This is a genomic window from Vicinamibacterales bacterium (assembly GCA_036504215.1).
In the GTDB taxonomy this organism is placed as follows: Bacteria; Acidobacteriota; Vicinamibacteria; order Vicinamibacterales; family Fen-181; genus FEN-299.
The window spans coordinates 57,672-115,342 of sequence record DASXVO010000039.1 but is presented as its reverse complement, the minus strand read 5'-3'; the positions used below and the strand labels follow the sequence as shown (position 1 = coordinate 115,342).

Here is a 57,671-nt window from a genome sequence, read left to right as displayed (position 1 = left end):
CCGAACCACATGCCGACGTTCATGGCGACGATGAGCAGTGTCTTGTACGACCCGAGGCCGAGGCCGCCCTTTGCCGGCGACAGCTCGAGGTAGGCGGGGACCCACTGTGTGAACGCCCAGTACGCATAGAGCGTGCAAGCATTCATCAGCGTGATGAAGACCGTGAGGCGCAGCATCGGCCCGCGGAAGATGTCAGAGAACCGCCCCGCCGCCTCCCCGCCTTCCTGCCTCATGCCGGCCGGCTCCTGGCTCCTGATTGCTGACTCCCGACCCCTCCTTCTGGCCTCCCGCCACACCTCGGGCTCCTCCACGCGCTTCAACACCCACGCGGTGACGAGTGCGGGCAGCACCCCGACGAAGAACACGACGCGCCACCCGCCGATCGGCAGGAAGATCTGCGTGACGAGCGCGGCGGCGGCGTAGCCGACCGCCCACGAGCTCTGGACGATGCCGAGCGCTTTGCCGCGGTGCTCGGCCGGCCAGGTCTCGGACACGAGCGCCGCACCGCTCGCCCATTCGCCCCCCATGCCGATCCCGAGCAGCGCACGGAACAGCATGAGATGCCAGGCCGTCTGGGCGAGGCCGCAGGCCCCGGTGAACACGGAGTAGATGAGGATGCTGCCGATGAGCGCGCGCGTCCGGCCCCAGCGGTCGGCGGCCAGACCGAAGAGGATGCCGCCCGCCGCCGCGGTGATGAGCGTGAAGGACCCGATGAGGCCGGCGACCTGCTTGTCGAACGACAAGTCCGCCATCACCGAGGCGAGCACCAGCGCGTAGAGGTTGACGTCGAACGAGTCGAGCATCCACCCGAGGCAGGCGGCGCCCAGCGCCCGTCGTGATGCCGGAGGTGCATTCCGATACCAGGCGAACGGGCCGGCGGACACGGTGGTGGTAGTCATCGCGCCCGCATCATAATCCGAGCGACCCGGCGATCAAAGTGGCTGTGCTATGCTCACGCAAAATCACCCCGCTGCCCGGAGGCATCATGAGCCCGGCGTCCAGTCCTCTCAGGATCACAGACCTCACCTTCCGTGACGGGCATCAATCGCTGTTCGCGACGCGCGTCCGCACCGACGATCTCGCGGCCATCGCGCCCGAGATGAACGCGACCGGCTTCTGGTCGATGGAGGTCTGGGGCGGCGCGACGTTCGACGTGATGACGCGCTTCCTCAACGAGGACCCGTGGGACCGGATCCGCATCCTGAAGCAGCGCATGCCCGACGTCCCGCTGCAGATGCTCCTCCGCGGCCAGAACCTCGTCGGCTACCGCAACTACGCGGACGATGTGGTGCGCGCGTTCGTGCACCATGCGGCTGACTGCGGCATCGACGTGTTCCGCGTCTTCGACGCGCTGAACGACGAGCGAAACTTCATCACGGCTTTCGAGGCGATTCGCGAGAAGCGCAAGCACATCCAGGGCGCGCTGAGCTACTCGCTCACCGAACGCTCGCTTGGCGGCCCGGTGTTCACGCTCGACTACTACATGGAGAAGGCGCGGACGATTGCCGGGATGGGCGCCGACAGCCTCTGCATCAAGGACATGGCGGGGCTTCTCGCGCCGGACGACGCTGCGGCACTCGTCGGCGCGCTGAAGCGGGAGCTGAAGATCCCGATCGTCGTGCACACGCACTTCACGAGCGGCATGGCCTACATGACGCTGCTCCGAGCCATCGATGCGGGCGTGGATGTCATCGATACGTGCCTGGCGCCCTTCGCCCTGCGGACTTCCCACGCGGCGCTCGAACCGATCGTCGCGGCGCTCGCCGGCCGGCCCCGCGATACGGGGCTCGACCTCGCCCGCCTGTTGAAGCTCGACGAGCACTTCGAGGCGATCGCACCGAAGTACCGCGAGTTCCTCGACGACACGAAGCTCTCCATGATCGATACGGGCGTCCTGTCGCACCAGATTCCAGGCGGGATGTTCAGCAACATGGTGGCGCAACTGCGCCAGGCGGACGCGCTGAATCGGCTGGGCGAGGTCTACGAAGAACTGCCGCGCACGCGGAAGGAGCTGGGATCGCCCCCGCTCGTCACGCCGACCAGCCAGATCGTCGGCACGCAGGCGGTGCTGAACGTGCTGTTCGGCCGCTACAAGATGATCTCGCAAGAGGTGAAAGACTACGTCTACGGTCTGTATGGAAAGCCGCCGGCAGCCATCGACACCGAGGTCCAGCATCTCGCGCTCGCAGACTACCAGCGGGGCACGCAGCCGTTCACCGGGCGCGCGGCCGACCTGCTGACGCCCGAGCTCGAGAAGGCGCGCGAGGAGACCCGCGGCCTCGCGCGGGACATCGGCGACGTGCTCGTCTACGCGCTCTACCCCACCACGGGCTTGCGGTTCCTGAAATGGAAATACGGCATCGAAGCGCCGCCTGCGGAGACGCGCGCGCGGACGCTCGAGGACGTGCGACGCGAGAACGAGCTCGTCGCGAAGGCTCGAAAGGGGCAGCTCGTCGAGGCGGGCTCGAAGGCCGCCAGCGCGGCAGGCCCCGCGCCCCGCGCGTTCACCGTGCGCATCGGAGGCGAAGTCTTCAAGGTCGAGGTGGATCCAGACGCCACCGACGCGTGTGCGGCCGGCACCAAGGGCGCGGCGCCCGCGGCCACCGTGCCGGTCGCGCCCGATTCGGCGATCGTCGCGCCGATGCCTGGCCTCGTACTGCGGTATCTCGTGAAGGTCGGCGACGCCGTCAAGGCCGGCGATCCGGTGGTGCTGCTCGAGGCGATGAAGATGCAGAACACGCTGCCGGCGCCGAGGGCAGGTCGCATCAGCCGGCTCGCGTTCACCGACGGCGCCAACGTGAACCGGGGCGACGTCCTGGCCACGCTCGAGTAGGGTGCGGGCCTCGCTCGAGGGTCGACTGCTGTACTACGCCAACAGGCGTCGGGCGATGACGCTCCAGATGGCGTAGGAGAGCCGGCGCCGCGCGTGACGCGCGATCTGGCCCTCCCAGAACGCCCCCTCCACCAGTTCGCAGTCGGGCGGCACGGTGCCGGTTGCGAGCGGATGCTTGTGCTCGGCGGCGTAGCGCTCCAGTGTGTCCGCCGACGGCCGTGACGTATTGACCAGGACGACGTCCACGGAACGCCCGATCGCCTCACCAATCCACTTCACCTCGTCGCCCGCCGTGAATCCCGACATGCCGCGGCCTTCGGTCAGCAGATTGGCGACGAGGATCACCGGCCCCTTCACCCGCGCGATCGCTTCCCGCATCCCGGCCACGAGCAACGGCGGCATCAGGCTCGTGTAGAAGCTGCCCGGGCCGATGATGGCCGCCTCGAAGTCGCCGATCGCACCCGCCACGACAGGGTGAATCGACGGAACCGGATCCAGCCACAGCCGTCGGACGGCGTGGCCGTCTCGCTGAAGCGCGTCCACCTCGACTTCCCCGCGCGTCGTGGATCCGTCCTGGTACTCCGCGCACACCGACGAGTGTTCGACACTCGCGGGCCAGACCCGGCCGTTGCAGCCGAGCAGCGCGCGAAGGCCGTCGATCGCGGCGAGGAAATCACCGCTGTAGCGCTCCATCATCGACAGCAGCAGGTTGCCGCCGGTATGCCCGGCCAGCCGTGCGTGCTCGAGCGTCGGGAGCCGCGAGAGCAACACGCGGCGCGCTTCGGCTTCGTTCCGCGCCAGCGCGAGCGCGCACTTGAGGATGTCCCCGGGGGGGAGCACCCCGAGCTGGTCGCGCAGCATCCCGGAACTGCCGCCGCTGTCGAACATCGTCACGACGGCGTTGGCCCGGAGCCACGGATTGGACTTCAATCCGCCGAGCAGGCTTGGCAGTCCCGTCCCTCCTCCGAAGCAGCCGACTTCGATCTGGCGCAGAAGCATCCCGGTATTCTACATCCTCGGATCAGCACCTCGGCCATGGATACACTAGAATAGCGTCATGGCAACCATCCGTTCGTGGCGCGAGGCGGCCGACGACCTCCTGCGCGATCTGCGAACCATCCTGGACACGCGGCTGCGGGCCCTGGTCGTCTACGAGGCGCACGGCCTGCTCGGCGACATGCCAGTCGCCTCGCCCGGCGACGAGGCCGGCCTCCGGCACGAACAGCTCGTGCACTCGGTCGCGATCGTCGACGGGCTCGGCCATGCGGATCTCCTTCGGCTTGCACCGCTCGCGGCCGGCTGGGCGGGCCGCAGCCTCGCCGTACCCCTGTTCCTGAGCCCAACCGAACTGCAGCGGTCGCTCGATGCTTTCCCGTTGGAGTTCGGCCAGATCCTCGCGCGCCATGTCGTCATCGTCGGTGACGATCCGTTCCGCGGCCTGGCGGTGGCGAGCGAGGATATGCGGCGAGCCTGCGAAGCACAGGTCAGGAGCCACCTGCTGCACCTGCGCGAGGGCTACCTCCAGACCGCGGCCGAACCGAAGCGGGTCGCTGCCCTCGTGGCAGCATCGGTCGTCCCGCTCCGCGCGCTGCTCGTCAACATCGCCCGGCTCCACGGCGTGGAGGCCCGCACTCCGAAGATCCTCGCTGAGTTCGTCGAGCAACGTCTGCGGCTCCCGATGGGCGGCCTCCGGCCGCTGCTCTCGGCCAAACAGGCCAAGCTCTTCGAGGGGGAGGACGTCGGAGCGTTCCTGCCCGCCTATCTCGACGCGGTCGAGCGGCTGGCCGCGCTTGTCGATGAATGGTCGCGGACATGACAGCGCTCGGCGCCGGCAGCCGGCGGCAGGCAGGGTACGGCGGACTCCACGGATCGGGTCGCCGACTCGTGCCCACTGGCTGGGTGCTCGTTCCACTGCTCGTCCTGGTCGGCTGGCTCGCCGCACCGCTCGTGCACGCCCAGGCCGAGGTTCCCGAGCTCACCGGCCCGGTCAACGACTTCGCCTCGGTGATTGACGCGAAGAGCGCGGGCGACATCGACCAGATGAGCCGCGCCCTCCTCCAGGCATCGGGCGATGCCGTCGTCGTGGCGACGATCGACACGTACGCACCATTCGCCGACATCCGCGAGTACGCGGTCAAGTTGTTCGAGAACCACGGCAAGGGCATTGGAGAGAAAGGCAAGCACAACGGCCTGCTCATCCTGCTGGCCGTGAAGGATCACAAGGTCTGGGTCGAGGTGGGTTACGGACTCGAGGAGTTCATCACAGACGGCTATGCGGGTGAGACGAGCCGCGAGGTGATGATCCCGGCATTCCGGACGGGAGGGTACGGACCGGGGCTCGTCGCCGGCGTGGCCCGGCTCGTCGGACGAATCGCGCAGGCGCGCCGAGTCACGCTCGAGGGCGTGCCCGCGCCGGAACCGACACGGCCGCGCAAGCGAGGCGTGTCGGTCGGTTCGATCGTCTTCATCGCCATCATCCTGCTGTTGATGCTGATTCGCCGCGGCGGGTCCGGCCCCTCTTCACGCTATCGCGGCGGGTGGGGCGGCGGCGGGTGGAGCGGTTGGAGCAGCGGGATTGGCTCCTTCGGTGGCGGCGGAGGCGGGGGCTTCGGCGGAGGCTTCGGCGGATTTGGCGGCGGCGGAAGCGGAGGTGGCGGCGGCGGGGGCAGTTGGTGACGGGCCCTGCCTGCTGCGCTGAACTGGGAATGCCTGATGAGCGGGAGACGACGATGCAACGGATGAAACACTCGACGTGGATGCGGCTGGCGTTGCTGGCCCTGATCGCCCTGCCGCTGTCAGGGTGCTCGTACAACCGGTTCGTCAGTCAGGAGGAGGCGATCAAGGGGCAGTGGGCGCAGGTCGAGAACCAGTTGCAGCGCCGCAACGATCTGATCCCGAACCTGGTCAGCACGGTGAAGGGCTACGCCGCGCACGAGCAGGGTGTGTTCCAGGCGGTCGCCGACTCGCGAGCCAAGCTCGCCGGCGCCAAGACGCCAGAGGATACGATCGCGGCCGCCAACCAGCAGAGTTCCGCACTGGCGCGCCTGCTCGCAATCGTGGAGAACTACCCGCAACTCAAGGCCAACGAGCAGTTCAACCGGCTCATGGATGAACTGTCCGGCACCGAGAACCGCATCGCCGTCGAACGGATGCGATACAACGAGAAGGTGCAGGCCTACAACACGCTGCGTCGCCAGTTCCCCTCGAACCTGACCGCCACGCTGTTCGGGTTCAAGGAGCACCCCTTCTTCCAGGCGCCACCCGAAGCCAAGCAGGTTCCGAAGGTGGATTTCGCACGATGACCACGCGGGGTGGCCACCCTAGTACGCGCTGCTCGCCGCGCGCTGGATGACCGCCCCGTCCCTGGTTCGCGTCAGGAACCGGGAACCGGTCAACGCCTCAATCAACGCCTCGCATGTCGATCGATCCAGCCCCCAGAGGCGCTGTGCCTGGGACACCGTCAGTTTGAGACCGGGCATCTCGAGGAACTCGGCTCGCACCCGACGAAGCGTCTCCTCAGAGGGTGAACTGAACGAGGGCATCACGACTCCTTACACGGGAATACGGGTCATCGGGTGCGCCACGCCTGGACCGGCGGACCACAGGGTCCACCACGGCCGTGCGCAAGACTGTTATGAGTGACTGACGCCTGAGTGTGTCGATTCGCGACGACGGCCGCATGTCTCGGTCGGGGTGCGGCCCACTCTGCTCCCTCGGCACTCAGTCCTGAAGGCACGAACGCATCGTGGTATTCATGCAGCGAAGGACTGAAGGAGCGGCGTCCGGAGCCGGCATGGCAGAAGTCGGCGGTCGATCGGCACGACGCCCCACTGCCCCGGCACGCCAGGCAAGAGCAATGACAGTACCAGCCGCGAGAGGAGCAGTCGTCGAGGGTTTTGGAGTGCGGGTTCTCGACTCGGCGTCAGGGCACAGACACGCGAGTAAGTCAGAGTGTAGCGTTGCCAGTCACGCGACCATCACGGCTGAGCCTCACCGGAACATTCAGCGCTGATTCGGCGACCGCCAGCCGTCTTCGATGAGCGCGCGCAGGTATTCCACCGAGCGCGCGATGAGAGCCGATGGCTCGTCGAAGCGTTCCGACTGCTCGACGCCGTCCGGTTTGGTGATGACGAACTCGTAGATCTGTCCGTCGGCGTCACGCCGGATCTCGCAACGTTGCGACTGACCTCCCCGTTCGAAAGACCAGATCATGCACGCATCTTAGCAGATTCGGGGCAACTGCTCGCCGCTGAGCATGTCCAGGATTCGCGTCGAGCCGATCAGGCTGCGCAAGGTCACCAGTCCCGGATCGCCGGCGGCGACGTGCCCGATGGTCACAGCGGCCTCGCACGAAGCATGGCGGCGCAGCACCTCGACGGCGCGCCCCCGGTCGCGACCCGCCACGAAGACTACGAATCGGCCTTCGTTCGCCACGTAGAGCGGATCGAAGCCGAGGATCTCGCATGCGCCACGGACATCCTCTCGTACCGGCACCTGACGCTCGTCGATGGCGATGCCGACGCCCGCACCCGCCGCAATCTCGTTGAGCGCGCTCGCCAGCCCTCCGCGCGTGAGGTCGCGCAGACAGTGCACCTCCACCCCGGCACCAATCAGGTCGAGGACAGGGCCCGACAGGGGCGCACAGTCGCTCTCGATGGCGCTCTCGAACTGCAGACCTTCGCGGACGGCCATGATCGCCATGCCGTGTCGTCCGACGTCGCCGCTGAGAATGACGGCATCGCCCGCCTGAACAGCAGCCGGTGCGATCCGCAGACCGTGTTCGACCAGGCCCACACCGGCCGTGTTGATGAAGATGCCGTCGCCCTTGCCGCGATCGACGACCTTGGTATCGCCGGTCACGATGGCGACGCCGGCCTCCTTCGCCGCGCCCTGCATCGAGGCCACGACCCTCTCGAGCGTCTCGATCGGCAGACCCTCCTCGATGATGAACCCGGCGCTCAGTCCGAGCGGTCGGGCGCCCGCCATTGCCAGATCGTTGACCGTGCCATTCACGGCGAGCGTCCCAATCGTCCCGCCTGGGAAGAACAAGGGCCGGACGACGTAGGAGTCGGTGGTGAACGCGATGCGGGACGAGCCGACGTCGAGCACGGCCGCATCGTGCCCGGTGTCGAGGGCCGGGTTGCTGAACGCCGAGAGGAAAACCCGCTCGAGCAACTGGTGCATCAGCCGGCCGCCGCCGCCGTGAGCCATCAGCACCTGCTCGTAGCGACCCGCCGGAACCGGACAGGAGAGCGCGAGTTCATCCTTCATCCTTCCGCCTTCCGCCTTCATCCTTCATCCTTCATCCTTCATCCTTCATCCTTCATCCTTCATCTATTATCCTTCCGCCTTCCGCCTGTGCCGGTAGTAGGCCGCGCACGCACCTTCCGACGACACCATCGTCGCACCCAGCGGACGCTCGGGCGTGCAGCGGATCCCGAACGCCGGGCACTCGTTCGGCTTCTTCCGTCCCTGCAGCACGAGACCGCTGATGCACTCTGCCGGCTCGGGCCGCGGGCCGACCGCGCTGAGGTCGAAGCGCCGTTCCGCGTCGAGATCGGCGAACGCCTCTCGCAGACCCAGTCCGCTTGCGCCAATCTCGCCGATGCCGCGCCACGAACGGTTCACGACCTCGAAGACCTCCGACACGACGGATTGCGCGGGACGATTCCCGTCTGCGCTGACCACGCGGGCGTACTGGTTCTCGACCTCTGCCCGGCCCTCCTCGAGTTGCTTCACGCAGAGATAGACACCCTGGAGAATGTCGAGCGGCTCGAAACCGGTGACGACGATCGGCACCTTGTAGCGCTCGGCAATCGGCTCGTACTCCCGGTAGCCCATGACCGCGCAGACGTGGCCGGCAGCGAGGAATCCCTGAACGCGGCACGTCGGAGATCCGAGAATCGCCTCGAGGGCGGGCGGGACGAGCACGTGGGACACCAGGATGCTGAAGTTCCGCACGCCCGTCATCTTCGCCTGGTGGACGGCCATGGCGTTACCCGGCGCCGTCGTCTCGAACCCGACGGCGAAGAAGACCACCTGCCTGTCGGGATTGCGGCGCGCCACCTCCACCGCGTCGAGGGGCGAATACACGATTCGGACGTCGCCCCCGGACGCCTTCACGGAGAGGAGATCCCGATCGGTGCCGGGAACGCGGAGCATGTCGCCGAAGGAACAGAAGATGACGTCCGGGCGCGAGGCGAGGGCGATTGCCCGGTCGATCTTCTCGAGCGGCGTGACGCACACGGGGCACCCGGGGCCGTGCAGCAACTGGACCTGCGACGGCAGCAACTCGTCGAGGCCGTACTTGACGATGGCGTGGGTCTGTCCGCCGCACACCTCCATGATCGTCCACGGCCGCGTCACGAGGCCGCGAATGGCCTTCAGCCAAGCCTCCGCGGCCGCCGGGTCCCGATACTCGTCCATGTACTTCATGGCATCGGCTCCTGGTCGCCGCCGAGTTCGGCATCGGCCAGGTCGTCGCCGGCCAGCTGCTTCAGGTCCTCGAACAGCTGTCGCGCTTCGTGCTCGTCGATGCGGCTCAGCGCAAACCCGGCATGGACGATGACGTACTCGTCCACCTGGGCTTCGGGCAGGAATGCGAGACTGACCTCCTTGAGAACGCCGCCGAAACTCACCTTGGCCATCCGCGTGACTGGGTCATCTCCGGTCAAGCTGACGATCCTGCCGGGCACGGCGAGACACATGGCACACCTCTCTATCGTTCGGCCGCACGTGCGAAGCCCAGCGCGACGGCCGCGACCTGGCCCAGCGCGATGCCGCCGTCGTTCGGCGGCACGCGTTGGTGCCAGTACGGCCGGAAGCCAGCCTCGCGCAGGCGGCGCACACTCTGTTCGGTCAGGTAACGGTTCTGAAAACATCCGCCCGACAGCACTACCCGTTCGACGCCGGTCCTCGACGCGACCGCAACCAGCGCGTCGACGAGGGCGTTGTGGAACCGAGCCGAGACGAGCGGGACCGGCCGGCCGGCGCGCACATCCGCGACCAGGGCGTCGACGAGCGGCGCCCAGTCCACGGCCCAGCACTCGGAGCCTCCGTCGCGCAGGTCGAACGGATAGTGCTCATCGGTGGCAACCTCGTCGAGCGCGAACTCCAGTTCCATCGCCGCCTGGCCCTCGTACCGCACATGCTGCCGAAGGCCGACAATGGCCGCGACCGCGTCGAACAGCCGGCCGACACTCGACGTCCGCGGCGTGTTGACACGTCGCTCCAACATCGTGCGGATGATCGCCCGCTCGGCCGTTTCGAACGCGGCCACCGGCGCAAGGTCGGCGCACTGCCACACCTGTTCTCCCATGACCTCGTGCAGCAGGCCGAGCGCCGTGCGCCTCGGTTCTCGAACGGCCTGGTCGCCGCCAGGCAGGCCGAACGTCCGAAAGGTAGCCACTCGCTCCGCGCCACTGGTCGTCACGTGGAAGAACTCGCCACCCCAGACCGTGCCGTCGAGGCCATAGCCCGTTCCGTCCCAGCCGACGCCAAGCGCCGGCGGCTCCAGGTCATTCTCCGCCATGCAGGCAAGCACGTGCGCCACGTGGTGCTGCACGTGCCGCACCGGCAGGCCCCGCCGCTGCGCGTAGCGCGTGGACAGGTAGTCGGGGTGCGCATCGCAGACCACCGTCACGGGCGGCGCCTCGTACAGATCTTCGAGCGCGACAATCGCCTGCTCGAAGGCGCGATAGGCCTCGGGCGTCTCGAGGTCGCCGATGTGCTGGCTCACGAACACGTTTCGACCCACCGACAGCGCCACGGCGTTCTTCAGGTGCGCGCCGACACCCAGCGTCGGCGGCACATCGCGTCCGAGCCGGACCGGCATCGGCGCGTAGCCGCGCGCACGCCGCGTGATCAACTCGCGCCCCATCATCACGCGGGCGACCGAATCGTCCACGTGTCGCGCGATCGGCCGGTCGTGCACGAGGAACACGTCCGCCAGGCCCCGCAATCGCTCGAGCGCGTCCCGTTGGTCGGTGCAAATCGGTTCGTCGGCCCGGTTCCCGCTCGTCGCCACGATCGCCGTGCTCAGATCCGCCAGCAGCACGTGATGCAGCGGCGTGTACGGCAGCATGACACCGAGCGTCGGATTGCCCGGCGCCACGCCCTCGGCCAGCTCAATCTTCTCACGTCGACGAAGAAGCACGATGGGGGCCTCTGGAGATGCAAGCAGTCGCGCTTCCAGGTCGCTCACGGCGCACACGGCCCGGACGGCCTCCATCGACGGCGCCATCACGGCGAACGGCTTTTCTTCGCGGGCCTTCGCGCGCCTCAGCCGCTGCACCGCCCGCTCGTTGCGGGCGTCCACGATCAGCTGGAACCCACCCAGGCCCTTCAGCGCCACGACCGCTCCGTCGCGGACGTGGGCGGCCGCCGCACGGAGCGCCACGTCGTGGGTGGCCACGCAAGACCCGGACTCGTCCCACATCTCCAGGTGCGGGCCGCAAGCCGGACAGGCATTGGGCTGCGCGTGGAAACGCCGGTCCCGAGGATCCTCGTACTCCCGCCGACAGGCGGCGCACATCGCGAACCCGGCCATGGTCGTCATGGGACGGTCGTACGGCAGCGCGCGGATGATACTGAACCGCGGGCCGCAGTTCGTGCAGTTGGTGAACGGATAGCGGTATCGCCGGTTGGCGGGGTCGAACACCTCGTGGAGACAATCAGGGCAGGTCGCGATGTCGGGCAGGACCAGCGCGGTCTTCTCGCCGCCAACGCTCTCGCGAATCTCGAAACCGTCGAACCCGAGCGGATCGAGGTAGGACGCCTCGAGCCCCTGGATCACCGCACGTGGTGGCTGGTCCCGTTCCAGGCGCACCAGGAACCGGGCCAGCAGGTCCGGTAGCCCCTCGACCTCGACTTCGACGCCGCTCGACGAGTTGATCACCCAGCCGGCCAGACCAAGATCGGACGCGAGCCGATAGACGAACGGCCGGAACCCCACGCCCTGGACCGCGCCTCGAATGCGCACCCGGAGGCGCTGCCAGCCGGCGGCGTGCCCGGTCACGACGGCGTCGCCTGGGACGAGACGCCGAACGTCATCCGCGTCACCTGCGGGTCGTCGGCTCTGGTGCTGGACTCGAACCCTTCACGTTCGCAGAGCCGAACCATCTCGACATTCTCGGAGAGCACGTCACCGACCACCCGGTCGACATGCTCGGCCCTCGCCACATCTTTCAACCGCCGGAGCAGCTCGCTCCCGAGCCCCTGCCGCTGGCAGTCGTCCGCCACGACGATCGCAAACTCCGCCTCGTTGACGCCGTGCACCTTCGTCATCCGCCCGACGCCGAGGATCGCCCGCTCCGCCGTGGCGGGGTCGCGGTGTTCGGCAACGAGCGCCATCTCACGGTCGTAGTCGATGAAGCAGATCCGGGTGAGGCGTTCGTGCGCCACGCGCTGATTGAGCTTCAGCATGTGGAAATAGCGAAAGTACACGCTGCGATCCGACAACCGTTCGTGGAACTTCACCATCAGCGGCTCGTCCTCCGGGCGGATGGGCCGGATCACAACGCGTGCGCCGTTCCGCAACACCGAGTCGTTCACGTACTGCGTCGGATAGGGCCGGATCGCCGGCCGCGGCAGCGACGCCTCGTCAGCGTCGTGCGGCTGCAGCACCACGCGAGCGTCGAGTGCCACCAGCCGGTCGCCGGAAGCGAGAAGTGGGTTGATGTCGATCTCACGGATCCACGGCTGCTCGACGACCAGCTGGCTGAAGCGCACGAGCAACTGCTCGAGCGCGGGCAACGCCACCGCCCGGCGTCCCGGCACGCCGGCGAACGCCTTGAAGATCCGCGTCTGTTCCATCATCCGACGGGCCAGCGTCGTGTTCAAGGGCGGCAGCGCCAGCGCACGATCGGCGTGGACCTCGACCAGATGCCCGCCGGAGCCGAACAGGACAACCGGACCGAACTCGGGGTCGAAGGTGCTGCCGACGATCAGTTCGAACCCGTCGAGCGGCACCATCGGCTGCACCGTGACGCCGCTGAAGTGTCCCTCGCCGGCCATTTCCGCGACCGACGCCTTGATCAGCGCCCATGCGCCGCGCACGTCCGACTCGTCCTGCAGATTGAGCTGAACGCCGCCGACCTCGGTCTTGTGCGTGATCGTCCCGGATAGCAGCTTGACGACCACCGGGAAGCCGATCTGACGGGCGGCCTGCACGGCCTCGTCCGAACTGGCGGCGACGCGCGTCTCGACCACCGGAATGCCATAGGCGCCAAGCACCTGTTTGGATTCGACCTCGGTCAGGAGTCGGCGGGCCGCCGCGCGAGCCGCACCGATCACGACCCCGGCCTGTTGCCGGCTCGCTGCAACACCCTCCACGTCCGGCGCGAGCGACGGCGTTTCGTGGAGCCCGCGAAGCACGTAGCTGTGGCGCCACATCAGCGTGAACACGCGGGCTGCGGTGTCGGGATACGGAAACGACGGGATACCCGCGTTCTTCAGCACGGCGTCGCCGGCTGACACATCGACGCCGCCCATCCAGCTCGCCAGCACCGGCTTGCCGGCATTCGGCAGCCGCGCACGCAGGACCTCGGCCGTCCGCGTGGGATCGGCGGCGGACTGCGGCGTGAGGATCACGAGCACGCCGTCGCTGTGCGCATCCGCCGTGGCCGCTTCGAACGCCGTGGCATACTGCTCCGGCGTCGCGTCGTCCTGGAGGTCGATCGGGTTGCCACGGCTCCAGTGAGACGGCAGCGCCGCGTCGAGCGCGGCCACCGTCTGCACCGAGAGCGAGGCCAGTTCCCCGCCGTTCGCCAGCAGGGAGTCCGTGGCCAGCACGCCGGGGCCACCCGCGTTGGTCACGATCGCCAGCCTCGGACCTCTCGGTCTCGGCTGCTTGCCCAGCACTTCGGCGATGTCGAACAACTCGGAGATCGTGCCGACGCGAAGCACGCCGCTCCGCCGGAACGCCGCGTCGAGCACCTCGTCACTGCCCGTCAGGGCCCCGGTATGGGAGGCTACCGCCCGTGCAGCCGCGGACGATCGGCCGGCCTTGAGGACGATGATGGGCTTGGTGAAGGCAACCTCGCGTGCGGCCGACAGGAACGAGCGCGCATCACCGATCGACTCCATGTAGATGACGATGCTCCTGGTGCGCGCGTCGTCGCCCATGTAGTCGATCAGGTCGCCCCAGCCGACGTCCAGCATCGAGCCCACCGAGACGAAGTGGGAGAACCCCACGTTCATCTTGTGGCTCCAGTCCAGAACCGCCGCCGACAGCGCGCCGCTCTGGCTGATGAAGGCGACCGTTCCGCAGCGTGCCATGCCGCTGGCCGAGGTCGCGTTGAGGCCATTGACCGGGCTCATCACGCCGAGCGAGTTCGGACCGACCACGCGCATCGACCCGCGCCGGGCCTCGGCGAGCACGCGCTCCTCCAGTGCGAGGCCGTCGGGCCCGGTTTCACGGAACCCGGTCGTGACGATCACGGCGGCTCGCACGCCCGACTCCGCACACTCGCCCACCACGGGCGGCGTCAGACCGGCCGGCGTGCACAGCACCGCCAGGTCGACCGGCTCGGGCAGGTCGCGCACGCTCCTGTAGGCACGAATGCCCAGGACGCTCGTTCGCGATGACGACACCGGATAGACCGTGCCGCCGAATGGATTGCTGATGAGGTTCCAGAGCACCAGGCGTCCGAGGGAACCCGGATCCTCCGCGGCGCCGATCACGGCCACCGTACGCGGCGCGAAGAGTGCGTCGAGCGGCTGCCGGCCGAACCGGAACCGCGGGCCTGAGGCCGGCACCTTCGTCGTCTCGGTCTGCATGGCGATGCTCGTCCGAAAAACGCCCCCGTTCGACTCGCAGGAAGTAGTCGCGGCTGGATCGCGGCCATGTTATCACGGGCCGCGCCCTCGATTGGCGGCGTGCTGGGCGAGCCGACTCGGCACGACGGTGGGTCCACCCAGCCACCCGTGAACCCCGATCGATCGCCGACTGCATGCAGAGCCAGCGCTGGGCATCTCGCTCGGAACACGGCGAGGGGGTGCTCATGATCGTGACGCGTCGTCGGGCGGTCTCTGGGCTTCTCTTCTTCGTCGCCGGCCCGGTGTGGGCTGCGCCAGCGGTGGTGGATGCCCAACCAGCGGGCGATCCACTCGGCGGCAACTGGCGTGCCCTGCTGCACGGGCTGTTTGGTCGGCATCGTCTGGACGCGCGCCAGCCGGCGAGTCGGCTTCGTGTCCCGGGGGACCGACGGCACGTATCTGAGGGTGTTCGACCCGACCGGTGGATCACTGCTCGCGAAAGAACGACTGACGACGCAGGGCATGGTAGTCGAAGGTATCGAACTCAGTGCGTTGACCGGTCGCTCGAGCTCCCCCGCGTTTGCTGAGAACGGCAATGTGCACCCGAGCGCCAGCGGCAGCGCTCGGCACCCGCGGCCGTCGGCAATCCCAGGGACTCCGTAATCACTTCCACGACCTCGAGCAGAACGCGGCTTGGCAGGCCGCGCCGGGGCGCATATGCTCCACTCATGACCATGGGTACGTCTTCCGCACTCCGCCTCGTCGCCGACGCGTCCGCCGGCCTCGCAGGGAACGCGTCGTTCTCCGCCGCCGAGCAGCAGGTGCTCGACACGATCAACCGCCGCATCGCGGCGGCCGACTCGCTCGAAGCGCTCCTCGACTTCCTGTTCACGTCGGTCCAGCCCGTGCTGACGTGCGACCGCATCGGCGTGTCGTTCGTCGAGGAAGACGGCGTGCGGCTCGTCGCGCACCACACCCGCGCGAGCTACGAGCCGGTGATTCTGAAGGAGGGCTACGCCGAGGATCTGGCAGGCAGCTCGCTCGAGCGGGTGCTGAAGAGTGGCGCGCCCCGGATCATCGACGATCTCGAGGCGTACCTGCGCGAGCGGCCGGGCAGCCAGTCGACGAAACTCCTGCTGAAGGAGGGCGTGCGGTCCAGCATGACGTGCCCGCTGCTCGTGGACGCACGCATCGTCGGCCTGCTGTTCTTCAGCGCCCGACGGCCGGGTGCCTACACCGAGCGGGACGTCCGCTTCCACCTGGCCATCGCGGAGAGGCTGAGCCAGGCGGTGGACAAGGCGAGGCGGATCGAGCAACTCGCCCAGGCGACGCAGGCGTACGCCGAGATGCTGGGATTCGTCAGCCACGAACTGAAGAGCCCCCTGGCGTCGATCGTAATGGATGCGGCGGTCCTGAGGGATGGCTACGCGGGCGAGATGACCGAGGCGCAGCGCGAGGTCGTCGGGAAGATGACGCGGAAGGCCGAGTACCTCCTCAACCTGATCCGCGAGTATCTCGATCTGGCCCGCATCGAGGGAGGCGAGCTGAAAGCCCACCCGCGGGACGGCGTCGATTTCATCGCAGACGTCGTCGAGGCCGCGTGCGACATCGTCGCGCCGCAGGTCGCCGAGAAGCGCATGTCGATCGAGCGCGTGTTTCCGACGGCACCGGTGGTCGTCAGCTGCGATCCCGACCTGATCAAGATCGTCGTCGTGAACCTGATCAGCAATGCCGTGAAATACGGGCGCGAGCAGGGCACGGTGCGCCTGACCGTCGAGCGCGGTCCATCCGGATTCGGTTTGCGGGTGTGGAACGAGGGCCCGGGATTCCCGGCCAGCCAGCGGCCGCGCCTGTTCCGGCGGTTCTCGCGACTCGACACACCGGAACTGCGGAAGAGAAAGGGAACGGGCGTCGGACTCTACACCTCGTGGCGCATCGTCGTGACACACGGCGGGCGGCTCACCGCCGATTCGCGTGAGGGCGAATGGGCCGAATTCAGGTTCGAGATCCCTCAGCCGATCCCAACTGCGACGGCGGCGGGCGTCGCCCGGACGACGGCGTCGCCCGGAGCAGCGGGCGTATAATGACGGCAGGTTCCGCGAAGCCCCCGCCAGATCACAGGTCGGCCACACCATGGAAGCACAGGACACTCTTCATATAGACGAAACCGCAATCTTCGAGACGTTGAGACGTGCGGACCTCCGCGACGCCTACGCTGTCCGCGACGTGTTGGCGAAGGGCCGCGAGCTGAACGGCCTGGACGCCGGCGAGATGGCGACGCTGATGGGCATCAGCGACCCCGAACTCCTCGGTGAACTGTTCGCGGCGGCCGCCTTCGTGAAGGACACGATCTACGGCCGGCGGCTTGTGCTGTTCGCGCCGCTGTATGTGTCCAACATGTGTGCGAACGAGTGCACCTATTGCGCCTTCCGCGCCCGCAACCGCGCGGTGGTCCGGCGCGCCCTGTCGCAGGAGGAGATCGCGCAGGAAGTGCGGATCCTGATCGACCAGGGGCACAAGCGCGTCCTGCTCGTCGCCGGCGAATCGTATCCTCACGAGGGCTTTTCGTACGTCCTGAAGTGCATCGACACGATCTACAGCGTCAAGCACGACAAGGGCGAAATCCGCCGCGTCAACGCCAACGTGGCCCCCCTGTCGCTCGATGAGTTCAAGGCCCTCAAGGAGCGGAAGCTCGGCACCTACCAACTGTTCCAGGAGACGTACCATCACGACACGTACGCGGCCGTCCACCTGGGCGGGAAGAAGCGTGACTACGACTGGCGCGTGACGGCCATGGACCGCGCGATGGAGGCCGGGATCAACGACGTGGGGATTGGCGTGCTGTTCGGCCTGTTCGACTGGCGATTCGAGCTGCTGGCGCTGATGCAGCACATCCGTCACCTCGAGGCGAAGTTCGGCGTCGGCCCACACACGATCAGCGTGCCGCGCCTCGAGCCGGCGACCGGCTCGGACGTCGCCGCGCACCCTCCGCACGCCGTGTCCGACGTGGACTTCCGCAAGATCGTCGCCATCTTCCGCCTGGCCGTGCCGTACACGGGCATCATCATGTCGACGCGCGAATCGGCGCACATCCGCCGGGAGACGTTCGCGCTCGGCGTGTCGCAAATCTCGGCGGGCAGCCGCACGAACCCCGGCGGCTACGCCGACAACGCACAGGAAGCCGATGCCAGCCAGTTCTGCCTGGGCGACCACCGCGACCTCGACGAGGTGGTGCGCGACGTGGCATCGCTCGGCTACATCCCGTCGTTCTGTACGGGGTGCTACCGGCTCGGGCGCACCGGCGCCGACTTCATGGATCTGGCAAAGCCCGGCGACATCAAGCAGCACTGCGACCCGAACGGGCTCTCGACATTCATGGAGTACTTGATCGACTATGCGTCGCCCGAGACGCGGGCCGTCGGCGAGCGCTGCGTCGCGGACGCGCTCGGCACCATGGACGACTGGCCGCGGCAGCGTTCCATCCAGCTCATGGAGCGCGTGAAGGCCGGTGAGCGTGACGTGTACTGCTGAAATCGGGATCGGGACCATTTTCGATCGACGCCGGACGTTTGCAGGACTCGGCTGGCGGGCCCGGAAACACGGGCCCCGCCCGAACTTCGAGGGAATGCCATGAATCATCATTTCATCCTGGGCGTTCACATCACCGACCGGCTGAAGGATGCGGTCGCGGTGCAGCAGTTGCTCACCAAGTACGGGTCGCACATCAAGACGCGACTGGGCCTCCACGAGATCCAGCCGGACTCGCCGTCACCGCAGGGGCTGGTCATCCTGGAGGTGGTCGGCGAGACGAGCACCTGCGAGTCTCTCGCCGCCGCGCTCGGGGCCATCGAAGGCGTGGACGTTCAGCAGATGGTGTTCACCCACTGATCGCCGGTCACGAAAGTCGGCGACCCGGCCCCCGTTCGCCCCAGGGAGAATGTATGGACCGCACTGATGTCTTCCACTTGACGGCCCCCTGCGGGATCGACTGCTTCAACTGCGAGATCCTCGAAGGGAACCTCACCGACGAGCGGCGCGACCGCCTGGCGGCGCGGTATCACCTCGCTCCGGCAGCGATCGCCTGTCGCGGCTGCCGCGAGCAGGCCTGTACGGTCGCCACCGATTGCGCGACACGCGCGTGCGTCCTCGAGCGCGGGCTGAGCTTCTGCTCGCAGTGCGACGACTTCCCGTGCACCCGGCTGCAGCCCGCTCGGGCGGGGGCGGACGTCTACCCGCACAACATCAAGCTCTACAACCTGTGCCGAATCCAGGCAATCGGCCTCCAGCGCTGGGCTGATGAAGAAGCGACGATCGTGCGGCGACGCTACTACGAGGGCGCGTTCAAGGTGGGTCAAGGCCCGGTCTTGGCGAGTGACGATTCGGGCACGCCGGATCGGTCCCGCGACTGAATTCCGCGTGTGAATGGTCGGGATCGGCGGCCTCAGGACGTGGACCGTCGGGCCACTTGACAGGACGCTCGGGTGCCCGTAGACTATCTGTGAAGTGATTCACAGCGTGAATTACTTCACAGTATGACTCGTCAGCCACGCTCGACAGCCCCACAAACCAGCCCCGCGATTCCGGTCAATACGATCGGCCGGCTGAGCCTGTATCGTCGCCTCCTGAACGAGCAGTTGGCCTCCGGCACACGCCAGGTCTACTCCCATCAGCTCGCCCGACTGGCCGTCAGCACGCCCGCCCAGGTTCGCCGCGACCTGATGACCATCGGCTTCAGCGGAAGCCCGCGGAAGGGCTACGCCATCCAGGAACTGGTCGAGGCCATCAACACCGTCCTCGCCCGATCGGTCGAGACTGCGGTCGCGCTCGTCGGCGTCGGCAATCTCGGGCGCGCCATCCTCGCCTACTACGCCAACCGTCAACCGGTGCGATTCGCCGCTGCCTTCGACCGGGCGCCCGAGAAGACCGGGCGAATCCTGCACGGATGCCGCTGCCACCCGGTCGAACAGATGGCGGAAGTCATCGCTCGCGAGGGAATCCACGTCGGCGTCATCGCCGTGCCCGCCGGAGAAGCCCAGGGGGTGGCCGATCTCCTGATCCTCGCCGGGGTGAAGGGGATTCTCAACTTCGCGCCGATTCGTCTTCATCTGCCGACCGGCATGTATGTCGAGGACGTGGACTTGATGATGGCCCTCGACAAGGTGGCCTACTACGCGCACCTGCGGCTCGGTGAACAGGATTCAGTCCGATGATCGCACCAGACCTCGATCCGATTGTCAGCAAGTACCCGGCGGGACGTCGTGAGGCGTTGATCCCGCTGCTGCAGGACGTCCAGGCGGCGCACGGTTACCTCTCGCGAGAGGCGGTGGTCCGCGTCGGCCAGTACCTGAAGCTGCCGGCGAGCAAGGTCTACGGCGTCGCCACCTTCTACAACCAGTTCCGGTTCCAGCCGCTCGGCCGCTACCACGTGCAGCTCTGCCGTGGCACCGCCTGCCACGTGAAGGGCTCGAGCCAGACGCTGTCGGCGGTTGAGCGCACGCTGCAGGTCAAGCCGGGTCAGACGACCCGCGACGGCCTCTTCAGCCTGGAAGTCGTGGCGTGCCTGGGTGCCTGCGGCCTCGCGCCGCTCATGGCGGTCAACGGCGAGTTCCACGCGGACGCCACGTCTGAGCGGGCCATCAAGGTGATCAAGACCCTGCGCCGAGAGGCAACCAAGAAATGACCGCCGAGGATCGCATGGACGTCGATTTCGTTCGCTGCTGCGGGGAGTGCTGGCACGGCCCGGGTCGCCCTTGCCCTCAGCTGGTCGAATGCCTCACTTCCGGTCCCTTCTGCCACGAGGCGCGTGCCTGCCGCGACACTCGGCAGGCACGCAACGCGAGGCTGCGGCGCGAGACGATCACGCGACCGGTCATCTATATCGGCACGGGCACGTGCGGCCTCGGCGCCGGCGCGGCGAAGACCGTCGCGGCGGTCCGCCGCTACCTCGAGGTTCACGCCCACGTGCGGGCGGAGATCGTCGAGGTCGGCTGCATCGGGCTCTGTGTCGAGGAACCGCTCCTCGACGTGCAGCTCGTCGGTCGCACACGCCTCAGCTTCCCGCGCGTCACCGAGAAACACGTGGACTCCCTGCTGGACAGCGTCTTCGGGGGCACGCCGTTCCCCGTCACGCCGCTGGGGCAGTTCCGGGGCGCGAACGTCGAAGGGTGGCCCGACGTCGCGTATCTCGACGAGCATCCGTTCTTCGCGCGCCAGACGCGCTGGGTGCTCGCCAACTGCGGCATCCTCGACCCGACGAGCCTCGAGGAATACGTCGCACGCGGCGGCTATGCGGGCCTGGCCAGGGCCCTGCGCGAGCGGACGCCGGCCGAGTTGTGCGACTTCATCGAGCGCGCCGGCCTGCGCGGACGCGGAGGCGGCGGCTTCAAGACGGGCACCAAGTGGAAGATCGCGCTCAAGCACTCCGCGGATCAGAAATACATGGTCTGCAACGCGGACGAGGGCGACCCGGGCGCGTTCATGGATCGCGCGGTCATCGAGGGCGATCCGCATCGCGTGCTCGAAGGCCTCGCGCTCGCCGCCTACGGGATAGGCGCGAGCAAGGCCTACATCTACATCCGCGCCGAATACCCGCTCGCCATCAGGCGGCTGCAGCACGCCATGGCACAGGCGAAGACCTTCGGTCTCCTGGGCCGCAACATCCTCGACTCCGGCTTCAGCCTGGAGATCGCCCTGAAGCAGGGTGCCGGCGCATTCGTCTGCGGCGAGGAAACGGCGCTCCTCCACAGCATCGAGGGCCGTCGCGGCATGCCGCGACCGCGGCCGCCGTTCCCCGCGGTCCGCGGCCTGTTCGGCAAACCGACGGTGATCAACAACGTCGAAACGCTCGCGAACGTGCCGGCGATCGTCCTCAACGGCGAAGAGTGGTTCACGAGCATCGGGACGGAGACGAGCAAGGGCACCAAGGTCTTCGCCCTCTCCGGCAGGGTGGCGCGCACCGGGCTGGTCGAGGTGGCGATGGGCACGCCGCTCCGGCAGATCGTCTTCGACATCGGCGGCGGCATTCCGAACGGGAAGGCGTACAAAGCTGTGCAGATTGGCGGCCCCTCTGGCGGCTGTATCCCGTCGCAGCACCTCGACATCGACATCGACTACGAGTCGCTCAAGCGTGTCGGCGCGATGATGGGCTCGGGCGGACTCGTCGTGATGGACGAATCGACGTGCATGGTCGACATCGCGAAGTTCTTCATGGACTTCATCCAGCGTGAGAGCTGCGGGAAGTGCATCCCGTGCCGCGAGGGCACGCGGCGGATGCTGGAAATCCTGGAGAGTCTGTCGCGCAGCCGCCGCAACGAAAAGGAGTTCGAGGCGCTCGAGCGGTTCCGGAGCGTGATGAACCTCGAGCACCTCGCGCAGGTGATTCAGGACACCAGTCTCTGCGGGCTGGGACAGTCGGCGCCGAACCCGGTCTTGAGCACGCTCCGGTGGTTCCGCGATGAGTACGAGGCGCACGTCTACGACCGGCGCTGCCCCGCCAAGGCGTGCGGCGAGTTGCTGGAGTACACGATCGACGAGGACAAGTGCACGGGCTGCTCGGTGTGCGTCAAGAACTGCCCGTCCGAGGCCATCGTCGGCACGCTGAAGAGCCCGCACCACGTGATCCCGGAACGCTGCATCGCCTGCGGTACCTGCGTGGATGTGTGCCACTTCGACGCGGTGACGGCGGCGTGACGACATGACTCGGTGGCTGTGGTTTCGCGAGGAGAGGTTGTGATCAAGATCGAGGTCAACGGACGGACCGTGGATGCGCAGGACGGCGAGACGCTGCTCACGGCCGTGCGGCGCGCCGGGATCACCATCCCAACGCTCTGCCACTACGACGGCCTGCCGCCGAGCGGCGCCTGCCGCATGTGCGTCGTGGACGTCGAAGGGCAGCGCGGCCTCGTGCCGAGCTGCGCGTACCCAGTCGCGTCCGGCATGAAGGTCCGCACGCACTCGTCGCGCGCCGTCGATGCCCGCAAGACGCTGGTCGAACTCCTGCTCGCCAACCACCCGGACGATTGCCTCTACTGTTCGCGCAGCGGCGACTGCGAGCTGCAGGCGCTGGCCGAGCAACTGGGTGTCCGGCGTCGCCGATACTTCGGCGGCCGCACCCCGGCCCGCCTCGACGTGGCGAGCCCGGCGATCGTCCGCGAGCCGGCCAAGTGCATCCTCTGCGGCAAGTGCGTGCGCGTGTGCGAGGAGATCCAAACGGTGGGCGCGCTCGACTTCATCGGCCGTGGCAGCCGGGCCCGCGTGGGAACGGCGTTCGACGAGGGGCCGAACATCAGCAGTTGCGTCAACTGCGGCCAGTGCGTGGCCGTGTGCCCGACCGGCGCGCTCAACGAGCACAGCGCGCTCGAAGAAGTGATGGCCGCGCTCAGCGACCCCGACCGATTCGTCGTCGTCCAGCACGCGCCGGCGGTGTCGGTCAGCCTGGCTGAGGAGTTCGGTGCGAAGCCGGGCTCCGATGTGGACGGTGTGCTGGCCGCCGCGCTCCGCCGACTCGGCTTCCGCCGGGTGTTCGACACGGCGTTCTCCGCCGATCTCACGGTCATGGAAGAGGCGTCCGAGCTCGTGCAGCGGCTGACCACGGCGGACGCGCCGATCCCGATGATGACGAGCTGCTCGCCCGGCTGGATTAAGTTCGTCGAGCAGTTCTACCCCGACATGATCCCGCACCTCTCGACCTGCAAGAGCCCGCAGCAGATGCTCGGTGCGGTCATCAAGAGCTTCTTCGCCGATCGTGAGAAGATCGACCCCTCCCGCATCTTCAGCGTGGCCGTCATGCCGTGCACCGCGAAGAAGTTCGAGGCGGGACGGCCGGAAATGGGGCGCAACGGCCGCCCTGACATCGATGCGGTGCTGACGACGCGGGAACTCGCGGAGCTCATCCGGATGCACGGCCTCGACCTGAACGCGCTCCCGCCCGAGGCACCGGACACGCCGTTCGGCGAGCGCACCGCGGCCGGGAAGATCTTCGGCGCCAGCGGCGGTGTGGCCGAGGCATCGCTGCGGACCGCGCACTTCCTCCTCACCGGCGAGCCTGCCGCGCCCGCCAGGATCCAGCCACTTCGCGGTCTCGACGGCATCAAGGAGTACCGGGCGACGATCGCCGGTCGCGAGATCGGTGTGGCGGCGGTGTCCGGGCTCGGGCAGGCCCGGGCGCTGGTCGAGCAGATTCGCGCCGGGCGCAAGGACCTCCACCTCATCGAGGTGATGGCGTGCCCCGGCGGGTGCATCAACGGCGGCGGCCAGCCGCGCGCGGCCTCGCCCGATGCGGTGCGCGCGCGGATGCAGGCCCTCTACGCGATCGACCGCGACGCCCCGCTGCGCGCGTCGCATCAGAACCCGGCCATCCACCGGCTCTACGCGGAATTCCTGGAGAAGCCGTTGTCGCACCGCAGCCACGAACTGTTGCACACGGAATACGAGGCGCGGAACGTAGTCATGTAGACGGTGGGCCACGAGCCGAGAGCCCTGAGAGCGAGCCCTGACGTGAACGCAACCCTGGTCCCGCTGGTGTCCACGATCGGCGAACGGTGCCGCGTCTGCTACCAGTGCGTGCGTGAGTGCCCGGCGAAGGCCATCCGCATCGCCGACCTGAAGGCGCAGGTGCTGCCGGAACGCTGCATCGGCTGCGGCGTGTGCGTGAAGGTGTGCACGCAGTCCGCCAAGAGCGTCGTGTCCGCGGTGGAGGCCGTCGAAGCGCTGCTGGCCGGCCCCGAGCCCGTCGCAGCAATCATCGCGCCCAGCTTCCCGGCCGAGTTCATCGACCTCGACTACCCGGCGGTCGTCGGCACGCTGCGGGCCCTGGGGTTCGCGTCGGTACATGAAGTCGCGTTCGGCGCCGAACTCGTGGCGCTCGAATACCGGCGGCTGGTCTCCCGCGACACCGACAAGCTCTGGATTGCCACGACCTGCCCATCGGTCGTCGGGTACGTCGAGCGCTACTATCCCGACCTCACGGCCGCCCTCGCCCCGATCGTCTCGCCGATGATTGCGACGGCCCGGCTGCTCCGGCAGGCTCACGGCGGTGACCTCCGGATCGTCTTCGTCGGCCCGTGCATCGCCAAGAAGCGCGAGTCAACCGAGCTGCAGGGCGAGGTGGACGAGGCGCTCACCTTCGCCGAACTGCGTCAGATGGTCGCGTCGCGCGATCTCGACCCGAAGGTCGTTCCCGCCTTCGACTTCGATCCGCCCCAGAGCCGTGGCGGCGGCCTGTTCCCGCTCAGCGGCGGCATGCTGCAGGTGGCCGGCATCCAGGAGGATCTCGTCACGGGTCACGTGATGGTCGCCGAAGGCCCCGCCGAGTTCGCGCAGGCCATCAAGGAAGCCGAATCGGGCCTGCTCGACACACGGTTGCTCGAAGTCCTCTTCTGCCGCGGCTGCACGATGGGCCCCGGGATGAGTTCCGATCTGCCGCACTTCGGCCGCCGGGCCCGCGTCAGCCAGTATGTCCGCCGGCGGATCGCGGAAAGCGATCAGGCCGCCTGGGAGAGACGCATCGCCAGCTACGCGCACGTCGATCTCTCCCGCGCCTATGCCGCCAAGGATCTGCGCCTGCCGGTACCGTCGCCGGAAGAGTTGCAGCGGCTGCTGACCGACCTGGGCAAGCCGGATCCGACCAACGAGCTGAACTGCGGGGCGTGCGGGTACTCGAGCTGCCGTGAGCTGGCGAGCGCCATCTACCGCGGTCTGGCCGAGCCCGAGATGTGTCTGCCTCACAGCATCGAGCACCTGCGCGAAACCGTGTACGAACTGGGTCGATCCAACGAGGAACTCGCCAACGCCCAGGTCGCGTTGGTGCGCTCCGAAAAGCTCGCGAGCATGGGCCAGCTCGCGGCCGGGATCGCGCACGAGGTCAACAACCCGCTCGGCGTCGTCATCATGTATGCCCATTTCCTAATGGAGCAGATCGGCGACAAGCCCGAGTACCGCGAAGACCTCGCGATGGTGGTCGAGCAGGCCGATCGCTGCAAGAAGATCGTGGCCGGCCTCCTCGACTTCGCGCGGCAGAACAAGGTGGAGCACGACCGGATCGACCTGGCTGAACTCGTGCAACGCGGCCTCCGCGGCGTCGCGCACCCGCTCGGCGTCGAGGTGGAGGTCGAGCACCAGGTGAGCGACCCGTCCATCGAAGTGGATCCGGACCAAATCACGCAGGTCCTCGTGAATCTCGTCAGCAACGCGTTCGCGGCGATGCCGGACGGCGGCGTGTTGCGGATTCGGACCGAGGATGATGCGGACCACGTCCGCATCATCGTATCGGACACCGGCGTCGGGATCCCGCCCGAACACTTCCCGAAACTCTTCGAGCCGTTCTTCACGACGAAGAAGGTCGGCAAGGGCACCGGTCTCGGCCTCGCGGTCAGCTACGGCATCGTGAAGATGCATCGCGGCGACATCAAAGTCCACTCGAACGCCGACGCCGCCAGAGGTCCGACGGGAACGACGTTCACGGTCGTGCTGCCGCGACGGCGGGAGAGCGGCGCCACGGCGGCCTGAGCGGCACAGGGGCTGGCCCCACGGCCGCTCGCAGCCGGTATTCAACCTGGGAAGATCATGTCAAGCACACGCGCCACCATCAACATCCTCCTCGTGGACGACGACGAGGACTTCTTGTTCCAGCATCGGATTCAGCTGGAGAACGCCGGCTTCGAAGTGACGACCGCCGCCACGCGTTCGCAGGCCGAGGAGGCGATTCGCCACTTCACGCCGGACCTCGCCATCCTCGATCTCATGATGGAACGACACGATGACGGCTTCGTCCTGTCGCATCATCTGAAGCGTGCGTTCCCCGGCCTGCCGATCATCATGGTCACGGCCGTGACCAGCGAGACCGGATTGAGCTTCAACCCCGCGTCCGCCGCGGAACGAGCGTGGGTGGGGGCGGACGCCGTGCTGGCCAAGCCCATCCGCTTCGAGCAACTGCGGCGCGAGATGGACCGGCTGCTGACGGTCAGGTAATTCCAGCGAGGCGTGCCTCGGACCGACGGCAAGCCTCGTTGGAACCAGAAACGCTGGTGGTTGGCGTGTCTTGAGGTGTGAGATGGAAACCCTCCGAGTGCTGGTGGTCGATGACGAGACCGGGATGCGGATGGCGATCGCGCGGGTGCTCAGCACCTTCACGGTGAGGGTCGGCGACCAGACCGAGGCCGCGGTCAACTTCGACGTGCAGACCGCGGAGACCGGCGAGGAGGCCCTCGAACGGATGGCCGCGGCGGTGCCCGACATCGTGCTGCTCGACCTCAAGCTGCCGGGCATCTCCGGCCTCGACGTCCTCAGGCAAATCAGCGAGCGGAACATCCAGACGCTCACGGTGATGATCACCGCCTACGCCACGCTCGAGACGGCCATCGATGCGACCAAGCGCGGCGCCCACGACTTCCTTCCGAAGCCCTTCACTCCCGACGAGCTGCGCGTCGCGGTCCGGCGCGTCGTCAAGCACCTGATGGTGCAGCGGCAGGCGCGGCAGTTGGCCCTGGAGAAGCGCCAGGTGCGCTTCCAGTTCATTTCGGTGCTCGGCCACGAATTGAAGGCGCCGCTCGCGGCGATCGAGGGCTTCCTCCAGATTCTGAAGGACGGCACCGCGGGAACCGATCCGGTGGTCCAGGCGCAGGTGGTGGACCGCGCCCTGGCGCGCGCGGGCGGGATGCGGCGGCTCATCAGCGAACTCCTCGACTTGACGCGCATCGAGTCGGGACAGAAGCGGCGGGAGTTCAGCCAGGTGGACGTCCGCGAGGTGGCCCAGGCGGCGCTCGACACGGCGGCCACGGCAGCTGCCGAGCGGCGGGTGTCCCTGGCACTTCATGCTCCCGAGCACGTGTGGATCGTCGCGGACCGCGGCGAGCTCGAGATCCTCTTCAACAACCTCGTGAGCAACGCGGTGAAGTACAACCGCGACGGCGGCCGTGTCGAGGTGTGTATCGAACCGACGGACACGGGAGTTCGGTTCCAGGTCGCCGACACCGGCATCGGGCTCTCACCTGACGAAGCGGGACGGCTGTTCCAGGAGTTCGTCCGGATCAAGAACGATCGGACGCGGGCCATTCCCGGCACGGGACTCGGGCTGTCGATCGTGAAGAAGCTGGCTCAGTTGTACGGCGGCGACGTCACGGTGGAGAGCGCCCCGAACGTCGGCAGCACCTTCCTCGTCGTGCTCCACGCCCAGAGCGCCCAGGCGGCGAACCCACCGGCGCCGCTCAGCGTGTCCTGACCTGGTGTCCAGATTCGGAGAGCCGAGAACGAAGCGACTGAGACACGGAGGGCACCAGGGCTCGAGTCATCGGTGTGCTCCGTGTAACCTCGTGACCCGACTTCGCGGTCTTCTCCACGATCGCCGCTTCGGCGTGGCACGTCCGCCGCCCGGCGTCAGCTCGGGAGAACGGCCGCGCTCCGGCGACGTCCGCCGGGGCCCGAGCCGACGACACGGCCGATCGATCGGATGCGGCCTTCGAGACAGCCGCGGCACGCCTGCGCGGTCTCGTGGATGCAGGCCTTCCCCGGGTAGATTTCGTACAGCACGCGATACGCCGGCGGCGTGACGTTGGGCATCACGATGTTCGCACCGCGCACCAGCCCCAGCTCGCGGCCCGTGGCCGGGTCGATCGTCGCCAGCGCCGTCGTGCTGGGCAGGTTGGCCTCCGGGCAGACCAATCGCGTCAACGCGACTGCCTTGAGCGTCATCGACTCGCTGTTGGCCACCTGGTCGCCGTCCGGCGCGCACAGCCGCGCTGCCGCCTCGCCACCGAGCGGCGTCCTCGGGCTGGGAAGGAAGGGTCCGATGCCAATCATGTCGATGTCGAGATCGCGGAACAACTCGATGTCGCGGGCGAGGATATCGTAGGTCTGACCGGGGACACCCACCATCACCCCGCTGCCGATCTCGTAGCCCATCTCGCGCATCCGCAGCAACTGGGCGACGCGGTCCGACAGCGTGCCCGGCAGCGAGGGATGGATGCGCCGGTACAAGTCCGGGTCCGAGGTCTCGAAGCGGAGCAGGAATCGATCGGCGCCGGCCTGTTTCCAGGCCATCAGGTCCCCGTCACTCCGCTCCCCAACGCTCAGCGTCACGGCGAGCCCGGTCTCCACCTTGATCGCCCGCACGACGTCCTCCACGAACTCGCGTGTCAGCTCGGGGTCCTCGCCCGACTGCAACACCACGGTTCCGTAGCCGAGCCTCCTGGCCTCGCGGGCACACGCCAGGATCTCGTCCGCGGTCATCCGGTACCGGGTGATCCCGGGAGAACATGCGCGGATCCCGCAGTACAGGCAGTAGCGGACGCAGTGATTGCTCACTTCGATCAGGCCGCGCAAGTGAACGGCGTCGCCCACGTGTTCAGCACGGACGACGTCCGCACGTTGCCACAGCCGTTCGAGAGCGACCGGATCCGGTTCGCGGAGCCAGCCGACGAGGGTGTCGTGATCGAGAGGATCAAGCGCGAGCGGCACGCGAGGCCTCCAGCGCTGCAGGAAAGGGCTGCAGCGCGCGGTCGAGAATCCCAAGCGAGTAGGCAATCGTCAGGCCGTAGTTGGTGATGGGGACGCCGGCCTCTCGACACCGGTGGATGCGCGACAACATCTCGCGCCGGTTGCCCACGCAGTTGCCGCAGTGCACGACAAGCCGGTACGGCGACAGGTCTCGGGGGAAGTCGCGACCCTGGACGTGTTCGAACTCCAGGCGCGCACCGACGTACTGCGTCAGCCAGCGCGGAATCTTCACACGGCCGATGTCCTCGCCCACCGGATGATGGCTGCACGACTCGGCAACGAGCACGCGGTCGCCACCTTGCAACCGCTCGATGCCGCGCGTCCCGCGCACCTGCTCGGTGAGGTCGCCCTGGAAGCGTGCCATCAGGATCGAAAACGACGTCATCGGGACGTCCGGCGGCACGTCGGCGGCGACCTTCAGGAAGACCTGCGAGTCGGTCACGACGAGCGCCGGCGGCCGCGTCAGGCGGCCGAGCGCGCGCCGCAGCTCCCGCTCCTGCGTCACGAGCGCCATCGACTCGCTGTCGAGCAGATCGCGAATCGTCATGACCTGCGGCAGGATCAATCGCCCCTTCGGCGCTTCCTTGTCGATCGGGACAACGAGCACGGCAACTTCGCCGGGCGGCACGAGATCGGCCACCAAACGACGGTTGTCGAAGAAATCGCCCGGCGCGAGCGCGAGGAGCGCTTCGCGCAGGGTCATCGCACCGGATCCGTCCAGCGCGGAGATGACGACGAACGGCACGTGAACGGACTCGAGCCGCTCACGTTCTGGCGCGTCGGGACGCTTCAGGTCCGACTTGTTGAACACCACCTGGACCGGCACGCGGCGCGCCTCGAGTTCGCCGAGCAGCGTCTCCTCGAACGGGCCCCAGGCCCCTCCCTCCGTGACGATGACCCCCAGGTCCACACGGTCCAGCACGGCCTTCGTCCGTTCGATGCGGAGCGCTCCGAGGGCCCCCTCGTCGTCCACGCCGGCGGTATCCACGAACTGCACCGGACCGAGCGGCAGCAGTTCCATCGGTTTCTCGACAGGATCGGTGGTCGTGCCCGCGACCTCGGATACGATGGACACCTCCTGACGCGTGATCGCGTTCAACAGCGACGACTTGCCGACGTTGCGCCGACCGAAGATCCCGATGTGGAGCCGAAGCGAACGGGGAGTTGGCTGCATGGGTCAGTGGCCTTGTCGTCCAGAGTCCAGAATCGAGAGCCCGGAGTCCAGGTCGAGGGTCAATGGTCGGGGTCGAGAGCCTGGGCTCTCGCGGCAAATCCCAGCCGACACACCGCCTCGGGACTCGTCAGCTCATCGAATTGTCGGGCCGTCACCAGCCCGCTGGCGACCGCGACTTCCCTGAGGCCGCGGCCGTCCCGCGCCGCCTCGAGCACGAGGTCGTTCGCCGACTCGTACCCGATCAGAGGCACGAGCGCCGTGGCACTGGCGGTGGCACTCTCCACATCGCGGCGACAACGTGCCTCGTCCGCCTCGATGCCGTCGACGCAGTGGCGTCGCAGCACGTCACACGCCGCGGTCAGCAGGTCGAAGCTCTCGAGCAGGCTGTGCGCGACGAGCGGCAGGAAGGGATTCAGTTCGAGGCTGCCCATCATCACGGCAGACGTGATCACGTGGTCATGGCCGATGGCCATCAGCGCCGCCTGTGTCACGGCTTCGGGCACGACCGGATTCACCTTGCCCGGCATGATGCTCGAGCCAGCCTGACGCGCTGGCAGGCGGATCTCACCCAACCCCGCGCGCGGCCCCGACGACATGAGACGCAGGTCGCCCGAGATCTTCACGAGGGTGGACGCCAGCGCCTTGAGCAGGCCGGACACCTCGACGAACACGTCGGCGTTCTGCGTCGCCTCGACGAGATTCTCCGCGCGCGCGAGTCCGAGGCCGGTGATGTCGCGAAGTTCGTCGACGACCCTGAAGATGAACTCTCGCGGCGCGGCCAGACCGGTGCCGATCGCCGTCCCTCCGAGGTTGACGACGCGCAGTCGCTCCTCGCACTTGTTGAGCCGCCAGCGGTCACGGTTGAGCGCCTCGGCATAGGCACCCATTTCGCGACCGAGCGTCGTGAGCACCGCGTCCTGCATCTCGGTGCGGCCGACCTTCACGACGTGCGCGAACGCGCGTTCCTTGGCCTGGAAGGCCTCCTGCAGCGCGACGACGGCGGGCTCCAGCGCCCGGTTTCGCCAGATCGCCGCGATGCGCAAGGCCGTCGGGTACGTGTCGTTCGTGCTCTGGTGTCGGTTGAGATCGTCGAGCGGCGAGACGGTACCGTACGTTCCGTGAGGAAGGTGCAGGACCTCGAGCGCCCGGTTGGCCAGCACTTCGTTCACGTTCATGTTGGTGCTGGTGCCCGCGCCGCCCTGCAGCGCGTCGACGACGATCGCCGCGACGAGGCCGCCGTCGATCAGTTCCTGGCAGGCACGTTCGATCGCATCCGCCCGGGCCGGATCCAGGTAACCGAGCGCCCGGTTGGTCCGCGCGGCGGCCAGCTTGACCGCACCGAACGCGCGGGCGAGCGCCGGATGTACCGGCCGCCCTAACAGGGGGAAGTTGTCGAGCGCCCGAACCGTATGCACCCCGTACCGAAGGTCGTCGTCGAGTTCCACGGTGCCGAGGGCGTCCTGCTCGCGTCTGGCCTTCACGTCTCCATTGTACCGCGCCGCACCCGTGCGGTGTCACGCCCGCCAACTCCGCGACCCGGACGCACCCGCCACGCCTCGGACGGTCGCGCTCCCACCCGCTCACTCGTCTGCCGGGTTCTCCGACGCCTCGAGGCGCACCGATTCGTCGACCAGGCGCCAGAGGTGCTTCCGAACATCCCTCGGCCATCCGTGCGTGAGCGCCTTCATGCGACCGACGTCGTTGGCGAAGAGCGCGCGGGATGCCTCCTCGAAACCGGCGAGATTGCCCGCCATCGCCGTCATGAACCGGCTCGCCGCATGACGTACGCCGCGCGCGCGGTCGGAGGCCGGCTCCCGTTTCCTCGCTTCATCGACGAGCCGACGAAGCGCTGCCGATATCCCGTTCGGCTGCTGTTCGAGCCAGTCCCAGTGGCGCGGCAGCAGCGAGACCTCGCGGGACAGCACGCCGAGTTTCGGACGACCGGGACCACTGCGCTCGGCTGGAGGCCTCTCTCGGGCCCTGAAGAGCGGATGACTGGACAGCCGTTCCAGCACGTCATCCGCAGTGCCGCGGAAATCGAAGTCGACCTGGGCGCCGGTGTGGTCGTCGAAGATGAGGATGCGGTCGTCGCCTGTGCGGTCCAGGTATTTCTTCGTGCGCACGAGCATGGACTTGACGTCAGCCGAGGCGACGAGCGTGTCGCCGGCAAAGGCGGTGTAGGTCCGTTCGAGTTCCATGAAGCGATATTACCCGGGTGAATTGGCATTGTCAATATCATCCGGGTAAATTTGCGCGTCGTGGCCGAAGGTCAGCAGCGCCCCCACTCGCGTCTGGACGTCTCCTTTGCAGCCGTTCGCCGTTCAGGGCTGCCGGAACGCTGCTTCCCTCGCATTTCTGTCTGATTCCGTCTCTTTTTCTGTTGCGCGGCGATGATTCAGAATTTATTATTGATATGAGATGAAAGCAGCGAATGTTTTCCCAGATCTGGACAACCGTGACCGGCTGATTCTGACGCTGGTTCAGAGGGATGCGTCGCTCGCGCAGTCCGAGATCGCGCGACAGGTCGGGTTGTCGACGGCAGCGGTTCACGAGCGGCTGAAGAAGCTCGAGGCCGCGGGGGTCATTCGCCGCTGGACGGCGCTCGTCGACCCCCAGGCGGTCGGCGCGTCGATCACGGCGTTCGTGGAGGTCTTCCTCGACCAACCGCGTCACGAGTCCACGCTGCTCGAGCGCGTCATCGGGCTGGACGAGGTGCTCGAGTGTCACCACGTCACCGGCGAGTTCTCCCTGTTGCTGAAGGTGCGGGTGAGCAACATGGAAGCGCTGAGGCAGCTGTTGCTCCACCAGTTGGGCTCTCTCGAGGGTGTCAGCCGGACCCGGACCGTGGTCGTGCTCGCGACCGTGAAGGAAGAAACGTACGTTGCCCCAGTCGCCGAAGGAGAGACCGTATGAAGAGTGTGACCACCATCAGCCCGGCGCTCGTGCACGAGACGCTGGGCCAGCACATACTGGCGGACGGGTACGACATGGTGCTCGACGTCGACCGCAGCAAGGGACGGCGTCTGTGGGACGCGCGCCGCGGTCGCGCCGTACTCGACATGTTCTCGTTCTTCGCCACGGCACCGCTCGGCCTCAACCATCCGAAGATGGCGGACCCGGTGTTCCGGGAGAAACTCCTGCGGGCGGCGCTTGCGAACCCGACCAACTCCGACATCTACACGGTCGAGTTCGCCGAGTTCGTGTCCACGTTCGCGCGCGTGGGAATTCCCCCGTACCTGCCCTATGCCTTCTTCGTGGCGGGCGGCGCGCTGGGCGTCGAGAACGCGCTCAAGGCGGCCATGGACTGGAAGGTCCGCCGCAACTTCCGGAAGGGCCTGCGCGAGGAGAAGGGACACCAGGTCATCCACTTCCGCGATGCGTTCCACGGGCGCACCGGCTACACGATGTCGCTCACGAACACGGCCGATCCGCGGAAGTACCAGTATTTCGCGAAGTTCGACTGGCCGCGGATCACGAACCCGGCGCTGCACTTCCCGCTGAACGCCGTCGAGATCGACCGCGTGGCGGCGATCGAACGGCAGGCGATTGGCGAAATCGAGCAGGCGTTCGCGTCGCGTCGCGATGACATTGCGGCGATCATCATCGAACCGATCCAGGCGGAGGGCGGCGACAACCACTATCGCCCGGAGTTCCTGCAGGCGCTCCGCCGGCTGGCCGACGAGCACGAGGCGCTGCTGATCTTCGACGAGGTGCAGGCGGGCGTGGCCCTGACCGGCCGGTTCTGGGCGCACCAGCACTTCGGCGTGCAGCCGGACCTGCTCGCCTTCGGCAAGAAGATGCAGGTGTGCGGCATGCTGGCCGGCCCGCGCATCGACGAGGAACCCGAGAACGTGTTCAAGGTGTCGAGCCGGCTGAACTCGACCTGGGGCGGAAACCTCGTGGACATGGTCCGCTCGACGCGGTACCTGGAGATCATCGAGGAAGACGGCCTGGTGGAGCATGCGGCAAAGGCTGGCGCGCACCTACAGGCCGGCCTCGAGGCGATGCAGGCCGGGCGGCCCGACGTGTTCTCGAACGCGCGCGGCCGCGGCCTGATGTGCGCCATCGACTTCCCCGACACCGCCACGCGGGACAAGGTGGGCGACGAGGCGTACGAACTCGGGCTCGTGATTCTCAGCTGCGGCCGATTGAGCCTGCGATTCCGTCCACCACTCGACGTGACGACCGACGAGATCGACGAGGCGCTGGACATCATCCGCCGCGCCGCGAAGAACGCGGGCAAGTAGGCTCCCAGCTCCCGGCTGGCTCTGGGCTTCCGGCCACGGAAACCCAGAGCCAGCGCACCTCCAGCACCTCCAGCACTTTCCGCACCCCCAGCACCCTCAGCACCGCACCCCCAGCACCGCCAGCACCTCCAGCACCCTCAGCACCTGGTACAATCGTCGTACCCCATGCCTCATCAGCCCTCGCTGTTTCCACCGGATGAGGGAGATGCACCGACTCGTCGCGCGGCGTCGAGCGACGACGCGCCCCTCGAGGAGCGGCGCGCGCGTCTTCGCGCCGTGGCCGCCGCCTTGCCGCCCGGCGTCCGACTCGGCACGAGTTCCTGGAGCTTCCCGGGGTGGCACGGGCTCGTCTATCGAAGCCGGAACACCGCGGCCGGCCTGGCCCGCGATGGTCTGCGCGAATACGTCCAGCACCCGCTGTTCAGCACGGTCGGCGTGGACCGCAGCTACTACGCACGCATCCCCGATGATGACTTCCAGCGATACGCCGGACAACTCCCTCCCGGGTTCCCGTGTTGCTGCAAGGCGCCCGCGCGGGTGACCTCCCCCGTCCTGCCCGAGCGAGGGTCGAGAGCGGCGAACCCGGGCTTCCTGTCCGCGGACGACCTCATCGACAGCCTGCTCGAGCCGGTTGCGCGGCTGTTTCACGACCATGCCGGCCCGTTCATCCTGCAGTTCCCGCCGATCCTGCGACGCTCTGGCCTCGCGCCCGACGTCTTCCTCGAGGGACTCGACCGCCTGCTCGAGTCGCTGCCGCACGAGTTTCAGTACGGCGTCGAGCTGCGTGACCGAGGGTTGCTGTCCGACGGTTATGGCCGCGTCCTGGCGCGCCACCGGGCGGGACACGTGTACAACGTCTGGACCGCGGTGCCGCTGCCCGGCGAGCAGGCGGAACAGCTGCCGCCCGAGTCGATGCCCTTCGTGATGGTGCGATGGCTGCTCGGGCCGGGAGCGACGTACGAGCAGCAGCGCGAGGCGTTCGCGCCGTTCGACCGGATTCAGGCACCCGATGAGGGGATACGCGGGCAGGTGGTGGACCTGGTGGCGCGCGCCGTCGCGCGCGCCATCCCGGCCTACGTGCTGGTGAACAACAAGGCGGAAGGGTCGGCCCCGCTCACGATCGAAGCCCTGGCGGCCCGCCTGGCCAGGGACGCGCCTCGCGACCAGGAGCCGCCGCGAGACTGAATCGGTTCCCTATCTCACGGGCACCAGCGGCAATGCCGCAGCCGTAATCACACGCGTGAAGGGCCACACCCCGCCCTTCTGCTGAGGAAGCTTGAAGGATCGATAGCGAATCAGCCCGTATCCGGCTTGCGGCTCCAGCAGACTGGGAATCAGATTGGCCGCCGGCTGGTCCGTGGTCACGTAGAACGCTCCCGCCGCCACCGTTGTCCTCAGTGCCTTCTTCGTCACCGCGATCGCATCCGGCGCCACGTAGTCGTCGCTTGCGGGGACGACGTCCCCAATCTCGTACGTCTCCACGTCCGCCTGCGCACTCTTCGTGAGGCAGGCCACCTCGATACCGTGGGCGATCAGGGTGTCCACGACGTCGCGATTCGCGGCCGGGATGATGTAGCCGAGCGGACGCGGTACTGAGACGCTCGGCTCCACCTTTGGCAGCCAGTTCTTCACCACTTGGGTGAGGACCTTCTGTTCGACCGGGGCGGGCGCCGGCTCGGTGGCCGCGCGCTCGGTCGCGCCGCGCTGATCCAGCGAGCGATCGAACCGCTTGATCGTCAACTCGGGCTGCTTCGGGTCCTTCACGTATTCCATGCGAAGATAGACGACCTTGTCCGCCGCGTACGTCTTGGCATCCCGAGCCAGTGCCTCGCGGCGGCCCCGGACCAGGCGCACGACCTCCTGACCGTTCCTCGCCGTCGCTTCCATCAACGCGCGAATGCCGCGGTACTGCCAGCCGGTGCGATCCTTGAGTGTGTCGAGGTCGTGGCGCGACGAGCCTTCCTGGATGAACGACAGCGTCTCGTAGATCCCCAGGCTGTTGCGGCCGTCGTTCAGGTCGGTGGTGCTCGGCCGGGTCAGCGTCTCGCGCGGCGCCGACGGATTCCCACGCGGTTCGGGCGCGCCGGCCGCGCCGGCACTGCCGACTCGTTCCGTCACGAGGTATTCGAACCACGTGTAACCGGCTGCGGTGACCGCCTGCTCGACCTGCTTGAACAGGATGTCGCGCGAGAAGCGCTCGAGCGTCGGGTGGATGTTGGCGTTCGACACGCAGCCCGTGGACACGCGGTAGTAGTCGTCGCCCTTCTCGTGCACGTCCAGGGTCACTTCGGGCATCCAGGCGCGGAACGCGGCGTGGATGATCCGCGTCTCGGGCGCCTCCAGCTTGACGTGATCGCGGTTCAGGTCCAGCCCCTGCTCGTTGGTGCGGCGGTTGATGAAGTTCCCGTAAGGGTTCGCTTGCGGCACGATGAGGAAGTTCACCTGCTTGAGCAGCGGTTTCATCTCGCCGAGGGCGATGTCGCGGACGAGCGCGAGCGAGGCCTCTTTGCCCGACTGTTCATTGCCGTGCTGGGACGCAATCAGCATGAACGTCGGCTTCGCACGGTTGAGCGCCTGCGGCGTGGCCGCCCCTTCGTCGGTGATCGCGACCAGGAACAGCCTGGCGCCGGGGAAGTCCTTGGCCGGGCCGGTCTGGCCGATCGTCTGAACCTGCACCTGCTTGGACTGCTTCACCACCTCGTCGAGGAACCGGGTGACGTCTTCGAACTGGGAGTACTTCTTGTAGCCGGACTGCTCGCCTGGGGTCTGGAGCGACTGCGCGCGTGACGGCGCAGCGCCGAAGAGCAGGAGGAGACTGGCTGCGACTGACAGGATCAGAGCGGACGTGCGTCGGACCATTGGCAACCTCATGGCGTGGGGCGATCGATTAAGGGGCCCAGCAAGAAGAGCGGCAAGGCGATGACCGCGACCTGTCAGGGCACGAACGCCGGTCGTCCTCCTGGCCTGCTTCAGCACCATCGGAGCCGAACCGTAGCTGGCCCATGTATTGATGGGCGCGCAGTGGCGCGGTCCGCTACGCCAGCGGGCCCACGAGCGCCTCTACTTCCTCCAGGATCTCGCACGACTCGACGAGCCGCTTCATCGCGTTGTGGTCGTCGAACAGCGGCCGGTCCACCTCGAGGTGTTTCACGTGGCGGCGGATGACCTCACGCGCCTTCTGCGTTCCTTTGCCCGGCGTGAACTTCCGGAAGTCGAGCCCCTGCGCGGCGGCCATGAACTCGATGCCGAGCACGCCGTACGCGTTGTCGAGAATCTGGCCGTTCTTGATGGCCGTATTCATCCCCATCGAGACGAAGTCCTCCTGGTCGGCCGCGGCCGGTATCGACTGGATCGATGCCGGCATCGACAGGATCCGCTGCTCGACGATGAGCGAGTCGGCGGTGTACTGACTGAGCATCAGGCCGGAATAGAACCCCGGCTCATGCGCCAGGAAATCCGGAAGGCCCGCGGAGAGCGCCGGATTGGTGAGCCGGTTCATCCGGCGTTCGGACATCACCGAGACCATCGTGATGGCGGCGCCGGCCATGTCCATCGGGAGCGAGACGGGCGAGCCCTGGAAGTTCGCGCCGGTCAGCGTCAGCTTCAGTTCGGGGACGAAGATCGGGTTGTCGCCGACACCATTCAACTCGATTTCCACCTGCGACCGCGCGTAGGCGAGCGCGTCGCGTGCGGTGCCGATGACCTGCGGGGTGGACCGCATCGAGTAGGCATCCTGCACCTTGGTCTTCACCTTGCCGGTCGTCAGGTCGGACCCGGCAATCACCGCCAGGATGTTCTGCGCCGAGGTGATGGCGCCGTGGAAGCCGCGCAGTTGGTGAAGCTTCGAGTTGTAGGGCTTCAGGTTGCCGAGCAGCGCTTCGATCGACATCGCCGCCGCGATGTCCGCCTGCTTCAGCCAGCGCTCCATGTCGTACACGTGCAGCGCCGAAATTGCGGTGAGCACGTTGGAGCCGTTGATCGCCGCCAGGCCGTCGCGTGCGTGCAGGCCGGGAATCGGGATGCCCGCGCGTTCCATCGCCAGACGGCCGGGCAGCCGCTCACCCTGGAAGAACGCCTCGCCCTCCCCCATCAGCAGCAACGCCGCCTGTGCCATCGGCGCCAGGTCGCCGCACGCTCCCACGGACCCCTTCTGGCACACCACCGGGGTCACGCCGCGGTTCAACATCTCCACCATGGTCAGCGTGATGTCGGGGCGGCACGCGGAGTTGCCGTGCGCGTGCACGTTGATCCGACCCGTCAGGGCCGCGCGGACCGATTCGATCGGGAGCGGATCGCCGATGCCGGCCGCATGGTTGTAGACCAGGTAGCGCTGGAACTCCTTCACCTGATCGTCGGTCAGGATCTTCTCGGAGAACTCGCCAATCCCGGTGTTGGTGCCGTACATGATTTCGCGGGCGGCCAGCTTCTCCTCGAGCATCGCCCGGCACACTTTGATGCGCTCGAGCGCTGCCGGGTCGAGCGTCACCAATTCGCCGTGCCGCGCAATCTTCACCAGTTTCTCAACGGTCAGGCCCGAACCGTCCAATACGATCGCCATGATGAGTCCCTGCAGAAAGAGTCAGACAGATCCGGCCCGAACTCGAACGCCCGACGCCGGGGAAAAGGCACCGCATCATACGTCGCCAGGTACGGGCAGGTAAAGAGACCGAACAGGCGTGACCACAGGGGCGGTCCTACTCGCGAAGCAGGTCCGCCCCCCCCCCCGCCGCACCCTCCGCGAGCGTGTCGAGCGGCGTGCGATAGAGATCCCGGTTGGCCGCCTGACCCACCTTCTGGAGGTTCAGCACGCGAACCGCGAAGTCGATGAGCGCCGGACTTGCTCGCTCGCGGTTCACGATCACGTACCCGATCCGTGCGCGCCGGATGAACCGCCGGCCGATCGGCTCGAGCCGTGCGGCGGCATCTGGCTCGAGCACCCGCCCTTCGCTCAGAGCGATGAGCGCATTCAGCACCGGTCGCCGTCGGATCTCGCCGACACGCTTGGTCGAGACGCGCGACAGGTATCCACCGATGATCGCCTTGCCGTGGTGCGTCTGAAAGAACTGCGAGGACGTGCTGAAGCTGCCGACCGACCCCAACCCGTCGCGGACGCCGAAGGGCAGTTCGAGGACACGCATCGGGCGCGGGCCGCGGGCAATCGTGTCGTAAATCGACGGGATCTCGGCCGACGCCAGGGGCCGCGGCGCGGGACAGAGTTCGATCACCAGCAACGTGCCGATGGCGGCGACGATCTGCAGGCGCCGGCGCGGATAGCGCTCGAGCAACGCATGGAGCGCCAGGCCGAAGATTACCGCGACCGCCAGCACGACCAGAACGGCGAATCGCGCCGGCACCCTCGCGCCGCCAATCAGGGGCACATACCGCAACAGCGCCCAGGGCGTGGGAATCGACGTGTTGAAGCCCGCGACCGTCACGAACGGGCCGAGCGTCAGGCTGATGGCCAGTAGCGCCAAGCCGCACCAACGGGCGGGCGGACGAAACCCCGCGAAGCGCACGGCCAGCGCCATCGTCAGAAGCGCCACGATGGTGACCGACGCGGTGTTCTCGACCATTCCGCCCTGCTGCCTGCTCAGCCAATCGGCCGTCATCGGGCCGAGCCAGGCGTTGTTCGGGTTGGGCGCGAAGAACGACAGGACGTCCACCCCAGGGGTACTGGAGCGCCAAAACACCGTCGGCGTGACGTACCGGCCGTCCAGCACGCGCAGAAGCAGCGCGTGGAGCAGCGGGGCCAGGAGGCCGATCGCCGTCACGAGGCCGTAGGGCGCCAGTCGAACGAGCGGCATCCAGTGCAACGACTCCCGCCAAGCGAAGCGTGGGCGCACCGCCATCCACATCCAGGCCAGGCAGGCACACGTGAGCGCGAGGACCGGCGTGTAGGTCGTCTCGAGGCCGATCCGCACGGCCCCGACAGTCACGACGAATCCACCCGTCAGCAGAATGCTCGCCAACAACAGGGCCAGCACGCCCATCACCACCTCGAGCGCCCGACCGAACCCTCCCCGCGGCCGCTGCCAGTCTCCGACGTGCACCGCCAGCATCCGCACGGTCAGATGGAAACCCGCGATCACCAGGCAGTAGACGCCGTAGTACGGATCGCAGATCGTGGCCCAGGCCAGCGTCGCTCCTCCGGCCACGGCCCACCGGCGGCGCCCGGTGGACTCCATGTTCAGCAGACACAGGACGAACAGGGGCAGCGGCGCGGCCGCCACGAGACTGGCGTGAGCGGTCGACCTTGCGACGAGTGTCGGCGAGAAGCCGAACAACAGCCCCGCCAGCCAGGCACACGCGGTCGAACCGGTGACCCGCCGCGCCAGCAGGAACATCATCGTCGCGTTGAGGACGAGGAGGGCGAGGTACAGAACGTTGAAGGTGGCCACCACCCCGAGGATCGGCAGGATCGGAGCGGCGAGCAGATCCGCGAATATCGTGTAGTTGTGGAGGCTGAGGTCGGTGGGCGACTCGAGCGAGAACACGGCCGACGTCACGAGCGGCGAATGGCCCCGCGCGAGTTCGTGCCGAAAGACCCAGAGGTTCCACACGTAGAGACCAATATCCCCATCCGTGGCTCCGGGCAACCGGGATCTCAGATACAGCGGCAACGGCCACGTGAAGGCCAGGCTGGCGGCGACGTACCCGAGCACGCCTGGGACGAAGGAACGCCAGAACCGCATCATCTCGTTCGGAGTCCAGTGGGGGGCACGGGAGGAGCACGACGTCCGGGTCGTACCGGCGAGGCGCGACGAGACGGAGCTTATCACATCCCTTCGATCCCGGCCCTCCGCGACCTGGATCGCGAGCGCGGGCGGGTCCACCGATCGCACCCTACGGTCGTCCCAACTCCGCCGACAGCGCAATGTGGGCGAGGTGGTGACGGCAGTGCCATGCATAGAGGCGGGCGGTCCGTTCGAGCGACATCTCACCGCGGTCGGGGTGCACGAAGACACGCGCGAAGTCCTCCGGCGACATCGCCCGCATCAGCGCCGCCCATCGCTCGTGGATCCCCGTCACCAGGTCCACCGACATGTCGATGGGGCCGCCTTTCGCGTCGGGCAGCTCGGCCCACTTCTTCTCGTCGTACGGCTTGATCGTCGGCCGGTCCTCTGTGAGCGCGAGGCGGAACCGAGCGTAGCAGTTCAGGTGGCTGTCCGCGACATGATGCACCACCTGACGTGCCGTCCATCCCCCGTCGCGATACGGCGTCGTCAACTGCTTCATCGTCAACCCGGCGACCGCCTTCCGCAGTTCGGTCGGAAACGTGGCCAGCATCGCGACGATGTCGGGAAGCGGTGTCGTATCGCGCGGGTCGAACTTGCCAATCGGATATCGCGGGTCCATCTGTCCTCCTCGATGATGAACATATCAGAAAAGACCGAGCCGGACGCAGCTCCCGCTTTGTGCGTCCTCCACCTCGCGTCACGAAGCGGACCCTCCACTTTCGCCCTCGACGTCTCTCGGTTCGGGCTATGATGTCGGCCATCCTGGAGGCAGCAGATGCCCTCGCACCAATGAGGGTTGCCCGGGATGAGTGATGTACTGGAGGTCGAGATGCAGCGACGCAGTTTCCTGAAGACCGCGGCGATGGGCAGCCTCGCCTGGTGCGCAGGGCCCGCGACCGACCGCCTGTCGGCGGCCGCTGGTGTCGCCGCCAGCCAGGGTGGATCGTCCGAAGCGGGCATCGAGATCCTGCCTGGCGAGGCGATCGGCGTCATCCGTCCGGACATCTACGGTCATTTCGTCGAGCACCTGGGCGCCGTGGTCTACGACGGGATCTGGGTCGGTGAGCAGTCGAAGGTGCCGAATATCGGCGGCTTGAGGAAGGCGCTCGTCGAGGCGCTCCGCGCCGTCAGGCCTGGCGTCATTCGGTGGCCCGGCGGCTGCTTCGCGGACAGCTACAACTGGCGGGACGGCATCGGCCCGCGATCGCAACGGCCGCGCCGCGGGAGCTTCTGGGCAGACGACTCGGCGTGGCCGCCTGGCTGCCCGGACGGTCCGTGGAAGTACGAAACGAACGAGTTCGGGACGAACGAGTTCGTGCGGTTCTGCCGCCTCGTTGGCGCCCAGCCGTATTTCGCGGCGAACGTGCGCAGCCTGTCCCCGAAGGACTTCTACGAGTGGATCGACTACTGCAATGCGCCGGCCGGCGCGACGACGCTGGCCGCGTCGCGGGCGGCCACCGGGGATCGCGACCCGCTCGGCGTTCGCAACTGGGGCGTCGGCAACGAGTCCTGGGGCTGTGGCGGCAACTTCCGGCCCGAAGAGTACGCTGCCGAGTATCGCCGCTTCATCGAGTGGGTGCCGCGCTTCGGTCAGAACCTGACGTTCATCGCGTCCGGTCCAAACGGCGGCGACCTCGAGTGGACCAGGCGGTTCTTCGCTGCCATGCGCGAGCGGCGAAGCCTCGGATCAGTCGCCGGCTGGGCCCTGCACCACTACTCGTGGAACGTCAGCGGAGGACGAACGCAGGACTGGTCCAAGGGCAAGGGTGCGGCCGTCGGCTACCCCGTCTCCGAGTGGTTCGAGCTGCTGAACGAAGCCAACCGAATGGAGACGCTCATCGCCGACCACTGGGCGGCGATGGGCGAGGCGGACCCACAGCACCGCGTGAAGCTCGTCGTGGACGAGTGGGGCGCGTGGTACAAGCCGGGCAGCCAGGTCGATCCGACGCACCTCTTCGGCCAGCAGTCCACGATGCGGGATGCGGTACTGGCGGGACTGACGCTCGACACGTTCAACCGGCACGTCGACAAGGTGATGATGGCCAACGTCGCGCAGCTCGTGAATACGCTGCACGCGCTCTTCCTGGCCCACGAGGACCAGTTCCTCGTGACGCCGACCTACCACGTGTTCGCGATGCATCAGGCGCACCAGGGCGGCCGCGCCGTCCGGTCGGTCTTCACGGCGCCCCCGGCCAGCTACGCCGAGAACGGACGCTCCGTGGCCCTGCCTGGCCTCGCCGGCTCGGCATCGCTGCACGACCGGCGCCTGGTGTTGACGGTAACGAATCCGGATCCGCAGCAGGCCCGCGAGGCGGCGATCACGGTACGGGACGCGAAGCCGGGGGGCGTGCGGGTGACGACGCTCGTCGCCGGGTCGATCCAGACGGTGAACACGTTCGATCGACCCGATGCGATCCGCCCGGTCGAGAAGACGCTGGCCGCCACGCCGGGCGGGCGTCTGACGCACACGTTCCCCGCCGCGTCGGTGACGAAGCTGGAGATGGATTTGACGTAGGTTGACAGCCGGCACGCGGGCCGGGGCCGCGGCGGCCGATGAGCGGCGTACAGCACACGGGGCGGCCCTCGTGAGCCGCCCCGTATCGAGTCGTGGTCTTCCGCGAGCCCGCCTTCGCGGCTGTCTTGCTCGATGCCGCTTCGGCGTGGCGAGCCCGCCTGGCCGCCTGTCTGCCTCGGCGCCTACCCGATGAATTTCCCCCGCGGCGTGTAGTGCGTGTGCAGGAGGTCGTGCGACAGGTGGCCGCACGGCCCCTCGGTCAGGAACTCCGCGTAGATCTTGAGCACGGCCGGGTTCTCGTGCGACTTGCGGACCTCGCATGCCGTGTCTTCTTCGTAGATCGCCCGCGCCCGCGCCTTGCGAATCTCGGGCGAAGTCGGGATCGGCTGGCCCCCGCCGCCGATGCAGCCGCCCGGGCAGCCCATGAACTCGATGAAATGACACTGCGAGAACTGGCCGCCGGCCTTGATGTTCTCCATCACCCTTTTTGCGTTCGCCGTGCCGTGCGCCACCGCTACCTTCAGCGTGGCCCCCTTCAGGAAGTCCCAGTTGGGGATGAGGTGCTTGAGGAGCGGGATAACGTCGGGGCTGACCTCCGGAATCGGCAACTCGACGTATTTCACGCCGTCGAAGCCCCGCAGCGGAATGATGTCTGCGTGGTCGAACAGGCTTTCGACCTTCTTGCCCGTCACCAGCTCGATCACCGTCCGCAGCGCCGCCTCCATGACGCCCCCCGTGGCGCCGAAGATCACGCCGGACCCGGTCGCCGTGCCAAACGGATCGTCGAACTCGCCCTTCGACATGTCGGGCAGATGGATCCCGGCTTCCTTGATCATCTGCGCCATCTCGCGCGTCGTGAGGCCGTAGTCCACGTCCTTGAAGCCGCTCGAGTCCATCTCCGGCCGATTGCACTCGAACTTCTTGGCCGAGCAGGGCATCAACGCGACGGTCACGATGTCCTTCGGGTCGAGGTTGTTGAGCTTGGCGTAGTACGTCTTGATGACGGCGCCGAACATCTGCTGCGGACTCTTCGCCGTCGAGAGGTTCGGGATGTACTCCGGATAGAAGTGCTCGAGGTACTTCACCCAGCCCGGTGAGCAGCTCGAGAACTGCGGGAACGCGACCGCTTCCTTCTTCACGAGGGCCTTGTGCAGGCGGAGCAGCAGCTCGGTGCCCTCTTCGATGATCGTCAGGTCGGCGGTGAAGTTCGTGTCGAACACCTTGTCGAAGCCGCACAGCTTCAGCGCGGTGTTCAACTGGTAGGTCATCGGAATACCCGGCTCGAGGCCGAAGCACTCGCCGATGCCGGCCCGCGGGCTCGGCGCCGTCTGGATGACGACGTGCTTGGTCGGGTCGTCGATCGCGCGCCAGACCTCGTCGGACGTGTCGTTGGCGTGCAGCGCGCCGGTCGGGCAGCGGTTGATGCACTGCCCGCAGTTGATGCACACCACCTCGCCGAGCGGCTTGTCCAGGTAGGTGGCGACCCTTGTCTGGTCGCTGCGGCCGACCGTCTCGAGCACGCCGACCTCCTGCACGTCGATGCAGGTGCGGACACAGCGGCGGCACAGGACGCACTTGTCCATGTCACGGATGACCGAGTAACTCGATCGGTCGATCGGGAACCGCGACTCGGTCGGGTGTCCGAATCGGTAGAAGTCGACGCCGTATTCCTTCGACAGCGACTGCAGCTCGCAGTTGTTGTTTCGCTTGCAGCTGTAGCACTCGCCGTAGTGCTGGGACAGCAGCAGGTCGATGATGTGACGCCGGGCCTGCCGCACCTTCGGGGTGTGCGTCTTCACCTTGAGCGGCGCGGTCACCGGGTACGCGCACGCCGCCTGGAGCGTCCGCTGGTTCTCCACTTCGACGACACAGACGCGGCAGACGCCGGCGACGCACAGATCGGGATGATGGCAGAGCGTCGGAATGCGGATGCCGAGCTGCTTGGCGGCTTCGAGCACCGTGGTGCCGAGCGGCACCTTGTGATCCCTGCCGTCGATGGTGATCGAGACCAGTCCACCGATGTAGCCGGTCGAATCGCCGCTCGTCGTCACCTGCTTGCCCCGCTGGCTCACAGGCGCCCGCGACGTGTCGAAACACTGGTTCTTGTCAGCGCTCATGGTTCGTTCTCCGGCTCAGTGGACCAGCGTGCGGCCCATGATCTCGTCCTTGAAATGCTTCACGATCGACACGAAGGCGTTCGGGCTCGACTGCCCGAGGCCGCATTTCGACGCCAGCTGCATCGTTTCGCTCAGCCCCAGCAGCTCCTGGACGTACTGCATCGAGCACTCGCCGCGCTCCAGCAACCCGACGCCCTCGAGGAGTTTCGCGTTGCCGACGCGGCACGGTGTGCACTGGCCGCACGATTCCTCGACGAAGAACTCCATGAAGTTCTTCGCCACCTCCAGCATGTCGCGTCCGGGCCCGAACACGATGATCGAGCCGCCGGTCGAGATGTCCTCGAACGCGATGCGCCGCGAGAACTCGGAGGCCGGGATGCAGTGGCCCGACGCACCGCCGACCTGGACCGCCTTGGCGCCCTCGCCTCCCACCTTCTGGAGGAGTTCCGCCACGCTGATCCCGAGCGGGAATTCGTAGACGCCCGGCTCGCGGCAGTCGCCCGACACGCTGAACAGCTTGTACCCCGCCGACTTGTCGGTGCCGATCGACTTGAACCAGTGGGCGCTGCGGCTGAGGATGCACGCCGCCCAGGCAAGCGTCTCGACGTTGTTGACGATCGTCGGCTGGCCGTCAAACCCGGTGTCCACCGGGAACGGCGGCCGGTTGCGGGGCTCGCCGCGACATCCCTCGAGCGACTCGATGAGCGCCGTCTCCTCGCCGCACACGTAGGCGCCGGCGCCCATGTGAATCTGGATATCGAAGTCGAAACCCTCGCGGCCCGCAATCGCCGTGCCGAGGAGCTTCTGATGGCGCCGACGCTGGAGCACCGCGTCGAGATGCGGCCGCATGTAGACGTACTCGCCGCGGAGGTAGAGGATGCCGAGCTTCGCGCCGACGGCCAGCGCGCCGATCGTCATGCCCTCGAACACGAGGTCGGCGTGCTCGAGGAGGATCACCCGATCCTTGAACGTACCCGGCTCGCCCTCGTCCGCGTTGCACACGACGTATTTGTTGCCGCCCGCCTTGACCTTGGCCGCCGCCGCCAGGTTCCACTTGGTCCCGGTCGGGAAACCGGCGCCGCCCCGGCCGCGGAGGCCCGAGGCGCTGATCTCGGCGATGATGTCGGCACGGCTCTTCCCGAGCGCCGACTTCAGGCCGGATTCCGGCTCGATACTGTCGAAGGTGAACGGCGTCTTCTTGCTGCTCACGGGGTTCATCGCTACCTGCCCTTCGAAGGGATGTGAATCTAGGCGTGAGCGGCCTGGCGCGCGTGGGCGCCGAACGTCCGCTTGCACTCGTCGATGATTTCGTGCACGCGCTCCGGCGTGACGCGCGTGAATATCCGGTCGTTCACGAGCAGCGCCGGGCCCTGGTCGCACATGCCCAGGCAACTCGCCCACTCGAGGCTGAACCGCCCGTCAGCCGTCGTCTCGCCGAACCCGATCCCGAGGTCGTTCTCCAACTGGCAGGCCACGCGCGACTTGCCCGCCAGGTCGCACGAGACCGTCTGGCACAGCCGGAACACGAACCGCCCCCGGGACTCCTGGCGGAGGAACGCGTAGAACGACGTCACGCCGTAGACCTCCGCCGGGTGGATTCCGAGCTCGTCGGCGATCACCTGCATGGCGAAATCGGAGATCGTCGCGTGGTTGCGCTGGAGCTCCTGAAGGACGGGGATCAGAGCGTTCCGCGCCCGCCCATGGCGCTCGACGAGAGCCCGGATTTCATCCTGCACTCGTTGCTGCTGCCCTACTAGCATGGTCGTCTCCCTATTCCTTGTTCTTCGCGAGCAACTCGTTGACCTTCTTCAGCAGCGCTTCCGGCTGGATCGGTTTCTCGAAGAACGCGTCCACCGGAACCAGTTCCTGGTCTTCGTCGTAGGTGAATCCCGTCACCTTGCCGACGCTCGTCAACATCAGAATCGGCGTCTCGCACCCCTGGCGGCGCAGTTCCTGCGCCATGGCGATCCCGTCATCGGGCTGCTCCATCATCACGTCGAGAATGATGAGGTCGGGGTTGCCGCTCTCGATCGCCGCCATGCCTTCCTCACGGCTCGACGCCGTCAGCACTTCGTGCTGTTCCCTCTTCAGGAACAACCCGGTAGCGAAGGTAATGTCGGGGTCATCGTCCACGATGAGGATCTTGGCCATGACGTGCTCCCTCTCTCAGATCGTTATCGGCCGCTGCGGAAGGCCCGGAGTCGGCAAGCCGGGACGCATGCCCGGCCGCAGGAAGTCAGACCGCAGACAGTCGGCTATTGCTGCGCCGACGTGGAGGCCGCTGGCGGGTTTGTGAAGGATGGCACAAGCATCTGTGCCACTTTTCACAGTTCGGCATTCTATCCGGTGGTTCGTCGGAACGCAACCCTTCGACTCGCCTGCTCACACAACCCCTTCATACCAACGAGACCAACCCGATGGCCATCACTGACGCGCCCATGCCGGAGTTCGACCACGAGACGGGCGGGACGAGGCGGATCCTCGAGCGCATCCCCGACGGCAAGACCGACTGGAAGCCGCACGCGTCGTGAGGTCGCTACAGGCGGGCCAGCTGCAGGGACCCCGCGGGGGCGAGCGGGAGGGTGACGGTGAACGTCGTGCCGTGGCCCTCCGTGCTCTCCACGTCGATCCGGCCCGCGTAGCGGCCCACCAGGTCCTTCACAATCGCCAGGCCGAGGCCCGTCCCGGCTTCTTCGAGCGCCTTGGCGTTCTTCGCCCGGTAGAACTCCTCGAACAACCTCGCCAGGCCGTCGGTTGGAATGCCGATTCCCGTGTCTGCGACGACCAATTTCGCCGACTCGCCGTCGCGTGCGAGCGTGATCCGCACTTCGCCGCGCGGCGTGTACTTGACGGCATTGCCCACCAGGTTCGTCGCGAGGCGGTCCAGATCAACCGTGTCGGCCCACAGCTCGAGCGGCTCGGCTGCCAGGTCCGCCACCAGGCCGACGCCCTTTGCGGCCGCCTGGGCCTGAAACCGCTCACACACCTCGGCAATCGTCGGCGCCAGGCGGACCAGCCGCCGCTCCGCGTGCTTGACGTGCGCCTTGCCGGCAGCGAGATCGAGCAGATCGTTCACCAGGAGTTGCAGCGCCTGCACGCGTCGAAGCGCCCGTCGGATCACGTCGGCGTGCTCGGGCGCCAGTGCTCCCGCGTAGCCGTCGGCCAGCGCGGTGAGCAGGCTCTCCATCACGTTCACCGGTGACCGTAACTCGTGGGTCGCCGTCCGGACGAACCGCGATTTCTCACGGTCCAGCTCCTCGAGCATCCGGTACGCCTGTGCATTCTCGATGGCCACTGCACCGTGGCCCGCGACGAGTTCGAGGAAGGCCGCGTCGTCCTCGCTGAACCGATGCCCTTCGCCGCCGTACGCGCGGAGGACGCCGAGTGGTCCGCTCTTCCCGGCGAGCGGCACGCTGAGCATCGACTCGATCCCTTCCTTGCGCACCCGATCTGGCTGCCAGATGCGCGGGTCCTCGGCAGCGTCGTTCACGAACAGCGGCTCGCCGGCCAGCGTCGCCTGGTCGAGCCGCGCGCGGCGGAAGTCCTGCGGCACCTTCTCCAGGTACTCGTCGCTCAACCCGTACGTCGCCACGAACGCCACCTGTCCGCGTTCGCGGTCGATCAACCGGATGGCGGCACCCTTGCACGCCAGTACGCGGGTGGCCGACTCCACCAGGCGGCTCAGTACCGTCTGCAGGTCGAGCGTGGCCGTCGTGTCGCGGACGCTCTCGTAGAGCCCGCTCACTTCCCGCTCGCGCCGCCGCAGCCGGACCGCGATCGACATCGACAGGTAGGCCAGCACGTAGCAGGCCACGGTGAAGAAGAAGAGGGCGCTGAAGACGTAGACCAGGTTGCGATGCCGCGGCGGGACGAACACCGCCACGTGTGACACGACGCCCGTGTATTCGAGCAGTGCGAGGAGCGCCACCAGGGCGGGCGCCATCGTGAGGTAGAAGAGGAGGCGGGCATGGGGCAGCAACAGCGCAGCGATCGTGATGTGGAACAGGAAGAACACGATCACGGGGCTCTCGATGCCGCCGGATAGCGCCGTCAGGATGGTCATCGCCAGCCAGTCGAGCACGATCTGGGTTCGCGCGAACACCTCGTAGGCGCGCGTCGAGTCCGGCAGTCGGCGCCCGAGGTACTCGAGCCACCAGCGGAGCGCCGCGTTGTAGGCCAGGATGAACAGCCCGGTGCGGAACAGGGCGAGGCCCGGAATGTCGAGTTGGAAAACGTACTCGGCAACCGCCGTCGCCACGAGCACGCCCAGCCCAGCCAGCCACCGCATCGCCACCAGCCAGCCGAGGCTGTTGATCAGTTCCTGCTCGGCCAGCGTACGCCGGCGCGGGTCGGACTCCGCCGGTTTGACCGGGAGATCGGCTGGAGCAGGCTGGGTCATGTAGCACGTAATCTGAGGTGTGACCGCACCAGCTGTCAAGTGCCGCGTGGTGCATCATCACGCCGCCGAGGGCGTCACCACCGGTCTCGAGGGTTGGGACCGCGCAGGTTCGCGGCCCGCTACTGGTTGACGTGCACGACTTTCGCAGGAGCGAAGCCGTTGAACCACGTCGCGGAGGCGTTGCTGTAGGCGCCGATGTCCTCCGAATACACCAGGTCGTCGAGCTGCAGTTCGGGTAGCGCCTCCGACTGCGAAATCGTGTCGAGGCCATCGCACGTCTGACCGAACACCGCGCACACCTCCGTCGGACCCTTCCGGAGTGACTTGAAGTGGTACGGGCAGTGGTCGAAGATGATGCCCGAGAACGTGTGGTACACGCTGTCGTCGATGTAGTAGCAGGCCCTCCCGTCACGCACGGCTTTGCCGATGACCGTGGCAATCGACGTCACGGCCGTCGCGACGAAGAAGCGGCCCGGCTCGGCGATGATCTCCATCGTCTTCGGGAACAACCGGTCGATCTCGGCGTTGATCCTCTTCGCGAGGCTGCTGAACGGCGCGACGTGCCGGTTGTAGCGCACGGGGAAGCCACCGCCGATGTCGAGGATGTTCAGGTCGAATCCGCGCGACTTCGCCTCCTCCATCACGGCGGCCGACATGTTCAGCGCCTGGACGAAGTTCTCGAAGTTCGTGCACTGGCTGCCGACGTGGAAGCTCAGTCCCTCGACGACCAGACCTGCCTCGCGCGCTTCCTCGATGAGCGCCACGGCCTCGCCTGGTTCGCAACCGAACTTGGATGACAGCTCGACCATCGACCCGGTGTTGGGCACGCGGATGCGGACCAGCAGGCCGGAGTTCGGCGCGTGTTCCTGCAGTTTGCCGATCTCCGCCCTGTTGTCGAACGTCACCAGCGGCTTGTACTTGTTGAGTTCCTCGAGCGTCTCCTTGGCCTTCACCGGGTTCGCGTAGACGATCTTGTCCCACACGAAGTCCTGTCGCTCCTTGGCCGGGCGCCGCCGGATCAGCTCGTAGACGAGCATGAATTCCGGGAACGACGCCACGTCGAAGCTCGCGCCGGACTTGTAGAGCGTCTGCACGATCTCGGGCGCCGGGTTCGCCTTCACCGCGTAGTACGCCTGCACGCGGGGCAGGTGCCGCTTGAAGGTGGCGTAGTTCTGCCGGATCGCGTCGTGGTCCACGACCACGAGCGGCGTGCCGTGCTCGGCAGCCAGGGACTGGAGGTGCTTGGGAGAGATCTTTGACATGGACTCCTGACTCCTGGCTCCTGACTAGTACTTCGGCTCCGAGCCGTCGAGCATCTTCACCTTGTTGTGCTTGAAGTACTCCTTCGTGAGCGCCTTCACCATCGCCGGCCGCGCGTCGTACAGGCGCCGCAGCGTGCGCCGCTTGTGCGTGGCGAGCGCGTAGTGCGTCAGGATCGGCATTGCAATCGTCGTGTCGGTGTAACACACGACCGCGTCGGGCAGACGATCCGGGTCCACCTTGCCCCAGCTCACCGCCTCGCTCGGTGTCGCGCCGCTCAGCCCGCCGGTGTCGGGCCGGGCATCGGTAACCTGCAGGAAATAGTCCTGGCCGTATTCCTTGATGCGGAGCACCTCCTGGATCTGCGGCTCGGTCTGCAGCATGAAGTTCTTCGGGCTGCCGCCACCCCACAGCACCACGGCGCTCTTTCCGCCCGACCGCTTCGCGGCCAGCACGAAGGCCGTCGTCTCGTTCACGTCGATCGCCGGATTCATGCGCAGCTTGTTGCCGCGAAGCTCCACGCCGGCCACGTTCATGCCGATCGTCGAGTCGCCTGGCGACGAGGTGTAGCACGGAACCCCGGCGCGGTACGCGGCGGCCAGCACCGAGACATCCTTCAGGCCGGCCTTGCGCTCCCACGCCGCGGCGTACTTGCCGAGCAGGTAGTGCAGTTCCGCCGTGCCCATCTCCTTCTGGAATTCCTTCTGGACCAGGATGTTGCGCAGCGTCTCGTCGGTCGCCATCAGGCAGTCGCTGTAGCCCATCAGGACGTCGTAGACGCGGACGATGTCGTTGTCGCGAAGGTCCGTGTCGTCCATCTTGAAGCTGCCCATCCGGATCGGGTAGTTCAGGGCAAAGTGCAGGTCGTGGTAGAGAATCGCACCCGTGGATACGATCCAGTCCACGAAGCCGGCCTTGATGAGCGGCACGATCGACGAGCAGCCGAGGCCCGCGGGCGTCAGCGCTCCCGACAGGCTCATGCCGATGGTGACATCGGGCTCGAGCATCTTCGCCGTGAACAACTGGCACGCCTCGCGCAGCCGCCCCGAGTTGTACGCCAGGAAGGCGTCGTCCACGAGATCCGAGAGCCTTTCCTTGCCGGTCAGGTTCTTCGGCAGGACCCGCTTGCCGGACATGTACTGCTCCCGGTTCGGGCACTTCTTCTTCTTCATCCACTCGGGTGTTTCCGAGAGGTCAGCGCGGTAGCGACGGTGAGATGCAGTCTGCTTCTTGGCCATGTGATCAATCCGCTCCGGACGTGAAAGTGAGTTGTCACATTATAGAGGAAGGTGCTGCAGGTGCCCAGGGTGCTGGGGGTGCTGAGGGTGCGGTGCTGCAGGTGCCCAAGGTGCGGGGGGTGCTGAGGGTGCGGTGCTGAGGGTGCGGTGCTGAAGGTCCAGCACCTTCAGCACTGCACCTCGAGAACCCTCAGCACCGCTGGCACCCCCGGCACCCCTGCGTCACTGCTTCGTCTCGGCCGGCGGGTACGCAATGCCCAGCTGTTCGAGGTACGTCTTGTACTTTCCCGGCTCGTAGTAGAACTTCCGCATCTCGGGCCGAAGCTGCATCATCAGCTTCTCGTTCAGCCACGTGGCCGGCTTGTCCTTCTCGCCCGGGAACGGCTGGTACTTCACATCCTTGCTCTGGACGTTCTTGAAGTACTCCCACGCCTGCTGGACCAGCTCCGGCTTGACCAGCAGATCCATCGCCGTCATCGCCTCCACCTTCGCACCGGTGGTCACGCCCTTGTGGGCGACGGGCGTCGCCTCCGCGATCGCACTCGACCAGTGGTGGCCGGTCATGCCTGGAATGTTGCCCGGATACCGGAGCGTGACCGTCGGGACGGTCCACGACACGTCGCCGATGTCATCGGAGCCGCCGCCGCGGTTGTCCTCGAGCTTGACCGGGCCTTCGAGCTTCCCGACTTCCTTCAGGAGCCCCTGGTCCTTCACCTTCATCGCCCGCTGCACGATCTTCGCGAACGCCTGGTCCGCCTCGCTCCAAGGGGGCATCCCGACCTTCTGGATGTTCGCGTACATCGTCTCGGCCACCGTCTTGTTCATGTGCTGCGGCCACGCCGACCCGAGCAGCCGCGACGTCACCGTGGTGCCCGTCATCATCGCCGCGCCTTCGGCCATCGTGTTGCCGAGGCTCCACATGTCCTTGATGTGCGGGTAGTCGATCTCACGGAAGTAGTACCACACGCTCGCCGTCGGTGGCACGACGTTGGGCTGGCCGCCGCCGTCGGTGATCACGTAGTGCGAGCGCTGCGACAAGCGCAGGTGCTCGCGGCGGAAGTTCCAGCCGACATCCATCAACTCGACGGCATCGAGCGCGCTGCGCCCCTGCCAGGGCGCGCCGCCGGCGTGCGCACTCTGCCCGGTGAACGAGTACTCGACCGACACGAGGCCCGTGCCACTCGAATCACCCCAGCTCACACCGAAGTTCGACGAGATGTGCGAGAAGAGGCAGATGTCCACGTCCTTGAACACTCCGGCCTTCACGTACTGCGCCTTGCCGCCGACGAGTTCCTCGGCGATGCCCGGCCAGACCACGATCGTCCCCGGGATCTTCTCGCGCTCCATGACCTTCTTCAGCGCGAGCGCCGCCGTGATGCTCAACGGGATGCCCGTGTTGTGGCCCTCGCCGTGGCCCGGCGCGCCCTCGATGAACGGTTCGTGGCGCGGAATGCCAGGCTTCTGGGACGTCCCGAGCAGACCGTCCACGTCGGAGCCGAGCGCGATCACCGGCTTGCCCGACCCCCACCGCGCGGTCCACCCGGTCGGCATCCCTGCCACGTTCTCGTCGACCGCGAACCCGTTCGACTTCAGGATGCCGGCGCAGTACTTCTTCGTCTCGAACTCCTGGAAGCCCACTTCCCCGAAGCTGAAGATCGAATCGACCATCTGCTGGGTGAGATCCTTCAGCCCGTCGATCTCCGTCGCGAGGTCGCGTTTCAATACCTCGAGCCGCGCATCGACGGGCGCGACGACGGACGCCTTGCCCTTCACGGGCTTCTGCGGCGGCGCGGCAAACAGCACACCGCTCAACCCGATGATCAGTAGCATCATCAGCAACACACGACTGGCGCGCATGGAAACTCCTTGTGGAGGGGCGCGCGTAGTGTAGATCAGGGGAACGCGGAATGAGGAGGGAAGAATAGATCCGGTACACTGAAAGCGATGGCGTTCGATGACTACGTCCCGCCGCCGTGGCTGGCTGGCGGGCACCGGATGACGATATTCACGTGGGGACGCCCCCGGCGGTTCCCCGGGCTCCCCGATGCGGATGTGCGCCTGTTCGACGTGGCGCCCGATGCGCGCGTGCTCGCCAAGTGTCACTGGCAGCCATCGCCGACAGATCATCCGACGCTCGTGCTCCTGCACGGTCTCGAGGGATCAGCCGATGCGCACTACATGCGGGGCATGGCGGAGAAGGCGTTCTCGGGCGGGTTCAACGTGGTCCGCCTCAACCAGCGCAACTGCGGCGGGACGGATCACCTCTCGGTCGGCGTCTACAACTCGGGGCTCACCGCCGACCCGGCCGCGGTCATCCGCGAACTGATCGCACGCGATCGACTCTCCGCCATTGTCGTCGCCGGCTACTCGCTCGGCGGCAACATCACGCTCAAGCTCGCCGGAGAACACGGCGAGGACGGTCCACCCGAGGTGAAGGCGTTTGCCGCGGTGTCGCCCACGCTCGATCTGGCCGCGTGCATCGACGCCCTCGAGCGCCGGGCCAATCGGCTCTACGAGCTGAATTTCCTGGTGTCCCTGAAGCGCCGGATGCGTCGAAAGGCGCGGCTCTACCCCGCGATCTACTCCACCGCACCGCTTTGCGGCATCCGGACGGTCCGCCAGTTCGACGATGCCTACACGGCCCCGATGAGCGGCTACCGGGATGCGGCCGACTATTACCACCGGGCCAGTTCGCTGCGCGTGATCGACAAGGTCCGCGTCCCGACCCTGATCCTCACGGCGGCCGACGATCCGTTCATCCCGGTCGGACCATTCCAGACCCCGGTCGTCACCGGGAATCCCGCGATCACCCTCGTCATCACTCCCCACGGCGGCCACTGTGGCTTCATCGCCGCCCGCGCCGACGGCAGGTCCGCCGACGGGTACTGGGCCGAAGCCCAAGTCGTGCGCTTCGCACGCCAGCACGCATCGGCGTCGTCTGTCCTGGAAACTGCGGCGAGAATGCGGTCAGGAGAAATTCAGGAGGCCGCCGAGAAAGCAAACCACCAGCGTTGAGGGCGGGAGCACACAGTGAGACCGGGGCGGCCGAAAGAGTGGACCTTCCGGCCGCCGGATGTGACCTCTTACCAGCGCGGTTCGCGACCGCGGCCGTAGTCGCCGCCGCTGTCGCCGTAATCCGAGCGTCCGGCACCGGCATAGGCGCGTCCGCCGCCGCCACCACCGGGGGTCTTCGGCCGAGCTTCGTTCACGACCAGCGCGCGGCCTTCAAGGGCGTGCTGGTGAAACTGCGCAACCGCCTTCTGGGCGTCTTCGTCGGCTACCATCTCGACGAAGCCAAAGCCACGCGCTCTTCCCGTGACGCTGTCGCGCATTACCTGAACGTTGTCCACTCCGCCAGCCTGGCTGAACAGTGCCCGTAGATCTTCGTCCGTCGTCTTGTACGGAAGGTTGCCGACGTACAGTCTCCGACCCATGCTTCGAGTCACTCCTGCGAAAGTAGTCCGCGCGAAATCATAAGCATCGACGAGAGGGCCCGCGCGCTCGGGACACACGCTCGGGAAAGCTCACTCGGCCGACGTGGCGACGCACAGGCGAACGAGCGGCTTCCACTATGGCTGCGAGAGTATACCAGAACTTCCGTGTCAAGCCAGCCATAAAGCCATGCGAAAATGGAACATGCGCTGCACCTACCCGTCCCGTCCGGTCACGTGGCTCCTGGCATTCAGCGTCATCCTCGGACTGCTGCCAGCCCTGCCTGGCTGCAGCCGCCGGCCGCCAGCTCGGCATTATCCTCTGGCGGGACAAGTACTTGCGGTCCGCCCAGACGGAACGGAGATTACGATAAGCCACCACGACATCAAGGGCTTCATGCCCGCGATGACGATGCCCTTCAAGGTCAAGGAAGCGGCTGCGACCAAAGTACTTGCGCCGGGCGACGAGGTGAAGGCCACGCTCTGCGTGACCGACGATGAGGCGTGGTTGGAGCAGATAGAGAAGACCGGCCACGCGCCACTGCCCGAGCGGCGGACCGTCGAGCTGCCTGCCGTCGAGTTGCTGAAACCGGGCGACGAGGTGCCCGACCAGACGCTGTTGGACCAGGATGGCCGCGCCTTCCGGCTGTCGTCGCTGCGGGGCTCCGCGATCCTGCTGACGTTCATCTACACCCGGTGTCCGATTCCGGATTTCTGCCCGCGCATGGATGCCTGGTTCAGCGCCGTGCAGAAGGCCGTCAAGGAGGGTCGAATTCCAGGGAAAGTCCATTTGCTGTCGATCTCGTTCGATCCCGAGTTCGACACGCCTGCCGTGCTGAAGGCCCACGCCGCCCTGCGCGGCGCCGACCCGACCGTCTGGACCTATGCGGCGGGGCTGCGGCAAAGCTTCGATCCGTGGGCTGCCCGGCTCGGCCTGAGTGTGATCCGCGACGCGACCGACCCGAGCGACATCACGCACAACCTCCGGACGGTGATCATCGACCGCCACGGCCGGCTCGTCCAGATTCGCGACGGAAACGGGTGGGTGCCCGGCCAGGTCATCGCGGCACTTGCCTCCGTGAACGCTTCGTAGAAGAATGTCTGGCTGTCTGCCGGCCGCCGCGGCAGGCATGCTGAGTCCTGAGCCATCGCAATCGCTCTGGTCCCACCACTCGCGTACAACCCAGGAGCCGGGGCCGGGATCGACGACGAGGACGCGCGAGGGGTGTCCGAACGGGCGATCCATGGCCTGATGAGGATCTATGACCGACATGGTGCTGCTTGGCGACGAGGCTGTGGCGCTCGGCGCCGTCCACGCCGGCCTGACTGCCGCCTACGCATATCCCGGCACGCCTTCCACGGAAATCCTCGAGTACCTCGTGCGGTACGAGAAGGCGCATGGCGCGCCCAAGGCCGCCTGGTGCACGAACGAGAAGACCGCCTACGAGGCCGCGCTCGGCGTGTCGTTTGCGG

48 protein-coding genes (2 of these 48 cut by a window edge) are annotated in these 57,671 nt (G+C 67.1%); 22 read left to right on the top strand and 26 right to left on the bottom strand.

What is annotated here, in order from left to right; genetic code table 11:
- Positions 1-899: the 5' portion of an MFS transporter gene (locus VGK32_11760; protein HEY3382438.1), read on the bottom strand. The gene continues 403 nt to the left of window position 1, outside the view; 899 of the gene's 1,302 nt are visible here — the first part of the coding sequence; its start codon is at positions 897-899; the stop codon falls past the left edge of the window.
- Between the two features lie 86 nt (positions 900-985).
- Between VGK32_11760 and VGK32_11755 the strand changes: the two genes are divergently transcribed.
- Positions 986-2,833 (top strand): pyruvate carboxylase subunit B, encoded by a 1,848-nt coding sequence (locus VGK32_11755; GenBank protein HEY3382437.1) that lies wholly within the window; start codon positions 986-988, stop codon positions 2,831-2,833.
- Between the two features lie 33 nt (positions 2,834-2,866).
- Here the strand turns inward: VGK32_11755 and VGK32_11750 are convergent, their stop codons facing one another.
- On the bottom strand, positions 2,867-3,832 hold the full coding sequence (locus VGK32_11750; protein ID HEY3382436.1) for a gluconeogenesis factor YvcK family protein: 966 nt from the start codon (positions 3,830-3,832) through the stop codon (positions 2,867-2,869).
- A 58-nt stretch (positions 3,833-3,890) separates the two neighbouring features.
- Between VGK32_11750 and VGK32_11745 the strand changes: the two genes are divergently transcribed.
- Genes VGK32_11745 through VGK32_11735 form a run of 3 tightly spaced genes read left to right on the top strand, consistent with a single transcriptional unit; the run spans position 3,891 to position 6,135 of the window.
- On the top strand, positions 3,891-4,649 hold the full coding sequence (locus tag VGK32_11745; GenBank protein ID HEY3382435.1) for a hypothetical protein: 759 nt from the start codon (positions 3,891-3,893) through the stop codon (positions 4,647-4,649).
- Entirely contained in the window at positions 4,646-5,509 is an 864-nt protein-coding gene (locus VGK32_11740) for a TPM domain-containing protein (GenBank protein HEY3382434.1), read from the top strand. Before VGK32_11745 ends, VGK32_11740 begins: the two co-directional genes overlap by 4 nt.
- Before the next feature lie 53 nt (positions 5,510-5,562).
- Positions 5,563-6,135, top strand: a complete 573-nt coding sequence (locus tag VGK32_11735) for a LemA family protein (GenBank protein HEY3382433.1) — start codon at positions 5,563-5,565, stop codon at positions 6,133-6,135.
- Between the two features lie 18 nt (positions 6,136-6,153).
- Here VGK32_11735 and VGK32_11730 read toward each other — a convergent pair whose 3' ends face one another.
- The 7 genes from VGK32_11730 to VGK32_11700 form a co-directional block, all read right to left on the bottom strand.
- Positions 6,154-6,375 carry a hypothetical protein gene (locus VGK32_11730; GenBank protein ID HEY3382432.1) on the bottom strand — a complete coding sequence of 74 codons (222 nt, stop codon included), beginning with the start codon at positions 6,373-6,375 and terminating at the stop codon, positions 6,154-6,156.
- A gap of 460 nt (positions 6,376-6,835) precedes the next feature.
- On the bottom strand, positions 6,836-7,045 hold the full coding sequence (locus tag VGK32_11725) for a hypothetical protein (GenBank protein HEY3382431.1): 210 nt from the start codon (positions 7,043-7,045) through the stop codon (positions 6,836-6,838).
- A gap of 9 nt (positions 7,046-7,054) precedes the next feature.
- Entirely contained in the window at positions 7,055-8,104 is a 1,050-nt protein-coding gene (gene hypE, locus VGK32_11720; protein ID HEY3382430.1) for a hydrogenase expression/formation protein HypE, read from the bottom strand.
- 66 nt (positions 8,105-8,170) lie between these two features.
- On the bottom strand, positions 8,171-9,268 hold the full coding sequence (hypD, locus tag VGK32_11715) for a hydrogenase formation protein HypD (protein ID HEY3382429.1): 1,098 nt from the start codon (positions 9,266-9,268) through the stop codon (positions 8,171-8,173).
- Complete coding sequence (locus VGK32_11710) at positions 9,265-9,540, bottom strand: HypC/HybG/HupF family hydrogenase formation chaperone (protein HEY3382428.1); 276 nt, start codon at positions 9,538-9,540, stop codon at positions 9,265-9,267. The genes hypD and VGK32_11710 overlap by 4 nt, the downstream gene beginning before the upstream one ends.
- An 11-nt stretch (positions 9,541-9,551) precedes the next feature.
- Positions 9,552-11,849 (bottom strand): carbamoyltransferase HypF, encoded by a 2,298-nt coding sequence (gene hypF / locus VGK32_11705; protein ID HEY3382427.1) that lies wholly within the window; start codon positions 11,847-11,849, stop codon positions 9,552-9,554.
- Positions 11,846-14,611 carry a bifunctional acetate--CoA ligase family protein/GNAT family N-acetyltransferase gene (locus VGK32_11700; protein ID HEY3382426.1) on the bottom strand — a complete coding sequence of 922 codons (2,766 nt, stop codon included), beginning with the start codon at positions 14,609-14,611 and terminating at the stop codon, positions 11,846-11,848. Before VGK32_11700 ends, hypF begins: the two co-directional genes overlap by 4 nt.
- Before the next feature lie 707 nt (positions 14,612-15,318).
- Here VGK32_11700 and VGK32_11695 point away from each other — a divergent pair.
- From VGK32_11695 to VGK32_11645, 11 genes are all read left to right on the top strand, one after another.
- Positions 15,319-16,674, top strand: coding sequence for a GAF domain-containing sensor histidine kinase (locus tag VGK32_11695; GenBank protein ID HEY3382425.1), 1,356 nt, complete (start codon positions 15,319-15,321; stop codon positions 16,672-16,674).
- Positions 16,675-16,723: 49 nt separating this feature from the next.
- Positions 16,724-18,121 (top strand): [FeFe] hydrogenase H-cluster radical SAM maturase HydG, encoded by a 1,398-nt coding sequence (hydG, locus tag VGK32_11690; GenBank protein ID HEY3382424.1) that lies wholly within the window; start codon positions 16,724-16,726, stop codon positions 18,119-18,121.
- Between the two features lie 99 nt (positions 18,122-18,220).
- Positions 18,221-18,478 carry a hypothetical protein gene (locus tag VGK32_11685; GenBank protein HEY3382423.1) on the top strand — a complete coding sequence of 86 codons (258 nt, stop codon included), beginning with the start codon at positions 18,221-18,223 and terminating at the stop codon, positions 18,476-18,478.
- A 53-nt stretch (positions 18,479-18,531) separates the two neighbouring features.
- Complete coding sequence (locus VGK32_11680; GenBank protein ID HEY3382422.1) at positions 18,532-18,999, top strand: DUF3795 domain-containing protein; 468 nt, start codon at positions 18,532-18,534, stop codon at positions 18,997-18,999.
- A gap of 123 nt (positions 19,000-19,122) precedes the next feature.
- Positions 19,123-19,800, top strand: a complete 678-nt coding sequence (locus VGK32_11675; GenBank protein HEY3382421.1) for a redox-sensing transcriptional repressor Rex — start codon at positions 19,123-19,125, stop codon at positions 19,798-19,800.
- On the top strand, positions 19,797-20,270 hold the full coding sequence (nuoE, locus tag VGK32_11670) for an NADH-quinone oxidoreductase subunit NuoE (protein HEY3382420.1): 474 nt from the start codon (positions 19,797-19,799) through the stop codon (positions 20,268-20,270). Before VGK32_11675 ends, nuoE begins: the two co-directional genes overlap by 4 nt.
- A gap of 14 nt (positions 20,271-20,284) precedes the next feature.
- On the top strand, positions 20,285-22,279 hold the full coding sequence (locus VGK32_11665) for an NADH-ubiquinone oxidoreductase-F iron-sulfur binding region domain-containing protein (GenBank protein ID HEY3382419.1): 1,995 nt from the start codon (positions 20,285-20,287) through the stop codon (positions 22,277-22,279).
- A 39-nt stretch (positions 22,280-22,318) separates the two neighbouring features.
- A complete protein-coding gene (locus VGK32_11660; protein HEY3382418.1) occupies positions 22,319-24,043 on the top strand; it encodes an NADH-dependent [FeFe] hydrogenase, group A6 in 1,725 nt (574 codons plus the stop codon).
- A 42-nt stretch (positions 24,044-24,085) separates the two neighbouring features.
- Positions 24,086-26,095 carry a [Fe-Fe] hydrogenase large subunit C-terminal domain-containing protein gene (locus VGK32_11655; protein HEY3382417.1) on the top strand — a complete coding sequence of 670 codons (2,010 nt, stop codon included), beginning with the start codon at positions 24,086-24,088 and terminating at the stop codon, positions 26,093-26,095.
- A 57-nt stretch (positions 26,096-26,152) separates the two neighbouring features.
- Positions 26,153-26,557, top strand: a complete 405-nt coding sequence (locus VGK32_11650; GenBank protein ID HEY3382416.1) for a response regulator — start codon at positions 26,153-26,155, stop codon at positions 26,555-26,557.
- 82 nt (positions 26,558-26,639) lie between these two features.
- A complete protein-coding gene (locus tag VGK32_11645; protein HEY3382415.1) occupies positions 26,640-27,806 on the top strand; it encodes an ATP-binding protein in 1,167 nt (388 codons plus the stop codon).
- 155 nt (positions 27,807-27,961) lie between these two features.
- Here the strand turns inward: VGK32_11645 and hydE are convergent, their stop codons facing one another.
- From hydE to VGK32_11625, 4 genes are all read right to left on the bottom strand, one after another.
- Positions 27,962-29,041 carry a [FeFe] hydrogenase H-cluster radical SAM maturase HydE gene (hydE, locus tag VGK32_11640; protein ID HEY3382414.1) on the bottom strand — a complete coding sequence of 360 codons (1,080 nt, stop codon included), beginning with the start codon at positions 29,039-29,041 and terminating at the stop codon, positions 27,962-27,964.
- Entirely contained in the window at positions 29,025-30,254 is a 1,230-nt protein-coding gene (gene hydF, locus VGK32_11635) for a [FeFe] hydrogenase H-cluster maturation GTPase HydF (GenBank protein ID HEY3382413.1), read from the bottom strand. Before hydF ends, hydE begins: the two co-directional genes overlap by 17 nt.
- Positions 30,255-30,313: 59 nt before the next feature.
- Positions 30,314-31,735: an aspartate ammonia-lyase gene (locus tag VGK32_11630; GenBank protein ID HEY3382412.1), complete on the bottom strand. Its 1,422-nt coding sequence runs from the start codon at positions 31,733-31,735 to the stop codon at positions 30,314-30,316.
- 99 nt (positions 31,736-31,834) lie between these two features.
- A complete protein-coding gene (locus VGK32_11625; GenBank protein ID HEY3382411.1) occupies positions 31,835-32,452 on the bottom strand; it encodes a DUF2239 family protein in 618 nt (205 codons plus the stop codon).
- A gap of 220 nt (positions 32,453-32,672) precedes the next feature.
- Between VGK32_11625 and VGK32_11620 the strand changes: the two genes are divergently transcribed.
- The 3 genes from VGK32_11620 to VGK32_11610 all read left to right on the top strand — a co-directional run bounded on the left by VGK32_11620 (position 32,673) and on the right by VGK32_11610 (position 35,686).
- Entirely contained in the window at positions 32,673-33,167 is a 495-nt protein-coding gene (locus tag VGK32_11620) for an Lrp/AsnC family transcriptional regulator (GenBank protein ID HEY3382410.1), read from the top strand.
- Positions 33,164-34,501: an L-lysine 6-transaminase gene (lat, locus tag VGK32_11615; GenBank protein ID HEY3382409.1), complete on the top strand. Its 1,338-nt coding sequence runs from the start codon at positions 33,164-33,166 to the stop codon at positions 34,499-34,501. The genes VGK32_11620 and lat overlap by 4 nt, the downstream gene beginning before the upstream one ends.
- Positions 34,502-34,666: 165 nt before the next feature.
- Positions 34,667-35,686: a DUF72 domain-containing protein gene (locus VGK32_11610; GenBank protein HEY3382408.1), complete on the top strand. Its 1,020-nt coding sequence runs from the start codon at positions 34,667-34,669 to the stop codon at positions 35,684-35,686.
- 9 nt (positions 35,687-35,695) lie between these two features.
- Here the strand turns inward: VGK32_11610 and VGK32_11605 are convergent, their stop codons facing one another.
- The 4 genes from VGK32_11605 to VGK32_11590 form a co-directional block, all read right to left on the bottom strand.
- Complete coding sequence (locus VGK32_11605) at positions 35,696-37,360, bottom strand: DUF2817 domain-containing protein (protein HEY3382407.1); 1,665 nt, start codon at positions 37,358-37,360, stop codon at positions 35,696-35,698.
- A 175-nt stretch (positions 37,361-37,535) separates the two neighbouring features.
- Positions 37,536-39,059, bottom strand: coding sequence for an aromatic amino acid ammonia-lyase (locus VGK32_11600; protein HEY3382406.1), 1,524 nt, complete (start codon positions 39,057-39,059; stop codon positions 37,536-37,538).
- Positions 39,060-39,195: 136 nt separating this feature from the next.
- Positions 39,196-41,196, bottom strand: coding sequence for a hypothetical protein (locus tag VGK32_11595; protein ID HEY3382405.1), 2,001 nt, complete (start codon positions 41,194-41,196; stop codon positions 39,196-39,198).
- Between the two features lie 148 nt (positions 41,197-41,344).
- Positions 41,345-41,857, bottom strand: coding sequence for a putative metal-dependent hydrolase (locus VGK32_11590; protein ID HEY3382404.1), 513 nt, complete (start codon positions 41,855-41,857; stop codon positions 41,345-41,347).
- A 210-nt stretch (positions 41,858-42,067) separates the two neighbouring features.
- Between VGK32_11590 and VGK32_11585 the strand changes: the two genes are divergently transcribed.
- A complete protein-coding gene (locus VGK32_11585; GenBank protein HEY3382403.1) occupies positions 42,068-43,753 on the top strand; it encodes an alpha-L-arabinofuranosidase C-terminal domain-containing protein in 1,686 nt (561 codons plus the stop codon).
- Between the two features lie 182 nt (positions 43,754-43,935).
- Here the strand turns inward: VGK32_11585 and VGK32_11580 are convergent, their stop codons facing one another.
- The 8 genes from VGK32_11580 to VGK32_11545 all read right to left on the bottom strand — a co-directional run bounded on the left by VGK32_11580 (position 43,936) and on the right by VGK32_11545 (position 54,624).
- On the bottom strand, positions 43,936-45,870 hold the full coding sequence (locus VGK32_11580) for an NADH-dependent [FeFe] hydrogenase, group A6 (GenBank protein ID HEY3382402.1): 1,935 nt from the start codon (positions 45,868-45,870) through the stop codon (positions 43,936-43,938).
- Positions 45,871-45,885: 15 nt separating this feature from the next.
- Positions 45,886-47,088, bottom strand: a complete 1,203-nt coding sequence (locus VGK32_11575) for an NADH-ubiquinone oxidoreductase-F iron-sulfur binding region domain-containing protein (protein ID HEY3382401.1) — start codon at positions 47,086-47,088, stop codon at positions 45,886-45,888.
- 29 nt (positions 47,089-47,117) lie between these two features.
- Positions 47,118-47,549, bottom strand: a complete 432-nt coding sequence (locus VGK32_11570) for an NAD(P)H-dependent oxidoreductase subunit E (protein ID HEY3382400.1) — start codon at positions 47,547-47,549, stop codon at positions 47,118-47,120.
- A 91-nt stretch (positions 47,550-47,640) separates the two neighbouring features.
- Entirely contained in the window at positions 47,641-48,021 is a 381-nt protein-coding gene (locus VGK32_11565; protein ID HEY3382399.1) for a response regulator, read from the bottom strand.
- 385 nt (positions 48,022-48,406) lie between these two features.
- Positions 48,407-50,269 (bottom strand): GAF domain-containing sensor histidine kinase, encoded by a 1,863-nt coding sequence (locus VGK32_11560; protein ID HEY3382398.1) that lies wholly within the window; start codon positions 50,267-50,269, stop codon positions 48,407-48,409.
- A 119-nt stretch (positions 50,270-50,388) separates the two neighbouring features.
- Positions 50,389-51,531, bottom strand: a complete 1,143-nt coding sequence (locus tag VGK32_11555; protein ID HEY3382397.1) for a type III PLP-dependent enzyme — start codon at positions 51,529-51,531, stop codon at positions 50,389-50,391.
- Positions 51,532-51,555: 24 nt separating this feature from the next.
- Positions 51,556-52,767 carry a deoxyhypusine synthase gene (gene speY, locus VGK32_11550; GenBank protein ID HEY3382396.1) on the bottom strand — a complete coding sequence of 404 codons (1,212 nt, stop codon included), beginning with the start codon at positions 52,765-52,767 and terminating at the stop codon, positions 51,556-51,558.
- Positions 52,768-52,989: 222 nt separating this feature from the next.
- Positions 52,990-54,624 (bottom strand): amidohydrolase, encoded by a 1,635-nt coding sequence (locus VGK32_11545; GenBank protein HEY3382395.1) that lies wholly within the window; start codon positions 54,622-54,624, stop codon positions 52,990-52,992.
- 87 nt (positions 54,625-54,711) lie between these two features.
- Here VGK32_11545 and VGK32_11540 point away from each other — a divergent pair, with 87 nt between their 5' ends.
- On the top strand, positions 54,712-55,782 hold the full coding sequence (locus VGK32_11540; protein HEY3382394.1) for an alpha/beta fold hydrolase: 1,071 nt from the start codon (positions 54,712-54,714) through the stop codon (positions 55,780-55,782).
- A 68-nt stretch (positions 55,783-55,850) separates the two neighbouring features.
- Here the strand turns inward: VGK32_11540 and VGK32_11535 are convergent, their stop codons facing one another.
- Complete coding sequence (locus VGK32_11535) at positions 55,851-56,201, bottom strand: hypothetical protein (GenBank protein ID HEY3382393.1); 351 nt, start codon at positions 56,199-56,201, stop codon at positions 55,851-55,853.
- Between the two features lie 187 nt (positions 56,202-56,388).
- Here VGK32_11535 and VGK32_11530 point away from each other — a divergent pair, with 187 nt between their 5' ends.
- Positions 56,389-57,291, top strand: a complete 903-nt coding sequence (locus VGK32_11530; GenBank protein HEY3382392.1) for an SCO family protein — start codon at positions 56,389-56,391, stop codon at positions 57,289-57,291.
- A gap of 169 nt (positions 57,292-57,460) precedes the next feature.
- Positions 57,461-57,671 carry the start of a thiamine pyrophosphate-dependent enzyme gene (locus tag VGK32_11525; GenBank protein HEY3382391.1) on the top strand. It continues 1,385 nt past the right edge of the window, so 211 of the gene's 1,596 nt are visible here — the first part of the coding sequence; the start codon lies at positions 57,461-57,463; the stop codon falls past the right edge of the window.

Coding starts and splice junctions, on each gene's coding strand:
- VGK32_11755 (HEY3382437.1), top strand. CDS start 986: ATGAGCCCGGCGTCCAGTCCTCTCAGGATCACAGACCTCACCTTCCGT.
- VGK32_11750 (HEY3382436.1), bottom strand. CDS start 3,832: ATGCTTCTGCGCCAGATCGAAGTCGGCTGCTTCGGAGGAGGGACGGGA.
- VGK32_11745 (HEY3382435.1), top strand. CDS start 3,891: ATGGCAACCATCCGTTCGTGGCGCGAGGCGGCCGACGACCTCCTGCGC.
- VGK32_11740 (HEY3382434.1), top strand. CDS start 4,646: ATGACAGCGCTCGGCGCCGGCAGCCGGCGGCAGGCAGGGTACGGCGGA.
- VGK32_11735 (HEY3382433.1), top strand. CDS start 5,563: ATGCAACGGATGAAACACTCGACGTGGATGCGGCTGGCGTTGCTGGCC.
- VGK32_11730 (HEY3382432.1), bottom strand. CDS start 6,375: ATGCCCTCGTTCAGTTCACCCTCTGAGGAGACGCTTCGTCGGGTGCGA.
- VGK32_11725 (HEY3382431.1), bottom strand. CDS start 7,045: ATGATCTGGTCTTTCGAACGGGGAGGTCAGTCGCAACGTTGCGAGATC.
- hypE (HEY3382430.1), bottom strand. CDS start 8,104: ATGAAGGATGAACTCGCGCTCTCCTGTCCGGTTCCGGCGGGTCGCTAC.
- hypD (HEY3382429.1), bottom strand. CDS start 9,268: ATGAAGTACATGGACGAGTATCGGGACCCGGCGGCCGCGGAGGCTTGG.
- VGK32_11710 (HEY3382428.1), bottom strand. CDS start 9,540: ATGTGTCTCGCCGTGCCCGGCAGGATCGTCAGCTTGACCGGAGATGAC.
- VGK32_11700 (HEY3382426.1), bottom strand. CDS start 14,611: ATGCAGACCGAGACGACGAAGGTGCCGGCCTCAGGCCCGCGGTTCCGG.
- VGK32_11695 (HEY3382425.1), top strand. CDS start 15,319: ATGACCATGGGTACGTCTTCCGCACTCCGCCTCGTCGCCGACGCGTCC.
- hydG (HEY3382424.1), top strand. CDS start 16,724: ATGGAAGCACAGGACACTCTTCATATAGACGAAACCGCAATCTTCGAG.
- VGK32_11685 (HEY3382423.1), top strand. CDS start 18,221: ATGAATCATCATTTCATCCTGGGCGTTCACATCACCGACCGGCTGAAG.
- VGK32_11680 (HEY3382422.1), top strand. CDS start 18,532: ATGGACCGCACTGATGTCTTCCACTTGACGGCCCCCTGCGGGATCGAC.
- VGK32_11675 (HEY3382421.1), top strand. CDS start 19,123: ATGACTCGTCAGCCACGCTCGACAGCCCCACAAACCAGCCCCGCGATT.
- nuoE (HEY3382420.1), top strand. CDS start 19,797: ATGATCGCACCAGACCTCGATCCGATTGTCAGCAAGTACCCGGCGGGA.
- VGK32_11665 (HEY3382419.1), top strand. CDS start 20,285: ATGGACGTCGATTTCGTTCGCTGCTGCGGGGAGTGCTGGCACGGCCCG.
- VGK32_11650 (HEY3382416.1), top strand. CDS start 26,153: ATGTCAAGCACACGCGCCACCATCAACATCCTCCTCGTGGACGACGAC.
- VGK32_11645 (HEY3382415.1), top strand. CDS start 26,640: ATGGAAACCCTCCGAGTGCTGGTGGTCGATGACGAGACCGGGATGCGG.
- hydF (HEY3382413.1), bottom strand. CDS start 30,254: ATGCAGCCAACTCCCCGTTCGCTTCGGCTCCACATCGGGATCTTCGGT.
- VGK32_11625 (HEY3382411.1), bottom strand. CDS start 32,452: ATGGAACTCGAACGGACCTACACCGCCTTTGCCGGCGACACGCTCGTC.
- VGK32_11620 (HEY3382410.1), top strand. CDS start 32,673: ATGAAAGCAGCGAATGTTTTCCCAGATCTGGACAACCGTGACCGGCTG.
- lat (HEY3382409.1), top strand. CDS start 33,164: ATGAAGAGTGTGACCACCATCAGCCCGGCGCTCGTGCACGAGACGCTG.
- VGK32_11610 (HEY3382408.1), top strand. CDS start 34,667: ATGCCTCATCAGCCCTCGCTGTTTCCACCGGATGAGGGAGATGCACCG.
- VGK32_11605 (HEY3382407.1), bottom strand. CDS start 37,360: ATGGTCCGACGCACGTCCGCTCTGATCCTGTCAGTCGCAGCCAGTCTC.
- VGK32_11600 (HEY3382406.1), bottom strand. CDS start 39,059: ATGGCGATCGTATTGGACGGTTCGGGCCTGACCGTTGAGAAACTGGTG.
- VGK32_11595 (HEY3382405.1), bottom strand. CDS start 41,196: ATGATGCGGTTCTGGCGTTCCTTCGTCCCAGGCGTGCTCGGGTACGTC.
- VGK32_11590 (HEY3382404.1), bottom strand. CDS start 41,857: ATGGACCCGCGATATCCGATTGGCAAGTTCGACCCGCGCGATACGACA.
- VGK32_11585 (HEY3382403.1), top strand. CDS start 42,068: ATGCAGCGACGCAGTTTCCTGAAGACCGCGGCGATGGGCAGCCTCGCC.
- VGK32_11580 (HEY3382402.1), bottom strand. CDS start 45,870: ATGAGCGCTGACAAGAACCAGTGTTTCGACACGTCGCGGGCGCCTGTG.
- VGK32_11575 (HEY3382401.1), bottom strand. CDS start 47,088: ATGAACCCCGTGAGCAGCAAGAAGACGCCGTTCACCTTCGACAGTATC.
- VGK32_11565 (HEY3382399.1), bottom strand. CDS start 48,021: ATGGCCAAGATCCTCATCGTGGACGATGACCCCGACATTACCTTCGCT.
- VGK32_11560 (HEY3382398.1), bottom strand. CDS start 50,269: ATGACCCAGCCTGCTCCAGCCGATCTCCCGGTCAAACCGGCGGAGTCC.
- VGK32_11555 (HEY3382397.1), bottom strand. CDS start 51,531: ATGTCAAAGATCTCTCCCAAGCACCTCCAGTCCCTGGCTGCCGAGCAC.
- speY (HEY3382396.1), bottom strand. CDS start 52,767: ATGGCCAAGAAGCAGACTGCATCTCACCGTCGCTACCGCGCTGACCTC.
- VGK32_11545 (HEY3382395.1), bottom strand. CDS start 54,624: ATGCGCGCCAGTCGTGTGTTGCTGATGATGCTACTGATCATCGGGTTG.
- VGK32_11540 (HEY3382394.1), top strand. CDS start 54,712: ATGGCGTTCGATGACTACGTCCCGCCGCCGTGGCTGGCTGGCGGGCAC.
- VGK32_11535 (HEY3382393.1), bottom strand. CDS start 56,201: ATGGGTCGGAGACTGTACGTCGGCAACCTTCCGTACAAGACGACGGAC.
- VGK32_11530 (HEY3382392.1), top strand. CDS start 56,389: ATGCGAAAATGGAACATGCGCTGCACCTACCCGTCCCGTCCGGTCACG.